This is a genomic window from Pseudomonas sp. 2822-17 (assembly GCF_002742485.1).
Lineage (GTDB): Bacteria > Pseudomonadota > Gammaproteobacteria > Pseudomonadales > Pseudomonadaceae > Aquipseudomonas > Aquipseudomonas cyclaminis.
Genome location: NZ_LJRZ01000537.1, coordinates 113,817 through 170,734 on the forward strand (window position 1 = coordinate 113,817; position 56,918 = coordinate 170,734).

General features: G+C 60.7%; 55 protein-coding genes (2 of these 55 cut by a window edge). 32 read left to right on the plus strand and 23 right to left on the minus strand.

The window, feature by feature from the left end; all coding sequences use genetic code 11:
• The 3 genes from AOA60_RS22795 to pap form a co-directional block, all read right to left on the minus strand.
• On the minus strand, positions 1-518 hold the 5' portion of the coding sequence (locus AOA60_RS22795; protein WP_099586340.1) for a fimbrial protein. 4 nt of this gene lie to the left of the window's left edge; only the first 518 of its 522 coding nucleotides appear in the window; the start codon lies at positions 516-518; its stop codon lies beyond the left edge, outside the window.
• 505 nt (positions 519-1,023) lie between these two features.
• Positions 1,024-2,208, minus strand: coding sequence for a thiolase family protein (locus AOA60_RS22800; protein ID WP_099586341.1), 1,185 nt, complete (start codon positions 2,206-2,208; stop codon positions 1,024-1,026).
• Positions 2,209-2,681: 473 nt separating this feature from the next.
• Positions 2,682-4,196: a polyphosphate:AMP phosphotransferase gene (gene pap, locus AOA60_RS22810; RefSeq protein ID WP_099586342.1), complete on the minus strand. Its 1,515-nt coding sequence runs from the start codon at positions 4,194-4,196 to the stop codon at positions 2,682-2,684.
• 141 nt (positions 4,197-4,337) lie between these two features.
• Here pap and mnmC point away from each other — a divergent pair, with 141 nt between their 5' ends.
• Positions 4,338-6,335, plus strand: coding sequence for a bifunctional tRNA (5-methylaminomethyl-2-thiouridine)(34)-methyltransferase MnmD/FAD-dependent 5-carboxymethylaminomethyl-2-thiouridine(34) oxidoreductase MnmC (mnmC, locus tag AOA60_RS22815; protein WP_099586343.1), 1,998 nt, complete (start codon positions 4,338-4,340; stop codon positions 6,333-6,335).
• 10 nt (positions 6,336-6,345) lie between these two features.
• On the opposite strand, the gene AOA60_RS22820 is transcribed toward mnmC, so the two are convergent.
• A complete protein-coding gene (locus AOA60_RS22820; RefSeq protein WP_099586344.1) occupies positions 6,346-11,181 on the minus strand; it encodes an NEL-type E3 ubiquitin ligase domain-containing protein in 4,836 nt (1,611 codons plus the stop codon).
• Positions 11,182-11,421: 240 nt separating this feature from the next.
• On the opposite strand from AOA60_RS22820, the gene AOA60_RS22825 reads away from it, so the two are divergent.
• Genes AOA60_RS22825 through AOA60_RS22840 form a run of 4 tightly spaced genes read left to right on the plus strand, consistent with a single transcriptional unit; the run spans position 11,422 to position 16,475 of the window.
• Positions 11,422-13,194, plus strand: a complete 1,773-nt coding sequence (locus tag AOA60_RS22825) for an N-acetylglutaminylglutamine amidotransferase (RefSeq protein WP_099586345.1) — start codon at positions 11,422-11,424, stop codon at positions 13,192-13,194.
• A 3-nt stretch (positions 13,195-13,197) separates the two neighbouring features.
• Positions 13,198-14,946, plus strand: a complete 1,749-nt coding sequence (gene ngg / locus AOA60_RS22830) for an N-acetylglutaminylglutamine synthetase (RefSeq protein WP_099586346.1) — start codon at positions 13,198-13,200, stop codon at positions 14,944-14,946.
• A gap of 57 nt (positions 14,947-15,003) precedes the next feature.
• Positions 15,004-16,188 (plus strand): osmoprotectant NAGGN system M42 family peptidase, encoded by a 1,185-nt coding sequence (locus tag AOA60_RS22835; RefSeq protein WP_099586347.1) that lies wholly within the window; start codon positions 15,004-15,006, stop codon positions 16,186-16,188.
• Positions 16,189-16,247: 59 nt separating this feature from the next.
• Positions 16,248-16,475 carry a YheU family protein gene (locus tag AOA60_RS22840; RefSeq protein ID WP_003192759.1) on the plus strand — a complete coding sequence of 76 codons (228 nt, stop codon included), beginning with the start codon at positions 16,248-16,250 and terminating at the stop codon, positions 16,473-16,475.
• A 7-nt stretch (positions 16,476-16,482) separates the two neighbouring features.
• On the opposite strand, the gene AOA60_RS22845 is transcribed toward AOA60_RS22840, so the two are convergent.
• Positions 16,483-16,680, minus strand: a complete 198-nt coding sequence (locus AOA60_RS22845; RefSeq protein ID WP_099586348.1) for a carbon storage regulator — start codon at positions 16,678-16,680, stop codon at positions 16,483-16,485.
• A gap of 127 nt (positions 16,681-16,807) precedes the next feature.
• Positions 16,808-17,623, minus strand: coding sequence for an SDR family oxidoreductase (locus AOA60_RS22850; RefSeq protein WP_099586349.1), 816 nt, complete (start codon positions 17,621-17,623; stop codon positions 16,808-16,810).
• A gap of 330 nt (positions 17,624-17,953) precedes the next feature.
• Here AOA60_RS22850 and AOA60_RS22855 point away from each other — a divergent pair, with 330 nt between their 5' ends.
• Positions 17,954-18,106: a DUF3309 family protein gene (locus AOA60_RS22855; protein WP_015885095.1), complete on the plus strand. Its 153-nt coding sequence runs from the start codon at positions 17,954-17,956 to the stop codon at positions 18,104-18,106.
• A 52-nt stretch (positions 18,107-18,158) separates the two neighbouring features.
• Here AOA60_RS22855 and AOA60_RS22860 read toward each other — a convergent pair whose 3' ends face one another.
• From AOA60_RS22860 to AOA60_RS22880, 5 genes are all read right to left on the minus strand, one after another.
• Entirely contained in the window at positions 18,159-20,246 is a 2,088-nt protein-coding gene (locus AOA60_RS22860; RefSeq protein WP_099586350.1) for an LTA synthase family protein, read from the minus strand.
• 455 nt (positions 20,247-20,701) lie between these two features.
• The gene (locus tag AOA60_RS22865) at positions 20,702-20,893 is read right to left on the minus strand and encodes a PLDc N-terminal domain-containing protein (RefSeq protein WP_003172956.1); all 192 of its coding nucleotides are present in this window, start codon (positions 20,891-20,893) and stop codon (positions 20,702-20,704) included.
• 67 nt (positions 20,894-20,960) lie between these two features.
• Complete coding sequence (locus AOA60_RS22870; RefSeq protein WP_099586351.1) at positions 20,961-21,491, minus strand: hypothetical protein; 531 nt, start codon at positions 21,489-21,491, stop codon at positions 20,961-20,963.
• 41 nt (positions 21,492-21,532) lie between these two features.
• Complete coding sequence (locus AOA60_RS22875) at positions 21,533-22,048, minus strand: ankyrin repeat domain-containing protein (RefSeq protein ID WP_099586352.1); 516 nt, start codon at positions 22,046-22,048, stop codon at positions 21,533-21,535.
• A 95-nt stretch (positions 22,049-22,143) separates the two neighbouring features.
• Complete coding sequence (locus AOA60_RS22880) at positions 22,144-23,970, minus strand: long-chain-acyl-CoA synthetase (RefSeq protein WP_099586353.1); 1,827 nt, start codon at positions 23,968-23,970, stop codon at positions 22,144-22,146.
• A 395-nt stretch (positions 23,971-24,365) separates the two neighbouring features.
• On the opposite strand from AOA60_RS22880, the gene AOA60_RS22885 reads away from it, so the two are divergent.
• Positions 24,366-24,644, plus strand: coding sequence for a DUF3509 domain-containing protein (locus AOA60_RS22885; protein WP_010208870.1), 279 nt, complete (start codon positions 24,366-24,368; stop codon positions 24,642-24,644).
• A gap of 60 nt (positions 24,645-24,704) precedes the next feature.
• On the opposite strand, the gene AOA60_RS22890 is transcribed toward AOA60_RS22885, so the two are convergent.
• The 4 genes from AOA60_RS22890 to aroC form a co-directional block, all read right to left on the minus strand.
• Positions 24,705-24,974 carry a response regulator transcription factor gene (locus AOA60_RS22890; protein WP_099586354.1) on the minus strand — a complete coding sequence of 90 codons (270 nt, stop codon included), beginning with the start codon at positions 24,972-24,974 and terminating at the stop codon, positions 24,705-24,707.
• A 207-nt stretch (positions 24,975-25,181) separates the two neighbouring features.
• Positions 25,182-25,712, minus strand: coding sequence for an acireductone dioxygenase (locus AOA60_RS22895; protein ID WP_099586355.1), 531 nt, complete (start codon positions 25,710-25,712; stop codon positions 25,182-25,184).
• Positions 25,709-26,869 carry an MFS transporter gene (locus AOA60_RS22900; RefSeq protein WP_099586356.1) on the minus strand — a complete coding sequence of 387 codons (1,161 nt, stop codon included), beginning with the start codon at positions 26,867-26,869 and terminating at the stop codon, positions 25,709-25,711. The genes AOA60_RS22895 and AOA60_RS22900 overlap by 4 nt, the downstream gene beginning before the upstream one ends.
• 70 nt (positions 26,870-26,939) lie before the next feature.
• Positions 26,940-28,031 carry a chorismate synthase gene (aroC, locus tag AOA60_RS22905; RefSeq protein WP_099586357.1) on the minus strand — a complete coding sequence of 364 codons (1,092 nt, stop codon included), beginning with the start codon at positions 28,029-28,031 and terminating at the stop codon, positions 26,940-26,942.
• A gap of 143 nt (positions 28,032-28,174) precedes the next feature.
• Between aroC and AOA60_RS22910 the strand changes: the two genes are divergently transcribed.
• Together AOA60_RS22910 and AOA60_RS22915 are read left to right on the plus strand one after the other, a co-directional pair.
• Entirely contained in the window at positions 28,175-29,137 is a 963-nt protein-coding gene (locus tag AOA60_RS22910; RefSeq protein WP_099586358.1) for an alpha/beta hydrolase, read from the plus strand.
• Positions 29,138-29,237: 100 nt separating this feature from the next.
• The gene (locus AOA60_RS22915) at positions 29,238-30,044 is read left to right on the plus strand and encodes a hypothetical protein (RefSeq protein ID WP_099586359.1); all 807 of its coding nucleotides are present in this window, start codon (positions 29,238-29,240) and stop codon (positions 30,042-30,044) included.
• A 66-nt stretch (positions 30,045-30,110) separates the two neighbouring features.
• Here AOA60_RS22915 and prmB read toward each other — a convergent pair whose 3' ends face one another.
• Positions 30,111-31,019 carry a 50S ribosomal protein L3 N(5)-glutamine methyltransferase gene (prmB, locus tag AOA60_RS22920; protein ID WP_099586360.1) on the minus strand — a complete coding sequence of 303 codons (909 nt, stop codon included), beginning with the start codon at positions 31,017-31,019 and terminating at the stop codon, positions 30,111-30,113.
• Between the two features lie 239 nt (positions 31,020-31,258).
• On the opposite strand from prmB, the gene AOA60_RS22925 reads away from it, so the two are divergent.
• The 5 genes from AOA60_RS22925 to AOA60_RS22945 all read left to right on the plus strand — a co-directional run bounded on the left by AOA60_RS22925 (position 31,259) and on the right by AOA60_RS22945 (position 34,040).
• A complete protein-coding gene (locus AOA60_RS22925; protein ID WP_099586361.1) occupies positions 31,259-31,849 on the plus strand; it encodes a cysteine hydrolase family protein in 591 nt (196 codons plus the stop codon).
• 142 nt (positions 31,850-31,991) lie between these two features.
• Positions 31,992-32,312 (plus strand): hypothetical protein, encoded by a 321-nt coding sequence (locus AOA60_RS22930; RefSeq protein ID WP_099586362.1) that lies wholly within the window; start codon positions 31,992-31,994, stop codon positions 32,310-32,312.
• 74 nt (positions 32,313-32,386) lie between these two features.
• A complete protein-coding gene (locus tag AOA60_RS22935; protein WP_032888029.1) occupies positions 32,387-32,944 on the plus strand; it encodes a Smr/MutS family protein in 558 nt (185 codons plus the stop codon).
• A gap of 77 nt (positions 32,945-33,021) precedes the next feature.
• The gene (folE, locus tag AOA60_RS22940) at positions 33,022-33,567 is read left to right on the plus strand and encodes a GTP cyclohydrolase I FolE (protein WP_003442011.1); all 546 of its coding nucleotides are present in this window, start codon (positions 33,022-33,024) and stop codon (positions 33,565-33,567) included.
• Between the two features lie 101 nt (positions 33,568-33,668).
• On the plus strand, positions 33,669-34,040 hold the full coding sequence (locus AOA60_RS22945) for a glutathione S-transferase N-terminal domain-containing protein (RefSeq protein ID WP_099586363.1): 372 nt from the start codon (positions 33,669-33,671) through the stop codon (positions 34,038-34,040).
• Positions 34,041-34,085: 45 nt separating this feature from the next.
• On the opposite strand, the gene AOA60_RS22950 is transcribed toward AOA60_RS22945, so the two are convergent.
• Both AOA60_RS22950 and AOA60_RS22955 read right to left on the minus strand, forming a co-directional pair.
• Positions 34,086-34,688, minus strand: coding sequence for a glutathione S-transferase family protein (locus AOA60_RS22950; RefSeq protein ID WP_099586364.1), 603 nt, complete (start codon positions 34,686-34,688; stop codon positions 34,086-34,088).
• Between the two features lie 10 nt (positions 34,689-34,698).
• The gene (locus tag AOA60_RS22955) at positions 34,699-35,865 is read right to left on the minus strand and encodes a PLP-dependent aminotransferase family protein (protein WP_099586365.1); all 1,167 of its coding nucleotides are present in this window, start codon (positions 35,863-35,865) and stop codon (positions 34,699-34,701) included.
• 82 nt (positions 35,866-35,947) lie between these two features.
• Here AOA60_RS22955 and AOA60_RS22960 point away from each other — a divergent pair, with 82 nt between their 5' ends.
• The 3 genes from AOA60_RS22960 (at position 35,948) to AOA60_RS22970 (ending at position 38,573) form a co-directional block, all read left to right on the plus strand.
• Positions 35,948-36,382, plus strand: a complete 435-nt coding sequence (locus AOA60_RS22960) for a MarR family winged helix-turn-helix transcriptional regulator (protein WP_099586399.1) — start codon at positions 35,948-35,950, stop codon at positions 36,380-36,382.
• Between the two features lie 187 nt (positions 36,383-36,569).
• Positions 36,570-37,916, plus strand: coding sequence for an NCS2 family permease (locus tag AOA60_RS22965; RefSeq protein ID WP_099586366.1), 1,347 nt, complete (start codon positions 36,570-36,572; stop codon positions 37,914-37,916).
• A gap of 15 nt (positions 37,917-37,931) precedes the next feature.
• Complete coding sequence (locus AOA60_RS22970) at positions 37,932-38,573, plus strand: LysE family translocator (protein WP_099586367.1); 642 nt, start codon at positions 37,932-37,934, stop codon at positions 38,571-38,573.
• Positions 38,574-38,897: 324 nt separating this feature from the next.
• Here AOA60_RS22970 and uraH read toward each other — a convergent pair whose 3' ends face one another.
• Complete coding sequence (gene uraH, locus AOA60_RS22975) at positions 38,898-39,251, minus strand: hydroxyisourate hydrolase (protein ID WP_099586368.1); 354 nt, start codon at positions 39,249-39,251, stop codon at positions 38,898-38,900.
• Between the two features lie 14 nt (positions 39,252-39,265).
• Between uraH and AOA60_RS34030 the strand changes: the two genes are divergently transcribed.
• The 8 genes from AOA60_RS34030 (at position 39,266) to AOA60_RS23015 (ending at position 46,616) form a co-directional block, all read left to right on the plus strand.
• Positions 39,266-39,610, plus strand: coding sequence for a hypothetical protein (locus tag AOA60_RS34030; RefSeq protein WP_256592867.1), 345 nt, complete (start codon positions 39,266-39,268; stop codon positions 39,608-39,610).
• 24 nt (positions 39,611-39,634) lie between these two features.
• Positions 39,635-40,561 carry an allantoinase PuuE gene (puuE, locus tag AOA60_RS22985; RefSeq protein ID WP_099586369.1) on the plus strand — a complete coding sequence of 309 codons (927 nt, stop codon included), beginning with the start codon at positions 39,635-39,637 and terminating at the stop codon, positions 40,559-40,561.
• On the plus strand, positions 40,558-41,073 hold the full coding sequence (gene uraD, locus AOA60_RS22990) for a 2-oxo-4-hydroxy-4-carboxy-5-ureidoimidazoline decarboxylase (protein WP_099586370.1): 516 nt from the start codon (positions 40,558-40,560) through the stop codon (positions 41,071-41,073). Before puuE ends, uraD begins: the two co-directional genes overlap by 4 nt.
• 41 nt (positions 41,074-41,114) lie before the next feature.
• Complete coding sequence (gene alc, locus AOA60_RS22995; protein WP_099586371.1) at positions 41,115-42,110, plus strand: allantoicase; 996 nt, start codon at positions 41,115-41,117, stop codon at positions 42,108-42,110.
• Positions 42,111-42,236: 126 nt separating this feature from the next.
• Positions 42,237-42,740 carry an ureidoglycolate lyase gene (locus tag AOA60_RS23000; RefSeq protein WP_099586372.1) on the plus strand — a complete coding sequence of 168 codons (504 nt, stop codon included), beginning with the start codon at positions 42,237-42,239 and terminating at the stop codon, positions 42,738-42,740.
• Between the two features lie 51 nt (positions 42,741-42,791).
• Positions 42,792-44,075 carry a urate hydroxylase PuuD gene (locus AOA60_RS23005; protein ID WP_099586373.1) on the plus strand — a complete coding sequence of 428 codons (1,284 nt, stop codon included), beginning with the start codon at positions 42,792-42,794 and terminating at the stop codon, positions 44,073-44,075.
• A 175-nt stretch (positions 44,076-44,250) separates the two neighbouring features.
• A complete protein-coding gene (locus tag AOA60_RS23010) occupies positions 44,251-45,600 on the plus strand; it encodes a nucleobase:cation symporter-2 family protein (RefSeq protein ID WP_099586374.1) in 1,350 nt (449 codons plus the stop codon).
• A 230-nt stretch (positions 45,601-45,830) separates the two neighbouring features.
• Positions 45,831-46,616, plus strand: coding sequence for an outer membrane protein OmpK (locus AOA60_RS23015; protein ID WP_099586375.1), 786 nt, complete (start codon positions 45,831-45,833; stop codon positions 46,614-46,616).
• Positions 46,617-46,661: 45 nt separating this feature from the next.
• On the opposite strand, the gene AOA60_RS23020 is transcribed toward AOA60_RS23015, so the two are convergent.
• Together AOA60_RS23020 and AOA60_RS23025 are read right to left on the minus strand one after the other, a co-directional pair.
• A complete protein-coding gene (locus AOA60_RS23020; RefSeq protein WP_099586376.1) occupies positions 46,662-47,792 on the minus strand; it encodes a patatin-like phospholipase family protein in 1,131 nt (376 codons plus the stop codon).
• 31 nt (positions 47,793-47,823) lie between these two features.
• Positions 47,824-48,759: a lipid A biosynthesis lauroyl acyltransferase gene (locus AOA60_RS23025; protein ID WP_099586377.1), complete on the minus strand. Its 936-nt coding sequence runs from the start codon at positions 48,757-48,759 to the stop codon at positions 47,824-47,826.
• Positions 48,760-48,878: 119 nt separating this feature from the next.
• On the opposite strand from AOA60_RS23025, the gene minC reads away from it, so the two are divergent.
• The 7 genes from minC to AOA60_RS23055 all read left to right on the plus strand — a co-directional run bounded on the left by minC (position 48,879) and on the right by AOA60_RS23055 (position 55,703).
• Positions 48,879-49,616 carry a septum site-determining protein MinC gene (gene minC, locus AOA60_RS23030; RefSeq protein WP_099586400.1) on the plus strand — a complete coding sequence of 246 codons (738 nt, stop codon included), beginning with the start codon at positions 48,879-48,881 and terminating at the stop codon, positions 49,614-49,616.
• 200 nt (positions 49,617-49,816) lie between these two features.
• On the plus strand, positions 49,817-50,629 hold the full coding sequence (minD, locus tag AOA60_RS23035) for a septum site-determining protein MinD (protein ID WP_099586378.1): 813 nt from the start codon (positions 49,817-49,819) through the stop codon (positions 50,627-50,629).
• Positions 50,630-50,632: 3 nt separating this feature from the next.
• A complete protein-coding gene (gene minE / locus AOA60_RS23040) occupies positions 50,633-50,887 on the plus strand; it encodes a cell division topological specificity factor MinE (protein WP_003175252.1) in 255 nt (84 codons plus the stop codon).
• A gap of 96 nt (positions 50,888-50,983) precedes the next feature.
• Positions 50,984-51,619, plus strand: a complete 636-nt coding sequence (locus tag AOA60_RS23045) for an RluA family pseudouridine synthase (RefSeq protein ID WP_057721392.1) — start codon at positions 50,984-50,986, stop codon at positions 51,617-51,619.
• 249 nt (positions 51,620-51,868) lie between these two features.
• Positions 51,869-53,158 (plus strand): M18 family aminopeptidase, encoded by a 1,290-nt coding sequence (locus tag AOA60_RS23050; RefSeq protein ID WP_099586379.1) that lies wholly within the window; start codon positions 51,869-51,871, stop codon positions 53,156-53,158.
• Between the two features lie 147 nt (positions 53,159-53,305).
• Entirely contained in the window at positions 53,306-53,482 is a 177-nt protein-coding gene (locus tag AOA60_RS33080; RefSeq protein WP_010208820.1) for a hypothetical protein, read from the plus strand.
• Positions 53,483-53,534: 52 nt separating this feature from the next.
• Positions 53,535-55,703 carry a mechanosensitive ion channel family protein gene (locus AOA60_RS23055; protein WP_099586380.1) on the plus strand — a complete coding sequence of 723 codons (2,169 nt, stop codon included), beginning with the start codon at positions 53,535-53,537 and terminating at the stop codon, positions 55,701-55,703.
• 98 nt (positions 55,704-55,801) lie between these two features.
• On the opposite strand, the gene AOA60_RS23060 is transcribed toward AOA60_RS23055, so the two are convergent.
• Both AOA60_RS23060 and AOA60_RS23065 read right to left on the minus strand, forming a co-directional pair.
• A complete protein-coding gene (locus AOA60_RS23060) occupies positions 55,802-56,023 on the minus strand; it encodes an MbtH family protein (protein WP_017527671.1) in 222 nt (73 codons plus the stop codon).
• A gap of 82 nt (positions 56,024-56,105) precedes the next feature.
• Positions 56,106-56,918: the 3' portion of an aspartate aminotransferase family protein gene (locus tag AOA60_RS23065; protein WP_099586381.1), read on the minus strand. 600 nt of this gene lie beyond the right edge of the window; the window shows 813 of its 1,413 coding nt (coding positions 601-1,413); its start codon lies off the right edge, out of view; its stop codon occupies positions 56,106-56,108.

Sequence of the window (56,918 nt, forward strand, 5' to 3'; positions counted from 1 at the left end):
TGATAAGCCAAGGTGAAATTGGTGATGGCGCTGAAATCGCCAGGAATGATGGGGGCCGTCGCGGCGCCTTGCACGTAGGCACCGAACTCCAGCGTGTTGTCGCCAGTGGAAATGATCTGCGGGGCGGTAGGAACGCCCAACTGAACCAGGTCGCCGCCGTGGGTCATCATGATGCCCACGCCGCCTGCGCCACCGACCGTACCGATCGCGCCAGGCACAACGCTGGAGGGTGCACCGGTGAATGTGGTGGTCACGGTGTTATCGGTGAGGTCGGATAGATCGCAGCCTTCAAGCTCGATCAATACACGCCGGGCCTCAGACTTGCCACCCGCTTGCAACTGATGCTTTGCAATCGCACCCAGGCGCACGGTCTGGTCGACAGAGTCAGGCTTGATGGAACAAGCGCCCGAGTGGACTGACCCCAAAAACGTGACCGTACCATCTGCCGCCTGAGCAACGGACACCGAGCCCGCCAACAGACCGCCAGCCAACAGCGCAACTTTCATTTTGGTTTTCATTCACAGATTCCCACTTAACAAATGTCATTAAAGGCGCCCGGCAGCCGATAAGTGCAGGGCTGATTTAAACGAGCGGTGTCGCCCGCGCCATTAAGTCGGTTGATCCTGAAGTACTTTTACAACTTTTTGTATTGCTATTCAGGCTCCGCTCAACGCCAGGAAAGTCTCCACCCTGCACTTTAAAAATATAAGTCGTATACGTCCTATAACTTAGTAGTCGCAAGACACTAGGACGCGCAGGAAAACATGGCTGTTTTCCAACAAAAATTAAAATAGCTGAAGGAAATGAACTACACGCCGACAAGTATCAAAACTTAAACGAGCGACTTAGCTGTAAGAACCAAACTACAGACACTAAAAATAACCGCAGTGGCGGGCCAACACCCACTACCGAGTTAAAAAAGTGGTGCCTTGTTATTACTGAACAGTAGATGCGCAGAGAGGGAGCACGCTCCCCCTCTGTATCGATCGGGCACAAGTGACCCGCGCCAGGAACCCTCGACGACTAGCGAACGGCTTCGAACAAACCCGTCGCCCCCATGCCGCCGCCCACGCACATGGTGACGATGCCGTAACGCAGGTTGCGTCGCTGCAGCTCACGCACCAGATGCCCGACTTGCCGCGAGCCGGTCATGCCGAAAGGGTGGCCGATGGAGATCGAGCCCCCGTTGACGTTGTACTTGGCATTGTCGATTTCCAGGCGATTGCGCGCATACAGGCACTGGGAAGCGAACGCTTCGTTGAGTTCCCACAGATCAATATCCGCCACTTGCAAACCACGCGCCTTGAGCAGCTTGGGCACCGAGAACACCGGGCCGATACCCATCTCGTCCGGCTCACAGCCGGCCACGGCAAAACCTCTGAAAAACGCCTTGGGCTTGAGCCCCAGTTCCAGAGCTTTTTCCAGGCTCATCACCAGGGTCATCGACGCGCCGTCGGACAGTTGCGACGAGTTGCCTGCGGTCACCGAACCGTCCTCGGCAAACACTGGCTTGAGACCCTGCAGGCTGGCCAGGGTGGTGTCGGGGCGGTTGCAGTCGTCGCGCTCGACCACGCCGTCGAGAATCTGCACCGCGCCGGTGTTCTTGTCCTCGACTTTGTACTTGACCGCCATGGGCACGATTTCATCGTCAAATAGGCCATCAGCCTGGGCTTGGGCCGTGCGTTGCTGGCTTTGCAGGGCGTATTGATCCTGCTCTTCACGGCTGACGTTGTAGCGACGCGCGACGATTTCGGCGGTCTGGCCCATGGGGAAGTAAATGCCCGGCACCTGCTCTTTCAGCAGCGGGTTGATCAGGTTGTCGGTGTTGACGCTTTTCATGGTCAGGCTGATGGACTCCACGCCACCGGCGACAATGATGTCGCTGCACCCCGACGCAATCTGGTTGGCCGCGATGGCAATCGCCTGCAAGCCCGACGAGCAGAATCGGTTGAGGGTCATGCCCGCCGTACCAGTGCCCAACTGCGACAGCACCGCCACGTTGCGCCCGATGTTGTAGCCCTGTGCGCCCTCGTTGGAGCCGGCACCGACGATGCAGTCCTCCACCGTGGCCGGGTCGATGCCGTTGCGGGTCAGCAGCGCATTGACGCAATGGGCCGCCATGTCATCCGGGCGGGTCTGGTTGAACTTGCCGCGAAAGGACTTGGCCAGGCCGGTTCGTACGCTGTCGACGATGACTACTTCACGCATGGGCTACCTCGATCTTGTGGTTATGGGGTATGGATCGAGAATAGATGCAGGCCCCCACAGCCGCGATGATCATTCATCCGGCATATACAAAACCATGGCCGGCGAGGCGATGGGGCTATTGGGGGAACCGGCTCGTTGTGGTGAACCTGATATCTCTGGTGAACCTGGTCCCTCTGGTGAGCCTGATCCCTCTGATTAACCTGCTCCCTCTGGTGAGCCTGATCCCTCTGATGAACCAGGTCCCTCTGATTAACCTGCTCCCTCTGGTGAGCCTGATCCCTCTGATGAACCAGGTCCCTCTGATTAACCTGATCCCTGTGGTGAACCTGCTCCCTGTGGTGAGCAGGCTTGCCCTGCGCTGGGGCGCGAAGCGGCCCCAATCCAGTCGACGCGTTTTTTCAGACAAAACTGATCGGCAGTGTTGGGGCTGCTTCGCAACCCGGCGCAGGGCAAGCCTGCTCACTACAAAAACGTTATTTCTTTTTCTTCCTATCGTGCTTGTCGGTTTTGTCGAACGCCTCCTCCAACGCCCGGTTGATCGTGCGCAGCACCTTGACCCGCGCCCAGCGCTTGTCATTGGCCTCCACCAGGGTCCAGGCCGAGATTTCGGTGCTGGTACGGTCCACCATATCGCCCACCGCAGCACGGTAGTCGTCCCATTTGTCGCGGTTGCGCCAGTCGTCTTCGGTGATTTTGAAGCGTTTGAACGGGATTTCCTCGCGGGCCTGGAAACGCTCCAGCTGGGTGTCCTTATCAATGGCGAGCCAGAACTTGACCACGATCACCCCCGCATCGCGCAGTTGCTCTTCGAAGTCATTGATCTCGCCATAGGCCCGCATCCAGTCTGCCGTGCTGCAAAAGCCTTCGACGCGTTCCACCAGCACGCGGCCGTACCAGGAGCGGTCGAACACGGTGAACATGCCGCGCGCCGGGATCTTCTGCCAGAACCGCCACAGGTAAGGCTGGGCGCGTTCGTCTTCAGTGGGCGCAGCTATCGGCACGATGTGGTACTGGCGCGGGTCCAGCGCCGCGGCCACCCGACGGATCGCACCGCCCTTGCCCGCTGCATCATTGCCTTCGAAGACGCTGATCAACGCGTGCTTGCGCATGCGTTTGTCGCGCATCAGGCCAGAGAACCGTGCCTGCTCGGTGATCAGCTGTTCTTCGTAGTCGTCCTTGTCCAGGCGCAGGGACAGGTCGAGGCTGTCCAGCAGGTTCTTCTGGTCAACCGAAGGGATCAGAGGTGCGGGGTTCATCCCGCTGGCCTTGCCTTTGGCCTGCTTGAGCGCATTTTGCAGGCCATCCAGAAGGATCTTGCCCACGGTCAGGCTGCGGTAATGCGCGTCCACACCTTCGATCACATGCCAAGGCGCATAGTCGCGGCTGGTACGGCGCAGAATGCGTTCGCCGAAGTGCACAAACTTGTCGTAGGTCTCGGACTGCTGCCAGTCCAGCGGGCTGATGCGCCAGCTGTGCAGCGGGTCGTCGGCCAGGGCCTTGAGCCGCGCTTTCATCTGTTTCTTGGACAGGTGGAACCAGAACTTGAAGATCAGCGCACCTTCGTCGCAGAGCATTTTCTCCAGGCGCTCGGCGCCGGCGATGGCCTGGTCGAGCCGTGCGTCCTTGATCTGCCCGTGCACGCGGCCTTGCAGCATCTGGCTGTACCAGTTGCCGAAGAAGATGCCCATGCGCCCCTTGGCCGGCAGCTGGCGCCAGTAGCGCCAGGCAGGTGGTCGGGCCAGTTCTTCGTCGGTCTGCTGGTCGAAGGTGCGCACTTCGATCAGGCGCGGGTCCATCCATTCATTGAGCAACTTGACGGTCTCGCCCTTGCCCGCGCCTTCCACGCCGTTGATCAGGATGATCACCGGGAAGCGTTTCTGCTGTTGCAGCTCGTACTGCACTTCCAGCAAGGCCTCGCGCAGGGCCGGCACTTCGGCCTCATAGGTGTCTTTGTCGATGGCGTGACCGATTTCGGCGGATTCGAACATGGGCAGCTCCGTTTCAAGATGGCTCAAGACTAGCGGATTGGGCCGCAACACGCGGGAGGAAATTGCACACGCGCTTGCCATGGGTCAATTCAATGGCGGTTGATCAGCTAGAATGGCCGCCTTGTCTTCTTCGAGCCGCCCATGAACCCCGTATCCCACGCCCAGCTCGACTGGGATGACCAAGGCCGCCCGCACTCGCGGGTCTTCGACGATGTGTACTTCTCCGACAAGTCGGGCCTGGAAGAAACCCGCTACGTGTTTCTCGAACAGAACCGTCTGCAGGCGCGTTTTGCCGACCTGCCCGAGGGCGCGTGCTTTGTGATCGGCGAGACCGGCTTCGGCACCGGGTTGAATTTCCTCTGCGCGTGGCAGTTGTTCAATGAGCACGCACCGGCCAGCGCCCGGCTGCATTTTGTCAGCGTTGAAAAATACCCGCTCAGCCCCGCCGACCTGACCCGCGCCTTGTCCCTGTGGCCGCAGCTCAAGGCCCTGGCCGAGCCACTGCTGGCGCAGTACATCGCGATTCATCAAGGTTTCCAGCGCCTGGTGCTGGACAGCGGGCGCGTCACCCTGACCCTGTTGATCGGCGACGCCCTGGAGCAATTGCCTCAGCTGGATGCCCAGGTCGACGCGTGGTTTCTCGACGGTTTCGCCCCGGCGAAAAACCCCGACATGTGGACCGCCGAGCTGTTCGCTGAGCTTGCCCGGCTGGCGGCACCCGGTTCAACCATCAGCACGTTCACCAGCACCGGCTGGGTCCGGCGTCTGATCAATGCCGCCGGCTTCAAGATGAAACGCACCCCCGGCATCGGCCACAAATGGGAAGTGCTGCGCGGCGAGTTCCTCGGCTGGCCGGACGACGTGCCACCTCCCGCCGCCCTCAAGCCCTGGTTTGCCCGCCCGCCCGTGCACACGGGCGAGCGCCGCGCCATGGTCATCGGCGGCGGGCTGGCCGGTTGCGCCAGTGCCGCCAGCCTCGCGGCGCGGGGTTGGCAGGTCAGCCTGCTGGAACGTCACGCAGGGCTCGCTCAGGAGGCTTCCGGCAATCCGCAGGGCGTGCTCTATCTCAAGCTGTCGGCCCATGGCACGGCCTTGTCGCAGATGATTGTCAGCGGATTCGGCCACACCCGGCGCCTGCTGCAACACCTGCAACGCGGTGTGGAGTGGGACGGCTGCGGCGTGCTGCAACTGGCTTTCAATGCCAAGGAGGCCGAGCGCCAGGCGCAGCTGGCCCAGGCGTTCGCGCCGGAACTGTTGCATCTGCTGGATAAAGACCAGGCCCAGATTCAGGCCGGCGTTACCTTGGCCACGGGCGGGATGTTTTTCCCCGAGGGTGGCTGGGTTCATCCGCCGGCGCTCTGCCAGTGGCAGGCGCAGCAACCTGGGGTTCAGGTGCTGGCTCACCATGAGGTGCTTGAACTGCGCAAAGTCGACGGACACTGGCAGGCCTGGGAAGGCCAGACGCTGCTGGCCAGCGCGCCGGTGGTGGTGCTCGCCGGCGCTACGGAGGTCAAGCGCTTTGCCGCCTGCGCCGAGCTGCCGCTCAAGCGCATCCGTGGGCAGATCACCCGCTTGCCGCAAACCGCCGCCAGCGCCGCGCTGGCCACGGTGGTGTGTGCCGAAGGCTATGTGGCACCCGCACGCCTGGGGGAACATACGTTAGGGGCCAGTTTCGACTTCAAGAGCGATGACCTGGCCCCGACGCCCGCCGAACACGCCAGCAACCTGGCCCTGCTGCAGGAGATCTCCACCGACCTGACGCAACGCCTGCACGCTGACACGCTCGCCCCGGAGACGCTGGACGGTCGCGCCGCATTCCGCTGCACCAGCCCGGACTACTTGCCGATTGTCGGTCCGTTGGCGGATCACCCAGCCTTTGCTCACACCTTTGACGCGCTGCGCAAAGACGCGCGCCATGTGCCGCAGACGCCTTGCCCGTGGCTGCAAGGCCTTTACGTCAACAGCGGCCACGGCTCCCGTGGGTTGATCACCGCGCCGCTGTCCGGCGAACTCTTGGCGGCCTGGCTGGATAACGAGCCCCTGCCCCTGCCGCGAAGCGTGGCCGAGGCCTGTCACCCCAATCGATTCGCCATTCGGTCGTTGATTCGAAGCAACGCGGCCAAACCCGAGCAAGGTTGATCAGGCATCCTTAACCAATGGGGAGCGCACACACCTGGGGCGTTTCATCGAGCTTCAGCGCTTCGAGGGTCAAGCGCTCAATTTCGGCTTTTTCCGCCAGCCCTTGTTCGCGCAGTATTTCGTTCATCTGATCACGGTAATCAACGTCGTCAAGGGTCAGGCTCTGGTCGAAGACCGTTTGCATGCGCTGGTCAAACGGCTCATTCAAGGCGTCGAAGGAAGCGCTGGAGGTGCGTTTCAAATAACGCGTCCAAAACGGTAATTCCATCAAAAACTTTATAAGCCTGGGAGACAATTCATCCGCTTTGACTTTAAGTTCGGCGGTGCTCAGCGCCGCTTGCGAAACCCCGGCCAAACGGGAAAAGCGCATGTGCCGGGGTTGCCCCGGCAAATAGAATTTGTCGACCAGCCCCGTTCGGTACGCCAGGCTGACTTCCAACGGATCGGCAGTGGGATGCTCCGTACTGTGGGTTTGCGCCATGCGCTCCAACCGGTCCAGACGGAACAGACCTCGGCCCAGCCTCAACAGTGACTGGGCCGTCACGTGGCCGCCTTCGACCTGTTGCGCCGCCTCGTGAATTTCGACCAATACCTCCAGGTTACTGAAGCTCGTGGCGGCAGCATCGTCGCAATTCAAAGGTGTCGCTGCGCGCTCAAACACCTCCTCACGCAACTCCGCATGGGCACTCGCAGCCTCCAGCACCCGCCAGACCCGGTGTTCAAGGTCCTCACGCACATGGGTGGAGTCCGCCGTCCCCCCCAACTCCGCCAGCAGCTTGAACAAACCATCAGATCCCGGTTCATCCCGCAGCCCTGACCACGTCGTGCTCCGTTGGGAGTAGTGGGCAAGCCACTCATCCGCCAGCCACAACTCCCGGGCTTTCTGCTCATTCAGACGGGCAATGTCGTCCTCCAGGAACCCCATGCCCACGCCTACGTTGTTGCGATAGTCGCGCAACAATTGACGACTGCGCAGGCCCAGCGGGTTATGGCGCAGATTAATCACCTCGGCGCGCGTGCGTGGCGCGCTGAACAGCCAATCCGGCAGCTCAAGCAGATCATTTTCACGAAGATCGACATGCTCCAGATAGGGCAGGCGCAACAAGCCGACGGGCACGTTTCTCAACCGGCAATTTCGCAACGCCAGGGTGCGCAGATCAAACATTTTGCTGATCGCAGGCGGATCTATCAGAGGGTTGTTGTTCAGATTGAGCAATGTAAGGCCAGTCAGGCCGGCCAGTTTTACACGGGTGTGCTCCGTCAGTTGCAAGCGATTGCTGTCCAGGTACACACGCTTGAGTTCCGGCATCCGCGACAGCACCTCAGGCAGCCGCGTGAGCTGATTGTCGGAGAGTTCCAGCGTGCGCAATTGCTTGAAGTGCTTGAGGAAGTACGCCACATCATCATCAAGCCCCATATGATTCAACGACAAGCGCTGGACATGATCAAAGTTGACCCCTGGCGGCAAGGTCGGCAGCGAGCCCAAGGCCATGCCATCAAGCATCAGGCCGGGCACCTTTTCCCCCAACTCATCGGGCAGCAACGAGGCGTGCTGCCAACTGCTCTCGATTGCCTGCACCGCTTGCAGGCGACTGAGTCGATAGTCCGCCGACGTATAACCCGCCGGCGTCGACGCAACCCTTTCCCTGGCCCACCGGCCCAATGCTCGACGCAATTGCTCAAACTGTTCTTTAAGCGCCTTGACCGCTCTGGCGCGAGACAAGTGATCGGTTCCCAGCGCTTGGAGGAATGTCGCGATGCGCTGATCGTTGAACGACGGGTAGAGTTTGCGCACCTTGCGCACCAGGCCCCTGGGAAACCGGGCCGGTTCCCCAGGCCAGGACTGAATACAGGATGCTGGCATTTCCTTGGGCTCGGCACGTTCGGGCCAGACGAAACGCGAGAGTTGCCTTCGCTGCTTCTGCGCCTGCTCGGTAAGCCGATAACGCAACTGACTCGCGCTTTGCACGTCCATACCGGCCAAATCAACAGGGAGCAACGCATCGACGAGGGCCTGATACAGCCCCTCACGCCCATTGCTACGTATCCCCAGCGGCGCCCCCGTCTCATCGAACGCCTGGAAGTCTGCGCCCACTTTGACCAGGGTACGCGATGCCGTGGCCGTATCGCTGCCGACCTGGCCCAGCAGCCGTCCTGTGGGCGACCCGTCGCGCAATTGCAGCCTCAGGTCAGCCGGCCACCCCTCAAGGCCAGGGGCCAAGCCGAGCACCATGCGGCGTGTCGCATCGTTAGCCAACTCCGGCAGGTACAAGCCGATCAACGCTTGGTCCTCGACCAATGTATCCAGGGCCTCGCGCGCCTGCTGAGCCAGCCGCAGAGGCACCCGCCCGGTCTGGCGCAACCGCCAGCGATTGGCGGCCGATGCCTGACCTACAACCTCCCTTGACACGCCCAGAGGCAACTGCGGGTAATGGCCCTTGAGCAACCCATGATCGGTCTGATCGATAACATCGCCGTTTTGGTAAAGCGCCTCATAGACCTGTCGATGGCGTTGCTGCAGCGATGCCATCAATCGTTGCTTGAGCACGCCGTGCTCCGCGCCGGACTCAACAGCTCCCCCCAGCAACATCGCCTTCTCCTCGTGATAAAGCGCGGCCAGCGTGGTTGACATCACCTCGCCGTCCTTCAGTTGTTGCTCGGTGAGGTGGATACTCAAGTCTTCATAGTCAAACGGCGCCGTATCGGGGTGACGCTCAAGCACATACCCTTCAGGGTCCAGTACCTCGAAAAAGCGCCCTTTGGGCCATCCCTCCATAAAGGGCAAGGCCATCATCTGGACCTTTGCGGTAGTGGGATCAAGCGGCGCATCGTGTTCCATTTGCCAGCGCAGATCACGCACCTCCTGGTTGTATTCAAAGCGCAACGCGCATTCATGAAATCGCTCGGACAGCGGGCGGTTCTGCCTCGCCAGTTGTTGCAAGCGCGCCAGGGTCATGTCGGTGATGGCGGCAATATCCTGCAGGTGCCCCTCTGGCAACGAGGCCAGGCTGGGGTCCAATCGCTGCAAGATATAGTTGGGGTTATCCCATTCTTCAGGGCGTTCGAACGCAAACTGCCACCCGCCCTGGCCGTTGTGCTGCAACGAGGGTCGGTAGGCAGTGTCGCGTTTCGGGTGACGGGCTCGCCAACGACCGATCCGCTCATCGTAGGCAATCGAGTAAACGCCGCCATCGATCTTGACGTATGACTGGCCATTGGCCTGATACACCCCTTTTGGGCTGGCAACCTTGCCTTCCAGCGTCAACGGCTGTCGATACGGCGTACTGCTTCTACGCCACAAGCGCACCGCGTCATCCGACGGACTGACAGCCTCCACGCCTTCAAAAAAATCGGGAGCCCTGCTGAGTACCCGCCTGGCCACCCCGCCTACCACTTTGACCCCAGTGGCGAACAGCGCCATGGACGCGATGCTTTGCGCCACGTTAATCAGGTGTTCAAGGGCGTGGGCGTTGTCGCGATGTTTCCAGTCTTCCACGCCCTCAAACACCTCACCCAACAACTCGCCAACGGCCACGCCCATCATCAACTGCCCCAACGCCGGCACCACCAGCCCGGCGACATTCAACAGCGTCAAACCGATATTCAGGTAGCGCTGCAGACGCTGCTTACGCGCGTCTTCGTCGACGTCCGCAACCGGTACTGCCAGCTCCCTGGCATCCAACTGCAGTTTTCCGACACAACTGTTGAAAAAGAATGTGGTCAGGCTGGTGAGCACCGGCAAGGGATCCATTTGATTCAGGTTTTTGTCTTTATCGAACTGCTCAAAAAAACTAAGCCGTTCGGACTCATCCAAATAAGCGGCGAATGCGCTGCGATAGCTGGCGACTTCGAGTCTGGAGGTCAAGTAGGTGCTGAAATCGTGCAGCGTCGAGTACTCGAAGAGCGGACGCAGCGGATCTTTGGGCATGTACACCACCAACGGACCGTGGACAAAGTCGGTCTGTGAGTTACCGCAAAACACCAACACACTCCATACACACGCGCCACGAATTTTCAGGCCATGCCATACCAGCGGCCGCCCATTGAACAACAGTTCGTTGAGTTGACTGGCTGCCAGGCCGGTGTTGACGGCCTTGAGTAACAGACCGTACGTCGATTCCGCGATGTCGCCCTTGGCGCAGGCGATGTGCAAATCAACTTTCATATCACTGCAGCGCGATTGGCCAATATCGGAGACTGCCGGGTTGTAACCTCGCAAAGCCTCCATGGGCGCTTCATCGGGGCCCGGCAGGTTGAAGTGCTCACGCAAATGCGCCTGGTAGGCTTCGCCCACATCCAGCTCCCGGCAATAACCAATGAACTCATGGGCCTTGGGACTTGCCAGCACCTCCCCTTTGGCACCATGACGGATCACGGTTCCTTGCGGCAGACCATCAGGTTCGGCGCGGGATGCGGGAAAGTTTTGCATGGCCGCCTGCAGCAGGCTGTGGTGCTCCAAGGTCTGCGTCTCGATAAGCATGCCGCCCAACAAAGGACTTATGCCGCTGATGGTGCGCCAGGGAATTTCCAGCAGATCATGGTCGAGGTCCAAAGAGCCAAGGCCCTTGGCCGCTAAATACGCCTTGAGCTTTTCGCGGCAAAATTCGTCGAGCGGTTTGATCTGCTTCAGCAGCCGCAAAGCACGCTCGCGTGGGAACTGACTCTCGCGATAATCGTCTTCCAGGGCTTTCAAAACCTCAGGTTTGGCTTTGATCAGCCAAGGCGGCAGCGTTGCCTGGAGCACCATGGCTTTATCCAGGTCGCCGGTTATTTCCAACAGCGCGCCGAGCAGTTGGTCCTGCGTCAACGGGTGGGTGACTTGCGCCAGTGAGTGTTGCTGTGTCATCAGCAGGGGTCCTTATTGAGTCGAATGGGCTCGAACAATAGGTCCGGTATCACGGCCAAAGGCGGTATAAAAAGCCGCTGGTTGTACGCTTGCTCCAAGGCCTTTCAAGGGCTGCGGCCATCTGCCTTATAACAGATTGATCTAAAACTCCGCGCATCCACCCCGGTCAGTTTCTGGGTACCCGCCGTTTTGGCGCTTGGTACTTCTTCCCTCCCCAACGGAAAAACCGGTAAGGACTTTATGTGCGGATTAGCTGGAGAACTGCGTTTCGATCACCAACCTGCCGACCTGGCAGCCGTGGAGCGAATCACCCATCACCTGGCGCCACGCGGACCTGACGCGTGGGGTTTCCAGGCTCAAGGGCCGATTGCCCTGGGCCATCGTCGCCTGAAAATCATGGACCTGTCGGACGGCTCCGCCCAACCGATGGTCGACGCCCAATTGGGCCTGTCCCTGGCCTTCAACGGTGCGATCTACAACTTCCCGGAACTGCGTGAAGAGCTTGAAGCCCTGGGCTACGCCTTCTATTCCGGCGGCGACACCGAAGTGCTGCTCAAGGGCTACCACGCCTGGGGCGAAGCGCTGCTGCCCAAGCTCAATGGCATGTTTGCCTTCGCCATCTGGGAACGCGACGCCAAGCGCCTGTTCATCGCCCGTGACCGCCTGGGCGTGAAGCCTCTGTATCTGTCGCGCACCGGCCAGCGCCTGCGCTTTGCCTCAAGCTTGCCGGCGCTGCTCAAGGGCGGCGATATCAACCCGATCCTCGATCCGGTGGCGCTCAATCACTACCTGAACTTCCATGCTGTGGTGCCTGCGCCGCGCACCCTGCTGGCGGGGATCGAAAAACTGCCGCCAGCGACCTGGATGCGCATCGACGCCGACGGCAAGACTGAACAGAAAACCTGGTGGACCCTGCCCTACGGCCCGCGTGAGGACGAAAAAAACCTCACCCTGCAAGACTGGACCGACCGCGTGCTCGACAGTACCCGCGACGCCGTGGCGATCCGCCAACGGGCGGCGGTGGATGTGGGCGTGCTGCTTTCCGGTGGCGTTGATTCGAGCATGCTCGTCGGCCTGCTGCGGGAAGTCGGCGTACAGGATCTATCGACCTTTTCCATCGGTTTTGAAGACGCCGGCGGCGAAGCGGGCAATGAGTTCCAGTACTCGGACCTGATCGCCAGGCATTACGGCACCCGTCACCACCAACTGCGCATCGCCGAAAGCGAGATCATCGAACAACTCCCCGCCGCGTTCCGCGCCATGAGCGAACCGATGGTCAGCCACGACTGCATCGCCTTCTACCTGCTGTCGCGGGAAGTCGCCAAGCATTGCAAAGTGGTGCAAAGCGGCCAGGGCGCCGATGAGCTGTTCGCCGGTTACCACTGGTACCCGCACGTCGATGGCGCCAGCGACCCCTATGCGGCGTACCGCGAGGCGTTCTTCGACCGCAGCTACGACGACTACGCCGCCACCGTCGCGCCCAAGTGGCTGACCGCCAATGACGCCGCTGGCGACTTCGTGCGCGAGCATTTTGCGATGCCCGGCGCCGATGCAGCGGTGGACAAGGCCTTGCGCCTGGACAGCACCGTGATGCTGGTGGACGACCCGGTCAAGCGCGTCGACAACATGACCATGGCCTGGGGCCTGGAAGCGCGCACGCCGTTCCTCGACTACCGCCTGGTGGAACTCTCGGCCCGCGTGCCAGGCCAGTTCAAGTTGCCCGACGGCGGCAAGCAAGTACTCAAGGAAGCGGCGCGCCGCGTGATCCCGAGCGAAGTCATCGACCGCAAGAAAGGCTACTTCCCGGTGCCCGGCCTCAAGCATTTGCAAGGCGACACCTTGAACTGGGTGCGTGAACTGTTGCTGGACCCGAGCCAGGATCGTGGCCTGTTCAACCCGGCCATGCTTGATCGCCTGCTGACCGACCCTCAAGGCCAATTGACCCCGTTGCGCGGCTCCAAGCTGTGGCAATTGGCGGCGCTGAACCTGTGGCTCAGCGAACAAGGAATCTGATTGATGAAACCCCACGCAGCGGCTTATAGCCAACGCTTGCTCAAGGGCCAGGCGCCGACCTACGAGCGCCTGCAAGCCCGACTGGCCGAAGATGGCAGCCCCCTGGCCGCCGAACCGATTGCGGTGCATTGCGGCTGGGGCCGGTTGCTGATCGGGCATACCTTTCCTGATCCAGCGAGCTTGGCGCAGGCGTTGCTCCACGAGCAGCCCGGTGAGCGCGACATCGCCCTGTATGTGGCCGCGCCCCAGCAGATTCTCGGGATCGATCCGCAGCAGTTGTTCCTCGATCCGTCCGACACCCTGCGCCTGTGGTTTACCGACTACCGCCCGGCCACGCGGGTATTTCGCGGCTTTCGTATCCGCCGGGTGCAAACCGAAGCTGACTGGCTGGCCGTGAACCAGCTGTATCAGGGACGCGGCATGTTGCCCGTCGACGCCGAGCGCCTCACGCCACGCCATCAAGGTGGCCCGGTGTACTGGCTGGCGGAGGATGAAGACAGCGGCGCGGTGATCGGCAGCGTCATGGGCCTCAATCACCAGAAAGCCTTTCACGATCCGGAGAACGGTTGCAGCCTGTGGTGCCTGGCGGTCGACCCGCAATGCACGCGGCCCGGCGTCGGCGAAGTGCTGGTGCGCCACTTGGTGGAGCACTTTATGAGCCGGGGCCTGAGCTACCTGGACCTGTCGGTGCTGCACGATAACCGTCAGGCCAAGAGCCTCTACGCCAAGCTCGGTTTTCGGGCGTTGACCACATTTGCGATCAAGCGCAAGAACGGCATCAACCAACCGCTGTTTCTCGGCCCCGGCCCGCAGGCAGGGTTCAATCCCTATGCGCGGATCATTGTCGAAGAAGCCCATCGTCGTGGCATCGATGTGCAGGTGGACGATGCTGACGCGGGCCTGTTCACCCTCAGCCACGGCGGGCGCCGTGTGCGCTGCCGTGAGTCATTGAGCGACCTGACCAGCGCCATCAGCATGACCCTGTGCCAGGACAAGAGCCTGACCCACAAGGTGCTCAAGGCCGCCGGCCTGCAATTGCCGTCGCAGCAACTGGCGGGCAGCGCCGATGACAACCTGGAGTTCCTCGACGAACACCAGCGCATCGTGGTCAAGCCGCTGGACGGCGAACAGGGCCAGGGCGTGGCGGTGGACCTGCACAGCATCGAAGAGGTGCAACAGGCCATCGAAGCGGCGCGCCAATTCGACAGCCGCGTTCTGCTGGAAAGCTTCCACGAAGGCCTGGACCTGCGCATTCTGGTGATCGGCTTCGAAGTGGTCGCCGCCGCGATCCGCCGTCCCGCTGAAGTGATTGGTGACGGCCATCACTCCATTGGTGCGTTGATCGAAGCCCAGAGCCGACGCCGCCAGGCGGCTACGGACGGCGAAAGCAAAATCCCGCTGGACGCCGAAACCGAACGCACCCTGGCCGCCGCCGGCTACGACTACAACAGCATCCTGCCCCCCGGAAAAACCCTGGCCGTGCGCCGCACCGCCAACCTGCACACCGGCGGTTGTCTGGAAGACGTGACTGCGATCCTGCATCCCACCCTCAAGGACGCCGCCGTGCGGGCCGCCCGCGCCCTGGATATTCCCATGGTGGGCCTGGACCTGATGGTGCCCGCCGCCGACCAACCCGAGTACGTGTTTATCGAAGCCAATGAACGGGCCGGCTTGGCCAACCATGAGCCGCAGCCGACTGCGGAAAAGTTTGTGGATCTTCTCTTCCCGCACAGCCAACCGACTGCCCAATGACCTGTGGTGAGCAAGCTCCCTTGCCACACAAGCGCCTTTATCTGATCAGGAGTTTCCATGAGCCGAACCATCCCCGAACCGGATCTCAACTACCTGCAAAAAGTGCTGCTGGAAATGCTCGCCATTCCCAGCCCCACCGGGTTTACCGACACCATCGTGCGCTATGTCGCCGAGCGCCTGGAAGAACTGGGCATCCCATTTGAAATGACCCGGCGCGGCACCATTCGCGCCACCCTCAAGGGCCAGAAAAACAGCCCCGACCGCGCTGTCTCTGCGCACCTGGACACCATCGGCGCCGCCGTGCGCGCGATCAAGGACAACGGCCGCCTGACCCTGGCGCCCGTGGGCTGCTGGTCCAGCCGCTTTGCCGAAGGCAGCCGCGTCAGCCTGTTCACCGATAACGGCGTGATTCGCGGCAGCGTATTGCCGTTGATGGCGTCCGGGCATGCGTTCAACACCGCCGTGGACGAAATGCCGGTGAGCTGGGACCACGTAGAACTGCGCCTGGACGCCTACTGCGCGACTCGCGCCGATTGCGATTCCCTCGGCATCAGCGTGGGCGATTATGTAGCCTTTGACCCGCTGCCCGAGTTCACCGAGAGCGGGCATATCAGCGCCCGTCACCTGGACGACAAAGCCGGCGTCGCCGCCCTGCTCGCCGCGCTCAAAGCCATCGTCGACAGCGGCGAGCCGTTGCTGATCGATTGCCATCCGCTGTTCACCATCACCGAGGAAACCGGCAGCGGTGCAGCCGCCGCCCTGCCGTGGGATGTGAGTGAGTTTGTCGGCATCGACATTGCGCCGGTCGCCCCCGGCCAGCACTCCAGCGAGCATGCGGTCAGCGTGGCAATGCAGGATTCCGGCGGGCCGTATGACTATCATCTGTCCCGCCACCTGCTGCGCCTGGCATCGGAAAACGACCTGCCGGTACGCCGCGATCTGTTTCGTTATTACTTCAGCGATGCGCACTCGGCAGTGACCGCTGGCCACGATATCCGCACGGCGCTGCTGGCGTTTGGTTGCGACGCGACCCACGGCTACGAGCGCACCCATATCGACAGCCTGGCCGCTCTGAGTCGCCTGTTGGGCGCGTACATCCTCAGCCCGCCGGTGTTCGCCAGTGATGCACAACCGGCCCAGGGTTCACTGGATCGGTTCAGTCATCAGTTGGAGCATGAGACGCAGATGGAGAGCGACACCCGCGTGCCGTCGGTGGACAGTCTGGTGGGTCAGAAGTCCTGAGACTGGCAACCAGCGTCCCGGCGCAGTAGCATCGCCGGGACTTAACCCCTGAGGCTTGTATGCTGATTCCCTACGATGCACTTGAAGTCGACACCCTGACACGCCTGATCGAAGACTTCGTCACCCGCGACGGCACCGACAATGGCGACGACACGCCCCTGGAAACCCGCGTATTGCGCGTGCGCCAGGCGCTGACCAAGGGCCAGGCGCTGATTGTGTTCGACCCGGAAAGCGAGCAATGCCAGTTGATGCTCAAGCACGATGTGCCCAAGCATCTGTTCGATTGAGGGGGGGTCAAGGGTTGGTAGCGGGTTGGGGTTGAGTGGCTTGGCGTTCGAGGATTTTGCGATGCACCTCGGCGCGGTGCACATTGATTCCCGCTGGCGCGACAATGCCGAATTTCACCTGGGTACCGTTCAGTTCGAGGACGTGCAAAGTGATGTGATCCCCGATGGAGATGATTTCGCCTACAGCGCGGCTTAAGACCAGCATGGCGGTTGTCCTTTTGGAGTGACAGGACCCCGACCATGCGCGATGACTGGAGTGGCTTCAATGGCTGGCAGCCAAATCAGGCAATACCTACAAACGCAGGTAAATTGCCTGACAGACCAACACTGAATCAGCCCTTCACTGCCTGCGCCTTGGCGCGCATCTTGTCGGCCATGGTGGTCATTTCGTTGTAGAGCAACTGCGGGTTTTTCTGCTTTAGCGCCCACGCCATGCGGCCCTGCTCGTGGGGCAGGATCATGAATTCCCCTTCAGCCACACGTTGATAGATGTAATCAGCGATATCCGCCGCCGAGATCGGCGAACTCTCCAGTAACTTGCCTACCTGGGCCTTCATCGCCGGCGTCGGCCCACGGAACGAGTCCAGCAGGTTGGTCTGGAAGAACGACGGGCACACCACATGCACGCCGACTTCCTGTTGCTTGAGCTCGACCAGCAGGCTTTCCGACAGCGCCACCACACCGGCCTTGGCCACGTTGTAGTTGCTCATGGCCGGCCCTTGCATCAGCGCCGCCATGGAAGCGATGTTGATGATGCGGCCCTTGCTCTTTTCCAGCAGTGGCAGGAACGCCTTGCAGCCCTTGACCACGCCCATCAGGTTGATCGCGATCTGCCAGTCCCAATCCTCCAGGGACAATTCTGCGAAGAAGCCGCCTGAGGCGACGCCGGCATTGTTGACGATCACATCAATGCCGCCCAGCTTCACCTCGCACGCCTGGGCGAACGCGGTGAGCTGGCTGTAGTCGCGCACGTCGCAACGCTGGATAAAGCCATCGCCCCCGGCCTCACGTACGAGTTTGAGGGTTTCCTGCAAGCCCGGCTCGCTGACATCCGACAAGGCCAACTGCCAACCCTCACGGGCCCAGCGCAGAGCGATTTCACGACCCAGACCGGACCCGGCGCCAGTGATCATCATGCGATTTTGCATAGGAAGTAGCCTTGTGGTTCACAGAAGAAGTGATCGGCAGTGTAGCGAAGGTTTTTCCCCCACCCACGCACCATCAGACTGCTGAATGCCCCAGGCAAACCGTGGGCCCGGTCGGATGCCTGCCTATAGCCTAAGTTCAATCTTTTTCAACTAGGACGGGGTAGTGGCGAGCGTATTAAAAGAAATAAGCACGTTTGCAAAATGCTTTAAAAAAACACGGAATTTTCTGCGACGCGCAGCAGTCGGAGTTGTTAAGGCGCCCGTAATTAAACCTGCGGTCCTAATGTTTAATCATCAGTCCTTGCACAAGGCCTATAAGGAAATAAAACCATGAGCCTCATTCTAATTATCATCCTGATCCTGCTGCTGGTCGGCGGTCTGCCAGTGTTCCCGCATTCGCGCAACTGGGGCTATGGCCCGTCGGGTATCCTGGGTGTCGTGCTGGTTGTCCTGCTGGTCTTGTTGTTGCTCGGCCGGATATAAAAACCGCATAAAAAAAGAGGCCTAAAAAGGCCTCTTTTTTATTGCCGGTTAGTTAGTCCGGCTTGCCGTCAATTACGCCGGCGGTGTTATCCAACAGGCTTTTGGTGGCCGTCTGCAGGAACGATTCAAGTTTCTGCTTCAGCGCGGCCTCGTCCGGCGATTCAGCAATCACCTTACCGGTCGGGTTGGCGCCCAGTTCGTATTGCCACAATTTCGGTGGCATCTCCTTGGGCAGCACGAGGATGCGGTCTGCGGTAACCAAGGCCACGGTCTGGTCGCTGCCCGAAGGCTTGATCACGCCGAAGCCTTTATCGCCTTCCGGCAGGTTCAGCAAGTCACGGCCCCAGCACTGGTGCAGGGTGTCGCCACCGAGGCGGCCCATGATGGTCGGCACAATGTCGATCTGAGTGCCCACGGTGTGGTCACGCTCGCCGAACTTCTCCTGCATGCCAGGTGCGATCATCAGCATCGGCACGTTGAAGCGGCCCAGGTCCATCTCGGTGATCTGCTGTTCGTTGCCAAAGCCGTGGTCGCCCACGATCACAAACAGAGTTTCCTTGAAGTACGGCTCCTTGCGGGCCTTTTCAAAGAACTGGCCCAGGGCCCAGTCGGAGTAGCGCATGGCCGTCAAATGCTCGTTGAGGCTGCCACGGTCAGTGACTTTCTCAACCGGCAATGGGGTTGGCAACGCGTACGGCGTGTGGTTGGACAGGGTTTGCAGCAGTGCGTAGAACGGCTTGCCACCTTCGCGGGCTTTCAACTCCTGCAGGCCACGGTTGAACATGTCCTGGTCGGACACGCCCCACGTCGGGTCGGAGAACACCGGGTCGACGAAGTCGTTGCGGCCGATGAAGTTGGTCATGCCCTGGTTGCTGAAGAAGCCCGACTGGTTGTCCCAGGCGAAGTCGCCGTTGTAGACATACACGTCGTTGAAATCACGCGCGCTGAGCAACTGCGGCAGGCCAGACAGCTTGTGGCTGCCTTCGGGAGTCTGCATCAGGTATTCAAAACCCGGCAGGTTCGGGAAGCAGGCCATGGTGGCGAACATACCCTGGTGGGTATGGGTGCCGTTGGAGAAGAAGCGGTCGAACAGCAGGCCTTCCTTGGACAGTTTGTCGAAGGATGGCGTGATGTTGCCCGGACGACCCAATGCACCCACCGAGTGACCGGCGAAGCTTTCCATCAGGATGACCACGACGTTCTTGATCGGCAGGGTCTTCTCGGCCGGTGGCATGTAGTCACGGCGCACGGCGGCGGTGTCGGTATCCACCAGTTTCTCTTGGGGCAGTACCAGCATGTCGCGCACGGTCTGAGTCGCCAGCGGCTGATCCAGGGTGGCCTTCCAGATATTGGCACGGTCTTCACCGAACCGGGCCTTGGCCGCCGCGATCAGCGACAAGGTGCCATTGAGGCCCAACTGGTTGGCGAAGTTCGAGTCGGTGGTGTACACGTCACCCCAACGCAGCGGCGGGCCCTGGCGCAGGGTGCCACGAGCGGCAACCACGGCGATCAGCAGGCAGACCACGAACACCGCGATGCGGTTGTACCACGGCGCCACCTGGCGCGTGCCAATGCTGCCACCGCTGAACGGGCCGCGTGGGCGCGTGGCGCGGTCGGCGCCTTTGAAGGCGATACTCAGGATCAGCGTACCCACGGCCCAGGCCAGCAGGTAGCGCACCACCGGGAAACCGTACCAGAGCATGCTCATCACGGTTTTCGGGTCTTCCTTCACGTACTGGAAGACTAGGCCGTTGAGGCGCTGGTGGAACTCGCGGTAGAAGTCCATCTCCATCAAGCCCAGGAACAGGGCGATGCTGGACGCGATGGTCAACCAGAAACGGAAGAAGCCCCGCGCTGCCATGGCCCGTACGCTGAACAGTGCCAGCAGCAGCGGGATCAGCAGGTACACCACCAGGCGCAGGTCAAGACGCAGACCGTTGGCGAACGCTTCCAGGAAAGTCGAAGCCGGTGTGTCGAGGATCATCTCGCGGTTGTAGACCAGCAGCGCCAGGCGCAGCAGGGAGAACATCACCATCATGACCAGTGCGCAGAGCAGCGTGTACGCCAGATGGGATTTGACGGTCGGTTGCAGCAGGCGATTAGAAGCTCGCTGCTGACTCAGGGCGTCCGGGTTTGCCATGTCGTTTCAGGACCCATTGGAAGTTTAAGTGACGAAATATCGCAGTGGCGCGAATGGTGCCCGATCAGTCACAGCAAGGCTATTAATTACTGAACGTGCGCCGCTGCAGCGCCTTTAATGGCAGGCAGAAAAAGCCGGGGAATTGTCTTGGATGAGTTGTGAAAATTGTGTGCAGCGAATATTTCGATACACAAATCTAGAGGCACCCTGAAACCAAATGTGGGAGGGGGCTTGCCCTAATGCCAGTCAGTAAGGACGAACACCGTACCTGTGGCGAGGGAGCTTGCTCCCGCTGGGCCGCGAAGCGGCCCCAAAAATGGGACTGCTGCGCAGTCCAACGGGAGCAAGCTCCCTCGCCACAGGTTACTTTTTGCCCTTCTATCTCTTAACTGACCGGCATTAGGGCAAGCCCCCTCCCACACTGGGTAGTGCCTACTCCGGGTAGAGTGAGGCGATCAGATCCGCACGTTGCCCCGTGGCCCGGCAATCGCCCAGATAATCAGGCCCAGTACCGGCAGCAGCAAGATCAACAGGATCCACAACACCTTGGCGCCCGTGCTTGCGCCGCTTTTGAACACGTTGATGATCGCCCAGATATCCAGCGCGAGGATGATCAACCCAATCAAGCCATTAAAAGTGGAACCCATGGTGTCGCTCCTAAGTGAGGGCATGCCCTTGTAGGATAGTCAGCCCTGGCCGGGGTTCCGTTTTATTTCAGACGTGGATTGCCACCTTCAGCGCTTCCAGGGATGGCTCGGCCTTGATGCCGACTTCGGCACACAGCTCCAGCACCCGTGGCAGGTCGTTGCCGAACACCAATACAGCCTGGATCTCATCATCCAGCGGCTGGCTGAAATCAAGCAGCACATAGCCGCCATCTTCCGGGCTCAGGGCACTCATCTGGATCTGAATGCGGTTCAGGGCAGTGAGGCTTTCGGTCTTGGCCAATTGCTTGGGCTTGAGGTTGAACGCAACGCCCGGGCCGAACGAGGCGACGATCTGCGCAAACAGCTCACCGTACGTGTCGGCCTGGAACAGCACGGTCTCCGGCAGGCTGCCCACCACCACCCACTCCCCCAACGGAATCGGGAAGCTGTCGTCGTAGTTGATGTCCGGGTTGGCGGCCAGAAATGCAGCAGGATCCGCGTAGGCTTGGGCAGCCTCATCGGCGATCGTCGCGACCTCGTCGTCGCCCATGACCCCGGCGCTGATTTTGCTGATGAGTTCGACGAGGCTGGTTTTCATGGGGCGATCCTGTAGCGGGCTGGTTTTTGAGGGCGCAAAGCCTACACCAGTTTCTGCAACTGCGCCGCCGTATCCACTGCGCCCATGGTCTGGGCGGCTGCCAACGCGGTTGCGCCTTGGGCATCCGTGGCCTTGGGGTTGGCGCCCTGGCCCAGCAGGTAGTCAACCATGTCGACGCGGTTGAACATGGCCGCCATCATCAGCGCGGTGCGGCCATCAGAGGACGCGGCGTCTACCGGCGTACCGCCTTCGATCAGCGCCTTGACCACCGGCAGGTTGCCTTTGAAGGCGGCACCGGCAATCGGCAGTTGGTTCTTGTCATTGGCGATCAGCGGGTCGGCCTTGAACTCCAGCAGGACTTTTACCGCCTCGGCGTGGCCGTGGTAGGCCGAGAGCATCAGCAGGGTGTCGCCATTGTGATTGCGCAAATTGGCCGGCAAGCCTTTGGCCAGCAGCGCGGCAAGCATGGCCGCGTCACCGCGGCGGGCAACGTCGAAGACTTGCTCGGCAAATTCAGCGGCTTCATCTTCGGTCATTTGTTTCGGCTGGTCGGACATGTGGGGCTCCTTATCTGGTGCTTATAGGGCGCCAAGTGTCGCGAGGGAGTTCCCACCTGTCATGGTTTTTTTGTCAAAAGCCCCGATAGGCACAATCAATAGCGGAATTGACCGCCCTGGATCTGCGCCAGCAATTGCCCGGTGACCGGCACGTAGCAGTCCGAACCCGGCAGCCAGGCATACACCGGGTCATTGCCCGACTTGCCTGGATCAAAGGCCTCCTCCTTGAGCTTGACCTTCTGGTACTTGAAGGTGCCGGTGGTTTCCATCTTGACCTTGATCCGCAGGAACAGCGGCACCGCATAGGCCGGCAATTGGCCGTGGGCGAACTGCAGCAGTTCGCGCATATCCAGCGCGGCCAGGGATTCGCTCGGGGTGATGGCGACCATGCCCGCACGGCCGTTGGTGTTTTCGATCTCGACGCCATAAGCCACCACTTCGGCGATCTGCGGGTGTTGCAGCAGGACGTTCTCGACTTCGGTGGTGGAGACGTTTTCACCTTTCCAGCGGTAGGTGTCCCCCAGGCGATCGACAAATTGCGCATGGCCGAAGCCAATGCTGCGCAACAAGTCGCCGGTATTGAAGTAGCGGTCGCCCTTTTCAAACACGTCGGTGAGCACGACCTTGCGGTTCTTTTCCGGGTCGGTGTAGCCGTCGAAGGGGGATTTTTCATCGATTCGTGCCAACAACAGGCCCTGCCCGCCCGTGGGCACTTTATGCATGAAGCCATCGCTGCCACGCAGCGGCTCGCCGCCTTCGTGGTCGTAGTCGACGAGGGCCCAATGCTGCAGGCAAAAGCCAATGGTGTTGTCGAAATTCAAGACGTTGGTAAAGCCGATATTGCCGTCGCTGGCCGCGTACAACTCGCAGATATGCTCGACGCCGTAGCGCGTCTTGAACTGCGCCCACACGCCAGGGCGCAGGCCGTTGCCGACCATCTTGGTGACGCGATTGTCACGGTCGTTCTCGCCGGGCGGCTGGTCAAGCAGGTAACGGCACAACTCGCCGACGTAACCGAGGGTGGTTGCCTTGAACTTACGCGCGTCATCCCAGAACTGGCTGGCGCTGAACTTGCGGCGGATGGCAAAGCCCGACGCGCCGACAATCGCAGAGCCCCAGCACACACATAATCCGGTGGCGTGGTACAGCGGCAAGGTGCAATAGAGGACGTCATCCGGGCCCATGTCCAGGGCGATGCTGCCGAAGCTGACGGCAGTCTTGGTCCAGCGACCATGTTTCATGATCCCGGCCTTGGGCAGGCCGGTGGTGCCGGACGTGTAGATATAAAAGCACGGGTCATTGAAGAAGATCTGCGCGGTGCTGGCCGGGTTCTGCACCGAGCACCCGGCACTGGCCGCCATCAGGTCGATGTAACCGTCCGGCACCTCGCTGGACGGCTGGTCGGCGACGAACCAGGTTCGATCAGCCGTGATCGCGACCTGATCACGCACCTCTTGATAGGACGCCACCAGTTCCGCCCCGACAATAATGGCTACCGGGCTCACCAGGTTCAGGCTGTGCACCAGGGCCGCTTGGGTTTGCGCAGTATTGAGCATCGCGCAGACGCCCCCCAGCTTGGCCACGGCCAGCACGTTCAAGAGTAATTCGGGGCGATTTTCGACAAACAACGCCACTACGTCGCCTTTGCCAATGCCCTGGGCATGCAGGTGATGGGCGATACGATTGGCACGCTGGTTGGCTTCGGTATAGCTGAGCGCCCGGTCGCCGTACAGCAACGCATTGCCATCGGGATTGCGCAGGGTAGCTTGCTCAAAGTGCCACCCCAACCCGCAAGGCTGCGCGGGGTCGGTGACATTGGCGGCACGCATGCCACGCACGACGCGTGGCAGGGCACGAACAATGGAGGGCACCTTACGCAGCAACTTGCCCCAGGTGATCATGTCGTTGTGCGGGTGGCTCATGGCGGAACATCCTTTTTCTTATTGTTCGTATGATCCCAACGCATCCATACCTCGGTAAGAGGGAGGCCGAATGCATTGCAGGAAAATACGTCAGCCCTTCTTCGACTGTACACGCGGGATTTGAAAAGTTTTGTATCCCGACCGACGACAGCGGAATAACGGAATTTAGCGGCGCAAAGGCAGTCTTCATAAATAACGGGGCGCCGATTCGACCGTCCCGAGTAGCGCAAAATGCAGGATGCATGATGGCCATTCATGCAAATTGCACGAAACCGAAAATTTTATATTTTTATAACCTACTGATTTATAACGATATTTTAATAAATCAGAAGCTGGCACAATCACTGCACCTATCACTCCATGCTTGCCAACTTGAGCCAACGGAGCTGATAGACATGAGCCTGATCCAAGATAAATTCGCTTCAGTATTCTCCAACTACGACGTGACCACCCAGCCACGTCCCGACGGCGGTATCCTGTTGACCCTGCGCAACAGTGAAGGCAAACAGGTCAAGCGCTCGATTTCCTACCAGCAGTTGCACACTGCCGATCAACTCACCTGGGTGATCAGCGCCATCCGCCGCGACCTGGCCGAACAAGCCAGTGACCTGCCACAGATTTCGATGCTGCAAAGCCAGAACCGCTTTGCACTGCCGACCTACCATTCGGCTTAAGCACTGCACTATAAAAAAGGCCGCGACGCCGTTGAGCGTCGCGGCCCTTTTTCGTTGAAGTCAGCACAGGCCTTGGCGAGTCGCCTCGTTCATCGCCTGCACACGGTTGTTGACTTCCAATTTGCCGTAGATGTTGCGCAAGTGAAATTTGACCGTGGCTTCGGAAGTGGCACGAATCTGACTGATTTCCCAGACGGTCTTGCCCTCCGAGGCCCAGCGCAAGATCTCCAGTTCCGCAGGGGTCAGCGGCTTGCCGGACAAACTCAGGCGTCTCCTGACGGCATTGGGCACGAAATACGACGACTGAGACGGCTCCTCTGGGCCATTCATTACATCTCTCCTATTTATTGGCTGATGCCCAATCACCTCTCGGATTCCTCCTATTGACAGGTGATACAGCTGGTGCCGCAAAGAGTTACATAACGAACGGTTACAGTGCGCATGGGTCGCGATAAACAGCCAAACCCTACAAGCAACTAAGCTTCTTCCCACAACAACTTCCAACTTGCCGGGGTTGAAGATTCCAGTTGCCTGGTTTCAATCGTCCAAACCAGGGAAACGGCTGGCAATATCGTCGCCGGTGAATGCCGGCACCGCCCCTTGCGCGCAGTTAAACAAGTGCAGTGTGACCAAGTGGGGGTTCTCGCCCATATCAAACCAGTGCGCCATGCCGGCCGGGATCACCAGCAGGTCGTTTTTCTCACAGCGCACGGCGTAGACATAGTCGCCGATGTGCAGGGTGAACAGGCCTTGGCCGGCGATGAAAAAACGTACTTCATCTTCACTGTAACGGCGCTCATGGAGGAACCGGGCACGCAATTCGTCCTTCTGCGGATGGTCGCTCGTGACACTGAACACCGCCACCGCACCGTAGCCCAGCGCATCGATCTGCAGCTTATAGGCCGCAATCAGTTGCGCCTCGCTGGCGCCCTTCTCGATCAGGGCGGGCTGCCAGCGCTCGAACCGCACGCCGTGCTCGGCCAGCGTCGCGGCGATGTCGTCCGTGTGGGTCAGGACCTTGTTCGGGGTGTCCGGCGTAGCAACGTGGTAGACAGCGACATAACTCATTGAAGGGTTCCTTGGTTCTGCTCGTGCAATAGAAGGCCAATGATAACGGCCGCAGCCAGGGCGGCGACGCTGGCAATACTAAAGGTGAAGGTCGGCCCCAGCAGGTTCCAGCTATAGCCGGAGTACAGCGCGCCCAGCGCACCGCCGGTGCCCGCCAAAGCGGCGTACAACGCCTGGCCCTGGCCTTGTTGCTTGTCGCCAAAACTGCGTTGCACAAAGGCAATCGCCGCCGCGTGGAAGCTGCCGAAGGTGGCGGCGTGCATCACCTGTGCCAGCAGCAGTACCCAGAGGAATTCGGCAAACGAGCCCAACAGCAACCAGCGCAGCGCCGCCAACAGGAAACTGGCGAGCAGCACGCGGCGTACCGAGAAGCGCGTGAGGATGCGGCTCATGGCCAGGAACATCAGCACTTCTGCCACCACCCCGAGGGCCCACAGCATGCCGATCACGCCACGGCTGTAACCCAAGTGCTCCAGGTGCAAGGTGAGAAAGGTGTAATACGGCCCATGGCTCATCTGCATCAACGCGACGCACGCGTAAAACGCCAGTACGCCGGGGCTGCGCAACTGCTTGAGGAAACCATCACCGGCCAGGCGATTGCCCTGGGTGGCAGGCAGCGCATTCGGCACCCACAGGCTGGCGCCGATGATCCCGGCCATGATCACCACGACCACCACCGGGTAGATATCCAGGCTCAGCCAGTCGAATAGCCGGCCCATGATCACCACGGTGAGGATAAACCCGATGGAGCCCCACAACCGAACCTGGCTATAGCGCGACGTCTGTTTTTGCAGGTGCGCCAGGGTGATCACTTCAAACTGTGGCAGCACCGCGTGCCAGAAAAACGCGTGCAGGGCCATCACCAGAGCCAGCCAGGCGTAAGTCTTGCTGACGAAAATCAGCGAAAAGCTGATCAGGGTGCACACTGCGCCAAAGCGCACGATGGCCAGGCGGCGACCGGTATAGTCGCCCAGCCAGCCCCACAGGTTGGGGGCCACGCAGCGCATCAGCATGGGGATGGCCACCAGCTCGCCGATGCGCGCGCTGGAGAAGCCCAAGTGATCGAAGTACAACGCCAGGAAAGGTGCCGTCGCCCCCAGCAGGGCGAAGTAGAACAGGTAGAAGCTGGAGAGGCGCCAGTATGGAAGAGGAGTCATGCAGGGGGCTGCTTCGCAGCCCGGCGCGAGCAAGCTCGCTCACCACAACAAGCTCGCCCGCCACACATCGTCACAGTTGGCCCAGTACCGGGGTGTCCACCTGTACATCAGCATTTTGCCCGCGGTTGCGCAGCAAGTGGTCCATCAACACGATGGCCATCATTGCCTCGGCAATTGGCGTGGCACGGATGCCGACGCACGGATCGTGGCGGCCCTTGGTAATCACGTCCACCGAGTTGCCGTTGACATCAATCGAGCGGCCTGGGGTAGTGATGCTCGACGTGGCCTTGAGCGCCAGATGCGCAACGATGGGCTGACCGGAGGAAATGCCGCCAAGGATGCCGCCGGCGTTATTGCTGAGGAAGCCTTGTGGGGTCATCTCGTCACGGTGCTCGGTGCCGCGCTGGGATACGCACGCGAAGCCTGCGCCGATTTCCACGCCTTTGACGGCGTTGATGCTCATCAGCGCATGAGCCAGTTCGGCGTCCAGGCGGTCGAAGATCGGCTCGCCCAGGCCCGGCTTGACGCCCTCGGCGACCACGGTGATCTTGGCTCCGACGGAATCCTGGTCACGGCGCAACTGGTCCATGTAGGCCTCCAGCTCAGGCACTTTGTCCGGGTCAGGACTGAAGAAAGCGTTGTCATCTACGCTGTCCCAGGTCTTGAACGGGATTTCAATCGGGCCCAACTGGCTCATGTAGCCACGGACCACGATGCCCTGGGTGGCCAGGTACTTCTTGGCGATGGCACCGGCGGCCACACGCATGGCGGTTTCGCGCGCCGAACTGCGGCCACCGCCACGGTAGTCGCGCTCGCCGTATTTATGGTGATAGGTGTAGTCGGCGTGGGCCGGGCGGAACAGGTCCTTGATCGCCGAGTAGTCCTTGGACTTCTGGTCGGTGTTGCGGATCAGCAGGCCGATGGCGCAACCGGTGGTGCGACCTTCGAAGACACCGGAGAGGATCTCGACTTCGTCGGGTTCCTGGCGTTGGGTGGTGTGGCGGCTGGTGCCAGGCTTGCGGCGGTCGAGGTCGCGCTGCAGGTCCTCCAGGGACAGTTCCAGGCCGGGCGGGCAGCCGTCGACAATGGCGACCAACGCCGGGCCATGGCTTTCGCCCGCGGTGGTGACAGTGAACAGCTTGCCGAAGGTATTGCCGGACATGCAGGGCGCTCCGTGAAATCAGTTGAATCAAGTCAACCGTAATAACTTAAGGCGGCCAGTATACGCAGGCTAACCGACTAGTTCATCCTCGAAACCTTACCGGTCGACACGGGTCCAACCGGCACTCCCCGGATAATGGCACGATAATGCTGCGAGCTTTGCTGTTCACCCTCACCCTGTTCACCGCCCTGGCTCATGCCGCGTCCCCCGTCGTACTGCAACGGCCCATCAGCCTGGACACCGGCAGCGGCGAACTGTTTGGTTCGCTGCTGCTGCCCCAGTCCGACAAACCTGTGCCCGTGGTGCTGATCATCGCGGGCTCCGGCCCCACCGACCGCAACGGCAACAGTGCCGACGGCGCGCGCAACGACAGCCTCAAGCGCCTGGCGTGGGTGCTGGCCCGGCACAACATCGCCAGCGTGCGCTACGACAAGCGCGGTGTGGCCGCGAGCCTCGCCGCTACACCGGACGAACGCAACCTGACCCTCGACGCCTATGTGGCCGACGCGGTGGCATGGGGCAACATGCTCAAGGCCGACAAACGCCTGGGCCCGCTGATTGTACTGGGCCACAGCGAAGGTGCGCTGGTCGCCGCCCTCGCCGCCCCGCAACTCGACCCGGCGGGCGTGATTTCCCTGTCCGGCAGCGCCCGCCCGGTGGACCAGGTGATCCGCCAGCAACTGGCCGATCACCTGCCCCCTGCCCTGCTGCTGCGCAGCAATGAAATCCTCGATCACCTCAAGGCCGGCCAAGTGGATGCCGATGTACCTGGCCCGCTGGAGGCTATTTTCCGACCCAGTGTGCAGCCTTATCTGATCAGTCTGTTTCGCGCGGATCCGTCGGCAGCCTTTGCCAAACTGCGCATGCCCGCCTTGATCGTCCAGGGCACCAACGATATTCAAGTCGGTGTCGGCGACGCCCAGCAACTGAAGAGGGCCAAGCCCGATGCCGAGTTGACCGTGATCGAAGGTATGAACCACGTCATGCGCATCGTGCCCAACAACGTGAAGCAGCAACTGGCCTCCTACAATGACCCGCAATTACCCCTCGCCGCGGAGCTGGGCAACCGCGTGGTGCGCTTTATCGACGGACTTCAACCCCGTTAAGCGACAATTTGCCTCCAGTCCTGGGAAAACCGGCCGATAAGCCCAGTGTCGACAGCAAAAAAGACTGTCGGCTCGCTGGGCATGGACAGGATCGCGCCGCATGACAACCACTGAAGAAACACCCGAACAGACCGCCGACACCCCGGCTGAAAATACCGAGGCCGTCGACGCGGCGTCGTTGCCGTGGGCGGATGTCCAGGCCGAACACTTCAAGATGCTGCGCCTGGCGCCCCTGGCCATAGATCGCGCCACCGGCGTGCGGCCGTTGCGGTTTGTGCAGTTCGGCTATGCCGAGCGCAATGACAAACACCACAGTCTGTTGCGCATGGTCATTCAATTGCCCGGCCAGCGTGTACGGCGCGAGCAAAACCATCTGGATATCTGGGTCGACCACGACACCCATCGCGTGCATTTCGGTCCGGGCAACAGCCTGGAAATCGAGCCGGCCAACCGGGGCATCGGCCGTTTCCTGGTGGCTCAAGGCGCGGCCTGGGCGAAAAAGAAGTGGTCACACTACCGCGTTGACGGCGTCGACCTGGCCAACAAGGACGCGCTCAACGAAGCCACGCGCCTGCGCCGCGATCACTTCCTGCGCGTGCAGGGCTTTGATGTGGCCTACGCCGACGTGCAGCACCTCAAAGGCAACGTACAGCCGGGCAAGGTCAGCGATGTGCTGGACAGTTGGAACACTGAGAAGGTGCAGTTCGTCGAGATCCTCGAAGCCGCACAGATGCTGCAACAGGCCGATCAAAACCTGTTGGAGCAGGAAGTGAAGCTGCGCAAGGAAGAGGAAAAGGTCACCAAATTCAAGCGGGAGGACAGCGGCTTGCGCTTTACCATCACGTGTCTGGTGGCGTTTACCGTGTTTCAGGCGGGGTTGTTGATCTGGATTGCCACGCACCGCTGATGGGTTGTAATGCAATAAAAATGTGGGAGGGGGCAAGCCCCTCCCACACTCACCGTGTTTCTTCAGTCAGATCCTGGCGGCGAAGACTGCCTGATGTTCTCGGCACTGCTCGGCCGTGAGCATGAATACACCATGCCCACCGCGCTGGAATTCCAGCCAGGCAAAGTCCACTTCCGGGTACAGCGCCTCGACGTGAACCTGGCTATTGCCCACTTCAACGATCAGCAAACCCTTTTCGGTCAGGTGATCCGCCGCTTCGGCGAGCATCCGGCGCACCAGGTTCAAGCCGTCGTCGCCACAGGCAAGGCCCAGTTCCGGTTCGTGCTGGTATTCGTCCGGCATGTCGGCGAAGTCTTCGGCGTCCACATACGGAGGATTTGACACGATCAGGTCGAAACGCTGGCCCGGCAGGCCGTCGAAGCCATCACCCTGCACGGTGTAGACGCGCTCGTCGGCGCCATGGCGCTCGATGTTCTGGTTGGCCACTTCCAATGCTTCGAAGGACAAATCGCCCAGCACCACTTCGGCGTCCTGGAACTCGTAGGCACAGGCAATGCCGATGCAACCGGAACCGGTGCACAGGTCGAGAATGCGCGCCGGGGGTTGGGCCAGCCACGGTTCGAAGCGGTTTTCGATCAGTTCGCCAATGGGGGAGCGCGGGATCAACACACGCTCGTCGACGATAAACGACATGCCGCAGAACCACGCCTCGCCCAACAGGTAGGCGGTCGGTACACGCTCATGGATACGGCGGTGAAGCAGGCGCTGCACATGGGAGATTTCCTCTTCTTCCAGGTTGCAGTCCAGGTAGCTATCAGCAATTTCCCATGGCAGGTTCACGGCGCCGAGCACCAATTGCCGGGCTTCGTCCCATGCATTGTCGGTGCCATGGCCGAAAAACAGGTCTTCCCCATGGAAACGGCTGACAGCCCAACGGATGTGGTCGCGCAAGGTGCGCAGGCGGGAAGTGATCACGGGGGCAGACTCCTGGAAAAAACGACTGGCGATTCTAACAGCCTTCACCTGCACCGACGATCCACGAAAACCTGGCACCGCACGTCGGATTTTGTCCAAATCGCCATCATTCGGTTAAATACGCGGCCCTCTTGACAGAGCTGCACGCCAGCAACGGCGTACCTTACGATAGTAGCGATTCACAGAACCGCTCAGCCAGTGGACAATGACGCAAAAGCCCCCCTCACAGGAGCCCCAGAATGTCCGTTCCAAAGACGATGTTTCAACTCAGCGGTCGCGGTTACGCAGCAGCCAACCTGAATCATGCGACCCTCGTGATCATCGACGCCCAGAAGGAATACCTAAGCGGTCCTCTCGCCCTCTCGGGCATGGACGCGGCGGTTGACCATATCAAGCAGTTGGTTGATGCGGCCCGCAACGCTGGCCGTCCGATCGTGCATGTGCGCCACCTGGGTACCGTCGGTGGCCTGTTCGACCCGCAGGGCGAACGCGGTGAGTTCATTCCCGGCCTTGAGCCTGCAGGTGACGAAACCATTATCGGCAAGCTGCTGCCCAGCGCCTTCCACGGCACCGGCCTGGAAAAACACCTGCAAGACCTCGGCTCCCTGGACCTGATCGTCTGCGGCTTCATGAGCCATTCCAGCGTCAGCACCACGGTGCGCGCCGCCAAGAACCTGGGCTTTCGCTGCACCCTCGTGGAAGACGCCTGCGCCACACGCGATCTGCCTTACAAGGGCGGCGTCCTTAGTGCCGACCATGTACAGCAGACAGAAATGGCCATCATGGCTGACAACTTCGCCACCCTTGCGCTGACCAAAGATCTGATCTGATCGCCGTTCTGATGAGCGGCGCGGCACTGTTTATTGCCCCGCTCATCCGCTAAGCCCTCTCATTTGGCGCATTTACCTCGGGTACAGGAACAACCTGTGTATCTTCCGGTCGAAGGGCCGATACCCTGGAGGAAAGGTCGGAATGAAGATATCCGATGGTTTTGACGCTCGTCGCTTGCGCCCCAAGGGCCCGAGCAACTGGCGTCTGCGCCTGGTGGCGTGCATTGCCGCGCTGCTGGCGATGGTTGGTTTATTGTTGGCCGGTGCTGGTGGCGCCGGTTTGTTTGGCCATTCGCCGGCCCTTGGCGAACTGAATGCCAGCCCCGGTGGCTCTGCTCTTCTGCTGGGCATCGGCCTGCTGGTGTTGTGGTTGGGCGTGTGGTTGTGGCGTCGTAGCCGTCGCAAAATGCGTCAGCCGTTGTCACTGAATATCGCTGCGCACCTGATGAAAAAACACGACTGATGGCGCTTGGATAGCGTTTCCTGCGCCCGGCTGCCGCGAATTAGGTAAACTGCCCGCCCTTCGCGGAGGCCGACATGCAAGACGACGATTTTTCCCTGTTCAAAAACGAGCTGCGCGGCGTCAAGCCGATCAAGCACGACCGCGCCGACACCGGCAAACCCAAGGCTGACCGGGCGCAAATCGCCAAACTGCGCCAGGCCGCGACCGTGCGCACCGACGCCACCACGGTGGATGGCCTGTCGGACCAGTTCGTCATCGACGTAGGCCCCGAAGATGAACTGATGTGGGCCCGGGATGGCGTGCAGGAAAGCCAGATGCGCAAGCTCAAGGTCGGCCAGATCCCCTTCGAAGGCAGCCTCGACCTGCACGGCATGACCGTGGAGAAAGCCCGGGAAACCCTGTGGGCCTTTCTCGCCGAAGCGACCAAATTCGAAATCCGCTGCGTGCGCGTCACCCACGGCAAGGCCGTGCGGCTGGACGGCAAGCGGCCGATGATCAAAAGTCACGTCAACACCTGGCTGCGCCAGCATGCCCAGGTGCTCGGTTTTACCTCCTGCCAGGCCCGCCACGGCGGCGCGGGGGCGGTGTATGTGATGCTCAAGCGCACCATGATGGAAGGGCGCGACGAGTAACAAGGCCATCGTCAGGCTTGCAGCGATGTGTCCGCCACCGTAACCTTGCGCTTTGCGAAAATCCCACAGGTAGTTTCATGTCCCTGGAACAGAATTATACGGCGATCCTCGGCCAACTCGGCGAGGACGTCTCCCGCGAGGGCCTGCTCGACACGCCAAAGCGTGCCGCCAAGGCGATGCAGTACCTCTGCCGCGGCTATGAGCAGACACTCGAAGAAGTCACCAACGGTGCCTTGTTCAGCTCCGACAACAGCGAAATGGTGCTGGTCAAGGACATCGAGTTGTACTCGCTGTGCGAACACCACCTGCTGCCGTTTATCGGCAAGGCCCACGTCGCGTATATCCCGAGCGGCAAAGTGCTGGGCCTGTCGAAGGTCGCGCGGATTGTCGACATGTATGCGCGCCGCCTGCAGATCCAGGAAAACCTCAGCCGCCAGATCGCCGATGCCGTGATGCAAGTGACCGGCGCCCTGGGCGTGGCCGTAGTGATCGAGGCCAAGCACATGTGCATGATGATGCGCGGTGTGGAGAAACAGAATTCGTCGATGATCACTTCGGTGATGCTCGGTGAGTTCCGCGAAAACGCGGCCACCCGCAGCGAATTTCTCAGCCTGATCAAGTAACCGGCTGAGCAGGAAAAAACCGGCGTTCATCGCCGGTTTTTTTTCGCCCGCAGAAATCAGGTAAGCTGCGCCCCCTCAGTTATGGGCAAGAGGTATCAGCCATGTTCGTCAAAGCACTTCGAGTGGGCCTCGGCCACGTCATCATCGCGGGCGACTTCCTGACCCGCCCACGTAAAAAGCAGCGCCCTGCCGAGCAACAGGCCAAGGTGAACGAGGCGGCCAAGGCGTTGACCCTGTATCAATTCCACGCCTGCCCGTTCTGCGTGAAAACCCGTCGCACCCTGCACCGTCTGAATGTGCCGGTGGCGTTGAAGGACGCGAAGAACAACGAGCAGGACCGCCAGACCCTGCTGGAGCAAGGTGGCAAGATCAAGGTGCCGTGCCTGCGTATCGAAGAGAATGGCCAGACCACGTGGATGTACGACTCCAAGGTCATCATCGATTACCTGGACAAGCGCTTCGCCGCGATCTGAATGTGGAAGGGGGCAAGCCCCCTCCCCATTTTTTGACCGCGGTGATCAGTCGAGCATGGCCACATGCTTGGGATGGCTCGCCACGCGCTGCAACCAGGCTTGCACGGCCGGGTACGGCGCTAAATCAAAACCACCTTCGTGGGCCACATGGGTGTAGGCATACAGCGCGATGTCGGCAATCGAATACCGCTCGCCCACCAGGTACGGCGTGGTCTGCAACTGGCGCTCCATCACCCTCAATGCCTTGTAACCGCCCTTGTGGGTGGTCTTGTATTCCTCAAGGCGATCCTCGGGCATGTTCAGGTAAAACTGAATAAACCGCGCGACCGCGATATACGGCTCGTGGCTGTATTGCTCGAAGAACTGCCACTGCAACACTTGCGTGCGCAAACGCGGCTCGGTGGGCAGGAATTCGCTGCCATCGGCCAGGAAGTTGAGAATCGCGTTTGACTCCCACAGGCACGTGCCGTCTTCCAGTTCCAGCACCGGGATTTTGCCATTGGGGTTCTTGGCCAGGAACTCGGGAGTTTCGGTGCCGCCGTTGAGAATGTCGACATCCACCCACTGGTACGGGATACCCAGCAGGTTGAGCATCAATTTGATCTTGTAGCAGTTGCCCGACTTGTAATCGCCATAAACCTTGTACATGGGGCTCCCCTTATGCCGCTTGCGCGTGCTGTGCGTGACGGACCACCGCGGCCAGGCGCTTGAGACCTTCGTCCAGGCGGGCCGGGTCGATATGGCTGAAATTGAGGCGCAACGAGCCCAGATGTTGGTCCGGCTCAGCAAAGAACGGTTCACCGGGCATGAACGCGACGTTCTGCTCCAGCGCTTGGGCCAATAAGGTGCGGGTGTCCAGCGGCTGTTTCAAGGTCAGCCAGAAGAATAATCCGCCCTGGGGCACTTGCCAGTCGGCCAGCTCGCCGAAATGACGCTCAAGCGCGACCTGGAATGCATCGCGGCGCTGGCGGTAAAAACGGCGCAGTTCCACCAGGTGTTGCTGGTATTTTTCGCTGCCAATCCATTGCATCGCCTGCCATTGGCCGACACGGTTGGTGTGCAGGTCCGCCGATTGCTTGAGCTTGAGCAGGTGCGGGAACAGGTCCGGGCTGGCGATCAGGTAACCCACGCGCAGGCCAGGTAACAAGGTCTTGGACACGGTACCGGTGTAGATCCAGCTGGCCTTTTTCAAGCGACCGGCGATGGGTTTGGCGCTGCCGCCATCAAAAGTAAGCTCGCGGTAGGGTTCGTCTTCGATCAGCGTCACGCCGAACTCATCAAGCAAGGCTGCGACGGCCTCACGCTTGGCCTCGCTGTAGCGCACCGCCGACGGATTCTGGAACGTGGGAATCAGATAGATGAACGCCGGGCGATGGCGTTCGAGGTTGGCGCGCAGCGCGGCGAGGTTCGGTCCATCGGCTTCCAACTGGACCGTGAGGCACTCGGCACCGAACAGTTGGAAAATCTGCAATGCCGCCAGGTAGGTCGGGCCTTCCAGCAGGATCTGCGTGCCTTTGTCGATATACAACTTGGCCGCCAAATCCAGGGTCTGCTGGGAACCGCTGACCACCAACACCTGGCTGGCCCCGCACGGCAAGCCCAGTGCCCGCGCCTCGGCGGCAAGCAATTCACGCAATTGCGGCTCGCCTTCGCTCATGCCGTATTGGCCAATGTTCAGCGGCATGTCATCCCAGTTCAGCGCAGGCAGCATGGCTTCGGCCGGCAGGCCTCCGGCGAAGGACATCACCTCGGGACGCTGGGCCGCCGCGAGGATTTCACGGATCAAGGAGCTTTTGAGGCGCGTAACACGTTCAGAGAAGGCCATGGAGGTCACCGCTAGCGAAGGCTGTGGGAAATACGTCAAACTGGTTGACCGAAATTACGACAGCTTGAGTGGATACGTCAACATGCTTGACCTTAAAAACCAGAGCAGCCAGCAACAGGCCATGGAAGCGTTCTTCTTCGGCTACCAGGCGTTTACCGCCAAGGCTGACGAGATGCTTGAACGCCGAGGCCTGAGTCGGGTGCACCAGCGCATCGTGTTTTTTATCGCGCGCTACCCGGCGCTGAGCGTTAAGGAGTTGCTGGAATTGCTCGGGGTCAGCAAGCAGGCGCTGAACATGCCGCTGCGCCAATTGCAGGAGATGCATCTGGTGGACAGCGTGGCGTCCGAAGCCGACAAGCGCAAACGCCTGCTGCAACTGACCGAAGAAGGCCTGCGTTTCGAGCAGTCGCTGCGCCGTGAACAGGTGAAGCTGTTGCAGCGCGCGTTCAGTGAAGCCGGGGAAGAAGCAGTGATGGGCTGGCTGGCGGTCAACCAGGCACTGAGTGCCGGGAATTAGCCTTTCATCCCCTTTCGCACAGTTAATCGAAAACATTATTTGCTTTCTTTGTATACAAAAGCATAATTCGCTTCGTGCGAGTTCCTGACCTATTGGTCAACAAAACCCGCCAGTACCTCAAAGCGCTGTTGCCCACTCATGTGACCGGCGCTGGAAATAACAATAAAACTCTTGAGGAGTACTCGCTGTGGATAGCCGCAAATCCGAAGCACCAACGCTGGATCTCTCCCCCTCGCAGGGTGGCTGGCTGGAACGCCTGTTCAAACTGCGCCTGCATGGCACCACAGTGAAGACCGAGCTGATCGCCGGCCTCACCACCTTTATCACCATGGCCTACATCATCTTCGTCAATCCCAACATCATGGCCGATGCCGGCATCGATCACGGCGCGGCGTTCGTCGCCACCTGCATCGCCGCCGCGCTGGGTTGCCTATTGATGGGCCTGTACGCCAACTGGCCGGTGGGCCTGGCGCCGGGCATGGGTTTGAATGCGTTTTTCACCTACACCGTGGTCGGCACCATGGGCTACCACTGGGAAACCGCGCTGGGTGCGGTGTTCATTTCCGGAGTGCTGTTCATGGGCCTCACGCTGTCGCGGGTGCGTGAATGGTTGCTCAACAGCATTCCGGTAAGCCTGCGCCATGCCATGGGCGCGGGGGTCGGTTTGTTCCTCGGGGTGATTGGCCTGAAAACCGCCGGCATCATCGTCGACAGCCCGGCCACGCTGATCAAACTCGGCTCACTGCATGAACCGGCACCCCTGCTGGCGGCGATCTGCTTTCTGCTGATTGCGATCCTCAGCTACCACCGTGTGTTCGGCGCGATCCTCATCAGCATCATCGCTGTGACGCTGGCCGGTTGGGGCCTGGGCCTGGTGCACTACAACGGCATCCTCTCCACGCCGCCGAGCCTGGCGCCGACCTGGATGGCGATGGACGTAAAAGGTGTATTCAATATCAGCATGATCAGCGTGGTATTTGCGTTTCTTTTTGTGCACATGTTCGATACCGCCGGTACACTCATGGGCGTTGCACAGCGCGCCGGGTTGGTGAATGCCGATGGCAAGATCGATAACCTGTCCCGCGCGTTGAAGGCCGACAGTGCTTCCAGCGTGTTTGGCGCCATGGTCGGCGTGCCGCCGGTGACCAGCTACGTGGAAAGCGCCGCCGGTGTTGCTGCAGGTGGTCGCACCGGCCTTACCGCCGTGACCGTGGGCATTCTGTTTGTGGCGGCGATGTTTTTTGCCCCGCTGGCCGGCATGATTCCGGCCTACGCCACCGCCGGCGCGTTGATCTACGTGGCGATGCTGATGATGGCAAGCATGGCCCACATCAATTGGGATGAGGCCACCGACAGCATTCCGGCGATCGTCACGGCGATCATGATGCCGTTGACCTTCTCGGTCGCCGACGGCATCGCGCTGGGTTTTATCACCTACGTGGCGCTCAAGGCCGGCACCGGCAAGTACCGCGAGATTTCCGTGAGCCTGTGGGTGCTGTGCGTGATCTTTATCGCCAAGTTCGTCTTTCTATAACAAAAGGAGCAAGCAATGAGTCTGGAAACCTGGCTGCTGTTCAGCGGCGCTGCACTGGTGGTGATCCTGATCCCGGGGCCGCTGTCGTTGCTGATGATCAGCAACAGCCTGAACTACGGACTGCGCCGCTCGTACCCGGCGTTTCTCGGCGGGGTGATCGCCTCGATCTGCCTGCTGAGCGCGTCGGCCCTGGGCCTGGGCGCATTGCTGCTCGCTTCCGAACAACTGTTCAGCGCGCTGAAAATCGTCGGCGCGTTGTACCTGTTCTACCTCGCCTGGCAAAGCTGGCAACAGTCGCGGCAACCAGCCCAGGGTGCAACCGTGCCGCAGGCTGCGCCAGTGCCACGCTTTCGCGCACTGTTCGGCCGCGCCTTTGTGCTGGGCGCCAGCAACCCTAAAGACATTCTGTTTTTTGCCGCGTTCCTGCCGCAGTTTCTCAGCACTGAGCAGGCGTTGCTGCCGCAATTGCTGATCATGATCGCCACCTGGGCCGCCCTCGACCTGTTGTGCAAGTTGGCGTACGGCCTGGGTGCCCACGGCGCTGCACGGTATCTGCGCAGCGGTGCCGGCCAGAGCTGGTTCAACCGCGTCAGCGCCGCACTGTTTTCAGGCGCTGGCGTCTTGTCGCTGATCCACGTCAGGACCGGCTCACTTTGACGAAATAGACGCTCGCAGGGACCGTGCCCGTAGTAGGCCGTTGAATGCCTGCCACAATCCGAACCAGGCGATTGTGTTCCATCGCCTGCTTGACCTGCGCAAGTGGTGCCAACGTTGGATGACTGCTGGGCTGTGAATTGGTTGACGTTGATCGACAACGAAGACCAGGTCATAGCCGCAACGCGCGGTATCCTCTTCAAGGAAAACACCCGCCTATGCAGCGCAAACACCCATGAGCCGCTAGATAGTTAAACGAAAAAAAGCCCGCAGTGTGCGCGGGCGAAACCAACGAAGAGCTTTGGGGGTGTGAAGCGAGGTGACGACTCAGCTACCGCGATAGGTGGAGTAGCTGTAAGGCGAAATCAGCAGGGGCACGTGGTAGTGATCCTGTTCGGCACTGATGCCGAAACGCAGTACGACGACATCAAGGAAGGCCGGTTCCGGCAATTGCACGCCACGGGCACGGTAGTAATCGCCGGCGCTGAATTGCAGCTGGTACACGCCGCTGCGGTAGGCGTCGCCTTGCAGAAGCGGTGCGTCGCAACGGCCGTCGCTGTTGGTCAGGGCGCTGGCGACCAACTCCAGCTGTGCGCCTTCGACGCGGTACAGTTCAATCTGGATGGCGCTGCCGGGGCAGCCGTGGGCGGCGTCCAGTACGTGTGTGGTCAGTCGTCCCATGGAACGGGGCTCCCTTGAGTGGAGTGAAGATAGGCCGCACCTTTGCAGGGCATGCAAAAGCCGGCGATGGGCTGATTAAGACACTTTTAATAAAAATTGTACACAATAAAAATCACAAAAATTTGCTGACGGTTGCAATGGAAGATTCTTGCGCAAGATTCTCAGTAAGCCTTGCTTTTAAACGACCTTTCATCCTTTTATTGACCCATCAGGCAAGTTTCTTGCAGTACAAGCCCGTGGCAACCGTCTGGAAAAAATGCAGAAATACAGGCTTACAAAGTGACCACCAAGTTGTATACAATCAGCCCATCGCTGTGACGCCACCCAGTCTTTTCACTGCCCGGCCGCCACATGACTGACCACGAACAAGAAGGAAGACTGCAGTGAGCGCTGACTACCCACGCGACCTGATCGGTTACGGCAGTAACCCTCCTCACCCCCACTGGCCGGGCAAGGCACGCATCGCGCTGTCTTTCGTACTCAATTACGAAGAAGGCGGTGAGCGCAATATCTTGCACGGCGACAAAGAGTCCGAAGCCTTCCTCTCGGAAATGGTCTCGGCCCAACCGCTGCAAGGCGCGCGCAACATGAGCATGGAGTCGCTGTACGAATACGGCAGCCGTGCCGGCGTGTGGCGCATCCTCAAGCTGTTCAAAGAATTGGATATCCCGCTGACCATCTTCGCCGTGGCCATGGCCGCCCATCGCCACCCGGACGTGATCCGCGCCATGGTCGAGGCCGGCCATGAGATCTGCAGTCACGGCTACCGCTGGATCGACTATCAGTACATGGACGAGGCCCAGGAGCGCGAGCACATGCTCGAAGCCATCCGCATCCTCACTGAACTGACCGGCGAACGCCCACTGGGCTGGTACACCGGTCGCACCGGCCCCAATACGCGCCGACTGGTGATGGAAGAAGGCGGTTTCCTGTACGACTGCGACACCTACGACGACGACCTGCCCTACTGGGAACCGAACAACCCCACCGGCAAGCCGCACCTGGTCATCCCCTACACCCTGGACACCAACGACATGCGCTTCACCCAGGTGCAGGGTTTCAACAAGGGCGATGACTTTTTCGAGTACTTGAAGGATGCGTTCGACGTGCTGTACGCCGAGGGTGCCGAGGCACCGAAGATGTTGTCCATCGGCCTGCATTGCCGCTTGATCGGCCGCCCGGCGCGCCTGGCTGCGTTGAAGCGCTTTATCGAATACGCCAAGGGCCATGAACACGTGTGGTTCACCCGCCGCGTCGATATTGCCCGCCACTGGCATGAAACCCACCCGTACACGGGAGCGGCCAAATGACTGCGTTCCAGACCCTGAAGCCATCGGCCCTGAGCCGCGATGAGTTTGTCGCCGCCTTCGCCGATATCTACGAACACTCGCCATGGGTGGCCGAAAGGGCCTACGACCTGGGCCAGGACCCTTCGATCGACCAGATCGAAGCCCTGCACCAGCGCATGAGCGACATCCTGTTGAGCGCTGATCACGCCTCGCAACTGGCGCTGATCAATGCTCACCCGGACCTGGCCGGCAAAGCTGCCGTCCAGGGCCAACTGACCCAAGCCAGCACCGATGAGCAAGCTGGCGCGGGGATTCACCAATGCACGGCCGAAGAGTTCTCGCGCTTCACCGAGCTGAACGATGCCTATAAGGCCAAGTTCAAGTTTCCCTTCATCATGGCGGTAAAAGGCAGCAACCGGCATCAGATCCTGGCCGCGTTCGAGACGCGCATTCACAACTCGGCAGACGCCGAATTCAAATGCGCCCTGGCCGAGATCAACAAGATCGCGTTGTTCCGTTTATTGACCCTCTAAACGACCATCCCCAGCCACTCTATCCAAGGCAGACAAGAAGAATGAAAGCTTACGCCGTACCTTTCGAAAAGTTCGTCAACCTGGCCGACGCCCGCCTGGGCACCAAGATCATCTCGGTCACCGATGACTGGTTCGCTGACGCCAACCGCCTGTTCCAGCCGACCCCGGCCGTGTGGAAGGAGGGCGTTTTCGATGACAACGGCAAGTGGATGGACGGCTGGGAGTCTCGCCGCAAGCGCTTCGAAGGCTACGACAGCGCCGTGATCCGCCTGGGTGTGCCCGGTTCGATCAAGGGCGTGGACATCGACACTTCATTCTTCACCGGCAACTTCCCGCCGTCGGCCTCCCTGGAAGCCTGCTTCCTGGCCTCGGGCGAGCCGGATGACAACACCCAGTGGACCGAAGTGCTGTCGGCCGTAGAGCTGCAAGGCAACAGCCACCACTATCACGAAATCAGCAACGACCAGGCGTTCAGCCACCTGCGTTTCAACATCTACCCGGATGGCGGCGTCGCCCGTCTGCGTGTGTACGGGGTGCCGTTCCGCGACTGGTCTTCGGTGGGCGACAACGAACAGGTCGACCTGGCTGCCGCACTGAACGGCGGTCGTGCCCTGGCGTGCTCCGACGAACACTTCGGCCGCATGAGCAACATCCTCAACCCAGGCCGTGGCATCAACATGGGCGACGGATGGGAAACCGCCCGTCGCCGTACACCGGGCAATGACTGGGTGATCGTCGCGTTGGGCCACCCAGGCGAGATCGAGAAGATCGTCGTCGACACCCTGCACTTCAAGGGCAACTACCCGGACACCTGCTCGATCCAGGGCGCTTTCGTCAAAGGCGGCACCGACAGCCAGATCGAAACCCAATCGCTGTTCTGGCGCGAACTGCTGCCGGCGCAGAAGCTGGAAATGCACGCTGAACACAGCTTCGCCGAGCAGATCAAGGCGCTGGGGCCGATTACCCACATCCGCCTGAACGTGTTCCCGGATGGCGGTGTGAGCCGCCTGCGTGTTCTGGGCAAAGTGTCGAAATAAGCGGTGATGCCATCGCAGGCAAGCCAGCTCCCACATTTGAATGTATTCGCAAATCAAAATGTGGGAGCGGGCTTGCCCGCGATAGCAATAGACCAAACAACACAGCATTTGGATAAGAAGACAGCCATGCGCACACTGATGATCGAACCTTTGACCAAAGAAGCCTTCGCCCCTTTCGGAGACGTTATCGAAACCGACGGCAGCGACCACTTCATGATCAACAACGGGTCGACCATGCGCTTTCACAAACTGGCCACGGTCGAAACCGCGAAGCCGGAAGACCACGCCATCATCAGCATCTTCCGCGCCGATGCGCAGGACATGCCGCTGACCGTGTGCATGCTGGAGAGACACCCGCTGGGCAGCCAGGCTTTCATACCGCTGCTCGGCAACCCCTTTCTGATCGTGGTCGCGCCACTTGGCGATGCACCTGTATCGGGCTTGGTCCGCGCCTTCGTTACCAACGGCAGGCAGGGCATTAATTACCATCGCGGCGTCTGGCACCACCCGGTGCTGACGATCGAAAAGCGGGATGACTTCCTGGTGGTTGATCGCAGTGGCACAGGCAATAACTGCGATGAGCATTTTTTCAAAGAGGATGAGCGGTTGATCCTCGCCCCCCACCAATAAGAGAAGGCCGGATCACCCGACAACAAGGGTGACAGGCGAGAGGTAAAGACTGTGGAAGCACATCTGTTGGAATGGCTGAACCTTAGCGTGCGCTGGGTTCACATGATCACTGGCGTCGCGTGGATCGGCGCTTCTTTCTACTTTGTCTGGCTGGAAAACAACCTCAATCGCGTCAACCCCAAGAGCGGCCTGGCCGGTGACTTGTGGGCGATCCACGGTGGCGGTATCTACCACCTGGAAAAATACAAACTGGCCCCGCCAACCATGCCGGACAACCTGCACTGGTTCAAATGGGAAGCCTATTTCACCTGGATGTCGGGCGTCGCGCTGCTGTGCGTGGTGTTCTACCTCAACCCGACGCTGTACCTGCTCGCCCCCGGCAGCAGCCTCAGCGGCACCGAAGGCGTGTTGCTGGGCATCGGCTCACTGTTCGCCGGCTGGTTCATCTACTCCTTCCTCTGCGACTCGGCCTTGGGCAAACGCCCTGCACTGCTCGGGTTCATTCTGTTTGTGCTGTTGATTGCGGCAGCCTACGGCTTCAGCAAAGTATTCAGCGGCCGTGGCGCCTACCTGCACGTCGGTGCGGTGATCGGCACCATCATGGTGGGCAACGTGTTCCGCATTATCATGCCGGCGCAGCGCGCCCTGGTAGCGGCCATCGCCGAGAACCGCACGCCGGACCCGGCCCTGCCGGCCAAGGGCTTGCTGCGTTCACGCCACAACAACTACTTCACCTTGCCGGTGCTGTTCATCATGATCAGCAACCACTTCCCGAGCACCTACGGCAGCCAATACAACTGGCTGATCCTGGCCGGTATCGCGGTGGCGGCAGTGTTGGTACGGCACTACTTCAATACTCGGCATAACAGCCAGAAGTACGCATGGACCTTGCCGGTGGGCGCGTTGGCGATGATCAGCCTGGCGTACGTCACCGGGCCAAAACCGGCCGAACCGATTGCCAAGGCTCCGGCGGCCATCGAGTACCAGCCATTGCCTGAAACGGCGTTGGGCGGTGGTTTGAAACCCGCCGCACCCGCAGCTCCCGCCGCCGAACCTGCACCGGCACAAGCCTCTACGGACTTCGGCCAGGTGCACAGCGTGATCGAGCAACGCTGCACCGTGTGCCACTCGGCCAAGCCGACCAGCCCACTGTTCAGCACCGCGCCGGCCGGCGTGATGTTTGATACGCCAGCGCAGATCCAGCAGCAAGCGGCACGCATTCAAGCGCAGGCCGTAGCGAGCCAGATCATGCCGCTGGGCAACATCACCCAGATGACCCAGCAGGAGCGCGATTTGATCGGCACCTGGATCAACCAGGGGGCCCGTACCAACTAATAGCCTGTGCAAATCCAATGTGGGAGGGGGCTTGCCCCCGATGGCGGCGTGTCATTCAAAACATCAGTGACTGAACAACTGCAATCGGGGGCAAGCCCCCTCCCACATTTGGCCCTACTGCGTTTTGAAGATTGCGTTCCACACAACACAACAATAAAAAGATCCGAGGTGTTGCATGACCGAGTTAGTCGAACCGCAGATTCCTGCCGCGCCTGCCATGGAGCGGCTGCCCCTCTTGCAACTGATTCTGGTAGGCCTGCAACACGTCTTGCTGATGTACGGCGGCGCGGTCGCCGTGCCCCTCATCATTGGCCAGGCCGCCGGCCTGAGCCGTGAAGAAATCGCGTTCCTGATCAATGCCGACCTGCTCGTCGCCGGCATCGCCACCATGGTCCAGTCGTTCGGCATCGGCCCGGTGGGCATCCGCATGCCGGTGATGATGGGCGCCAGTTTCGCCGCCGTCGGCAGCATGGTTGCCATGGCCGGCATGCCGGGTATCGGCCTGCAGGGGATCTTCGGCGCAACCATCGCCGCCGGGTTCTTCGGCATGATCATCGCGCCGTTCATGTCCAAGGTGGTGCGCTTCTTTCCGCCGTTGGTCACCGGCACCGTGATTACCGCCATCGGCCTGTCGCTGTTCCCCGTAGCCGTGAACTGGGCCGGCGGCGGCAGCGCGGCAGCCACCTTCGGCTCGCCGATTTACCTGGCGATTGCGGCGCTGGTACTGGGCACCATCTTGTTGATCAACCGCTTCATGCGCGGTTTCTGGGTGAACATTTCGGTGTTGATCGGCATGGGCCTGGGCTACGGTCTGTGTGGCGTCATCGGCATGGTCGATCTCAGCGGCCTGGCCCAGGCGCCATGGGTGCAGGTGGTGACACCGCTGCACTTCGGCATGCCCAAGTTCGAGTTGGCGCCCATCCTGTCGATGTGCCTGGTGGTGGTGATTATCTTCGTGGAATCCACCGGGATGTTCCTCGCCCTGGGCAAGATCACCGGCCAGGAAGTGTCGCCCAGGATGCTGCGTCGCGGCTTGCTGTGTGATGCCGGTGCGTCGTTCTTCGCCGGCTTTTTCAACACCTTCACCCACTCCTCGTTTGCACAGAACATCGGCCTGGTGCAGATGACCGGCGTGCGCTGCCGCTCGGTGACGATCATGGCGGGCGCGTTCCTGATTGTGCTCAGCCTGCTGCCCAAGGCCGCGTACCTGGTGGCGTCGATTCCACCGGCAGTACTCGGCGGGGCGGCGATTGCGATGTTCGGCATGGTTGCGGCCACCGGTATCAAGATCCTCCAGGAGGCGGATATCGCCGACCGTCGCAACCAGTTGCTGGTGGCCGTCAGCATCGGCATGGGCCTGATCCCCGTGGTGCGCCCGGAGTTCTTCGCGCAACTGCCGTTGTGGATGAGCCCGATAACCCACAGCGGCATCGCCATGGCCACCCTCAGCGCCTTGTCGCTGAATATCCTGTTCAACATCCTCGGCGGTTCAGAACGCCCCGCCGTCGACCCCGCCCACACCTGACAAGTGCTCCATTGTTGTCCTGTGCGCGCTGTAACGGCGCACTTGAGCCAAGACGTGAGAGCCAGTATTCTCCGCGCCCGCTTGAATTGACGGTTGTTTAGCGCCTTGGCGCGGCTCTTGCTATGACCATAAAGCTGACCATTCAGACCACTTTCAGCGATCCAAAAGGCGCCGCACTAGAGCGCCTGCGTAGAAGAAAAACCACAAAATCTTAACTCGGGAGCAACCGAATGAAACCTATGTTCAAAGGCCTGATGCTGGCAGGATCCCTGCTGGCGGGTGGCCAGGCCGTGGCCGGTGACTTGTTGCAGTGGCAGAACAACAGCCTGACGTACCTGTGGGGCAAGAGCTTTACCGTGAACCCGCAGATCCAGCAAACCGTCACGTTCGAACACGCCGATGCGTGGAAGTACGGCGACAACTTTGTATTCGTCGACCGCATCTTCTACAACGGCAAGGAAGACGGCAACGTCGGCCCAAGCACCTACTACGGCGAGATCAGCCCACGGTTGTCATTCGGCAAGATCCTCGACAAAGACCTGTCCTTCGGCCCGATCAAGGATGTGCTGCTGGCCTTCACTTACGAGTTCGGCGAAGGCGATAACGAATCGTACCTGCTCGGCCCGGCGTTCGATTTGAACATCCCTGGTTTCGACTACTTCCAGCTGAACTTCTACCAGCGCCAGACCGAAGGCAATCGCCCGGGTGATGGCGTTTGGCAGATCACCCCGGTGTGGTCGTACACCCTGCCGGTGGGCAACTCCGACATCCTGATCGATGGCTTTATGGATTGGGTGGTGGACAACGACAAGAACGCCCGTGGCACCTACCACGCCAACCTGCACTTCAACCCACAGGTTAAATACGACCTGGGCAAGGCGCTGCATTGGGGCGACAAGCAATTGTATGTAGGTTTTGAATACGACTACTGGAAGAACAAGTACGGGATCGAAGATTCTGGGGCGTTCAAGACGACTCAGGACACAGCGAGCTTCCTGGTCAAGTATCACTTCTAACCGACACTAAAAAATTAGTTGGGGGGGGCAAGCCCCCTCCCACATTTAGATTGATTCAAGTCCCAGGAACCGGCTGATTTCTTCGCGCTTGGCCAGCGCATCTTTCCTACCCAACTCAATCAACTCGCTGCAATACCCCGCCTCGAACAGCAGGTAACTCAACACCCCTGCCCCGCTCGTCTTGGTCGCCCCCGGCCCCCTCAGAAACAGACGCAACGCCGCCGGCAATTCCTGGCGATGCCGCGCCGCAATTTCATCGATCGGCTGGCTCGGCGCAATCACCAGCACCTCTACCGCCGCCAACCCAGGCGCGGCATGACTGAACTGATTCAAGCGCTCCAGCAACTCGATGTCGCTTTCCAGGCTGTCAATGAACGTACTGTTGAGCATATGCCCGCCGATCTGCGCCAGGGTCGGTTCCTGGCCGGTGAAGCTGCGTTGCACCGCCGGCTCATTGCCCCGTGGGTTGCCGCTGACGCCCACCACCAGCACGCGGCTGGCGCCCAGGTGCAGGGCCGGGCTGATCGGTGCTGATTGGCGCACTGCGCCGTCGCCGAAATACTCCTGGTCGAGTTTCACCGGGGCAAACAATAACGGGATCGCCGAACTGGCCAGCAAGTGCTCTACCGTGAGCGCGGTGGGTACGCCAATGCGGCGGTGACGCAGCCAGGCATTGATGGTGCCGCCGCCCTGATAGAAGGTCACCGCTTGCCCGGACTCATAGCCGAACGCCGTGACCGCAACCGCATGCAGATGTTTGTTCCGGATCGCCTCGTCGATACCTGCCAGATGCAGCTTGTCCTGCAGCAGATCACGCAGTGGCGAACTGTTGAGCAGCGCTACCGGAAATTGGCGCCCCAGACCCAGCAGGCTGTGGATCAGGAAGCGACTCGCCTGACGGATCACACCGGGCCAATCGCTGCGCAATACCAGATGGCTGCGAAAGCCCTGCCAGAATGCTGTAAGGCGCTGGACGGCTGCCGTGAAATCCATCGCCCCACTGGCCAGGCTCACCGCATTGATCGCCCCCGCCGACGTGCCGACGATCACCGGAAACGGGTTGGGTGCCCCCGGTGGCAGCAATTCGGCAATCGCCGCCAACACCCCCACCTGATACGCCGCTCGCGCCCCGCCGCCGGAAAGAATCAAGCCTGTTACCGGTTCAGCTGGGCGCATCGCATCACTCCGTGTCGGGGAAAAATCTGTCTTATCGGCGGCGTTTTTCGTACAGCTTGGGTTCGCCCGGTGGCCGGCTCTTGAAGCGGCGATGGGTCCACAGGTATTGCTCGGGGCATTCGCGTACAGAGGCTTCGACCCACTGGTTGATGCGCAGACAGTCCACCTCATCGCTTTCGCCAGGGAAGTCGGTCAACGGCGGGTGGATCACCAGGCGGTAACCGCTGCCATCCGCCAGGCGTTCCTGGGTGAACGGCACCACCAGCGCCTTGCCCAGACGGGCGAACTTGCTGGTGGCGGTGACGGTGGCGGCCTGGATGCCGAACAGCGGCACGAAGATGCTTTGCTTGGCGCCGTAGTCCTGGTCCGGTGCGTACCAGATGGCGCGGCCGGCGCGCAGCAGCTTGAGCATGCCGCGCACGTCTTCGCGCTCAATGGCCAGGGAATCGAGGTTGTGGCGCTCGCGGCCACGGCGCTGGATAAAGTCGAACAGCGGGTTGCCGTGCTCGCGGTACATCCCATCGATGGTGTGCTTCTGGCCCAACAGTGCCGCGCCGATTTCCAGGGTGGTGAAGTGCAGGGCCATGAGGATCACGCCCTTGCCATCCAACTGGGCCTGCTTGAGGTGTTCAAGGCCTTCGACGTGGGCCAGGCGCGACAGACGCTGGCGCGACCACCACCAGCTCATGGCCATCTCAAAGAAGGCGATGCCGGTGGAGGCAAAGTTTTCCTTGAGCAACTGCTTACGCTCTTCGACGGTTTTTTCCGGGAAGCACAGTTCCAGGTTTCGTGCGGCGATGCGGCGACGTTCGCCAGCCACACGGTACATGCCCGCACCCAACAACCGACCAATGGCCAGCAGGGCGCGGTACGGCAATTGGGTGACCAGCCACAGCAGGCCGAGCCCAAGCCATAACAGCCAGAAACGCGGGTGAAAAAATGCAGCTCGAAAACGCGGGCGATCCATTACAGATTCCGGTAAAGACAGGGCCGCGCATTCTACAACGGTTCGACCCGGCTTGCGGCCAGTGGATGTTCTCGTTATAAGTCTCGACACTTTTCGTGACAAGCCGCTTTATGCCGACCATGAGCCAAACCGAACCGCTAGACCAAGATCCCGTGTTCCAGCTGAAAGGCAGCATGCTCGCCATCACCGTGCTGGAACTCGCCCGCAACGACCTCGACGCCCTGGACCGCCAGCTCGCCGCCAAGGTCGCCCTGGCGCCCAATTTCTTCAACAACGCCCCGCTGGTGCTGGCCCTGGACAAACTGCCTGCCGGCCAGGGCGCGGTCGATCTGCCCGGCCTGATGCGCGTGTGCCGCTCCCACGGCCTGCGTACGCTGGCCATTCGTGCCAGCCGTATCGAAGACATTGCCGCAGCCATCGCCATTGAACTGCCAGTACTGCCACCGTCCGGCGCACGCGAGCGTCCGCTCGAACCATTGGTCGGTGAAGAGAAGAAAAAACCGGAAAAACCACCGGAGCCGACGATCAAGCCTACAAAGATCATCACCTCGCCCGTACGCGGTGGGCAGCAAATTTACGCAGAGGGAAGCGACCTGGTAGTGATCTCCTCGGTCAGTCCCGGCGCGGAACTTCTGGCTGATGGCAATATCCATGTATACGGCCCGATGCGCGGACGTGCCCTCGCCGGCATCAAGGGCGATACCAAGGCCCGTATTTTTTGCCAGCAATTGACCGCTGAGCTAGTGTCCATCGCGGGTCGGTACAAGGTTTCCGAAGATTTGCGCCGTGATCCGCTGTGGGGGGCCGGGGTGCAGGTCAGCCTTTCGGGCGACGTGTTGAACATCATCCGTCTTTAACGGATACTGCCGCATTTTCCAAGCATCTCTAGACTCTGATAGCACAGCGAAACCGGCAAGACTTGCGTAGGAATAATTGGAAGTTGGCGTTTCCCGATGGAAACCACATCTTTTTCCTACAATGGCTGTCCGCCTGCGGCGAGTTCCAAGAGATGTTTTTCAGGGACTGAAAAGTCCTTTTTCCTTAGGGGTGAAACACCTTGGCCAAGATTCTCGTGGTTACATCCGGCAAGGGTGGTGTGGGTAAGACCACCACCAGCGCCGCTATCGGTACCGGTCTCGCTCTGCGCGGCCACAAGACAGTCATCGTCGACTTCGACGTCGGTTTGCGTAACCTCGACCTGATCATGGGCTGCGAACGCCGCGTGGTGTATGACTTCGTCAACGTGGTGAACGGCGAAGCCAACCTGCAACAGGCCCTGATCAAGGACAAGCGCCTTGAGAACCTGTACGTGCTGGCCGCCAGCCAGACCCGTGACAAAGATGCGTTGACCAAGGAAGGCGTAGGCAAAGTCCTCGCTGAACTGAAGGAAACCTTCGAATACGTGGTGTGCGACTCCCCGGCCGGTATCGAAACCGGTGCTCACCTGGCGATGTACTTCGCCGATGAAGCGATCGTGGTGACCAACCCGGAAGTGTCCTCCGTGCGTGACTCGGACCGCATGCTCGGCCTGCTGGCCAGCAAGTCCCAACGCGCCGAAAAAGGCGAAGACCCGATCAAGGAGCACCTGCTGCTCACCCGTTACAACCCTGAGCGCGTCAACAATGGCGAAATGCTTGGCGTTGAAGACGTCAAGGACATCCTCGCGGTCACCCTGCTGGGCGTGATCCCGGAATCCCAAGCAGTCCTGAAGGCTTCCAACCAGGGCGTGCCGGTGATTCTTGACGACCAGAGCGACGCCGGCCAGGCGTACAGCGATGCGGTTGATCGCTTGCTGGGCAAGTCCGTGGAACATCGCTTCCTCGATGTAAAGAAGAAGGGATTCTTCGAGCGTATCTTTGGAGGCAACTAAACAATGAAATTTCTCGACTTCTTTCGCGCCAACAAAAAGCCAAGCACCGCGTCGGTCGCGAAAGAGCGTCTACAGATCATCGTGGCGCACGAACGCGGCCAACGCAGCACCCCGGACTACCTGCCCGCCTTGCAGAAGGAACTGGTCGAGGTGATCCGCAAGTACGTCAATATCGGCAACGATGACGTGCATGTCGCTCTGGAAAATGACGGCAGCTGCTCGATTCTGGAACTCAATATCACCCTGCCTGATCGTTGATCGAACAGGCGGCCGCCACGGCGGCTCGATCACCTTGATCCCCTTGCGGGAACCGGGTGGTCGAGCCGCCGTTGGCGTTTGTTGCGAGGCTGTTTAATGCCGCTGTCCAATATCCATATCCTGCATCAGGACGACGCTGTCCTGGTGGTGAACAAGCCGACCCTGCTGCTCTCGGTGCCTGGCCGCGCCGACGACAACAAGGATTGCCTGATCACCCGCCTGCAGGAAAACGGCTACCCCGAAGCCCGCATCGTCCATCGACTGGACTGGGAAACCTCGGGGATCATCCTGCTGGCCCGGGACGCCGATAGCCATCGCGAACTGTCCCGTCAGTTTCACGACCGCGAAACCGAAAAAGCCTACACCGCGTTGGCCTGGGGCCAGCCGGAACTGGACAGCGGCAGCATCGACCTGCCCCTGCGCTACGACCCACCGACCAAGCCCCGCCATGTGGTGGACCATGAGTTCGGCAAGCATGCGCTGACCTTCTGGAAAGTGCTGGAGCGCTGTGGGGACTGGTGCCGCGTGGAGCTGACGCCGATCACCGGGCGCTCGCATCAGCTGCGTGTGCATATGCTGTCCATTGGGCACCCGTTGCTCGGTGATGGCTTGTACGCACATGAACAGGCACTGGCTGCCTGGCCGCGCCTGTGTTTGCACGCGAGCATGCTGAGCTTCACGCACCCGCAAAGCGGTGAGCGCTTGCGCTTTGAGTGCCCTGCCCCCTTTTAAGCGGTGAACACAGTCAAATGTGGGAGGGGACTTGCCCCCGATTGCGGTGTAGCAGCTGCCGAGCGCAAGCGAGGCTGCGTTGGGAGCCCCGCAGATCGTGGGGTGTCAATACGTCCGCTACGCAGCCTCGCTTGCGCTCGGCAGCTGCTACGGATTACCGCTATCGGGGGCAAGCCCCCTCCCACATTTGTTCTGTGCACTTCTGGCCATCGGACGGTAAACTCCGCGCACTGCTGTCTGGAGCTATTTATGCGCGAAGCGTTGAATCAAGGCCTGATCGACTTCCTCAAGGCCTCCCCTACTCCTTTTCATGCCACTGCCGCCCTGGCCCAGCGCCTGGAAGCGGCCGGTTACCAGCGTCTCGACGAGCGCGAAACCTGGACCACCGAAGCCAACGGTCGCTATTACGTGACCCGCAATGACTCCTCGATCATCGCCTTCAAGCTCGGCCGCCACTCGCCGCTGCAGGGCGGGATTCGCCTGGTCGGCGCCCATACCGACAGCCCGTGCCTGCGGGTCAAGCCCCAGCCCGAGCTGCAACGCCAGGGTTTCTGGCAATTAGGTGTGGAAGTCTACGGTGGCGCCTTGCTGGCCCCGTGGTTCGACCGTGACCTGTCCCTGGCCGGCCGCGTGACGTTCCGCCGCGACGGCAAGGTCGAAAGCCAGCTGATCGACTTCAAACTGCCCATCGCCATCATCCCCAACCTGGCTATTCACCTGAACCGTGAAGCCAACCAGGGCTGGGCGATCAATGCCCAGACCGAACTGCCGCCGATCCTCGCGCAATTTGCCGGTGACGAGCGCGTGGACTTCCGTGCCGTGCTCACCGAGCAACTGGCACGCGAGCATGGGTTGAACGCCGACGTGGTGCTCGACTACGAGCTGAGCTTCTACGATACCCAGAGTGCGGCCGTGATTGGCCTTAATGGCGACTTTATCGCCGGCGCGCGCCTGGACAACCTGCTGTCCTGCTACGCCGGCCTGCAAGCCTTGCTCACCAGCGAAAGCGACGAAACCTGCGTGCTGGTGTGCAACGACCACGAAGAAGTCGGTTCCTGCTCGGCCTGCGGCGCCGATGGCCCGATGCTGGAACAGACCCTGCGCCGCCTGTTGCCCGAAGGTGATGAGTTCGTACGCACCATTCAGAAATCTCTGTTGGTGTCTGCGGACAACGCCCACGGCGTGCACCCGAACTACGCCGACAAGCACGACGCCAACCACGGCCCCAAGCTCAACGCCGGCCCGGTGATCAAGGTCAACAGCAACCAGCGCTACGCCACCAACAGCGAAACCGCCGGTTTCTTCCGCCATCTGTGCATGGCCGAGGAAGTGCCGGTACAGAGCTTTGTCGTGCGCAGCGACATGGGTTGCGGCTCGACCATCGGCCCGATCACCGCCAGCCACCTGGGCGTGCGCACCGTGGACATCGGCCTGCCGACGTTTGCCATGCATTCCATTCGTGAACTGTGCGGCAGCCATGACCTGGCGCATCTGGTGAAGGTGTTGGGCGCGTTCTACGCCAGCCACGACTTGCCCTGATCCAAAGGCTGAATACAGTCAAAAATGTGGGAGGGGGCAAGCCCCCTCCCACATTTGGTTTTGCGTACACCTGATCTATATCACCTGCACTTCCCGCAATCCGACCTAGACTTGTCAGTATTCCCACTCCGACAAGGCCGTCGCCCCATGATCTCCATGTCTTCCTTCCACGCCATGCTTATCCCTATCCTGATCGGCATGATCATGCTCGCGGTCGGCTTCAATTTTCGCGACAAACCCCTCGGCGTGTTCGGCATGTGGATCGGTATGCTGCTGATCCTGGGCACGGTGGTGTACAAGATCCTCGCCAAACTGGCCGAATGACCCGTGCACTCGTACACTCGCTCAACCCGTCGTTTCCAAGGTTGAACGCCTCGTGTTTTCCCGTCTGTTTGCTCTGCCCTGCTACCTGCTGATCGCCCTGCTCACCCTGCTGCCCCTGGCGTCTGCCCAGGCGGTCGGCCTGCCCGGCCTGCTGGGCAGCACCAACAAGTCACAGCCCCAGGCAGAAGTGCCCCTCGGCCAATCGCTGGACGAGGTGATCAAGACCCTGGAAAACGACCAGCAACGCACCCAACTGCTCAGCGACCTGAAAAAGCTGCGTGCCGCCACGCAAAAAGCCCAGCCGGCCGCCGAGCAAGGTGTGCTTGGGCTGATCGGCAACACGCTGTCGACCCTTGAGCAACAGTTTTCCGGTAACGACAGCCCTCTGGGGCGCTGGTCCAATGAGATCGACCTGGCCAAGGACGAGCTCGATGCGCTGATGCTGCCGGCCAGCGAATGGCTGCCGATCATCTTTGGTTTCGCGCTGATTCTGGCGGTGTGGAGCCTGCTCGCCTATGCGTTGATATGGCTCAGCCACCGCATCCGCGAACGGTTCGGCCTGCCTGAAGAGTTGCCGCAGCACCCACGTACCTGGGACATGGTGCGCTTTGCCCTGCGCAAACTCGGGCCGTGGCTGATCGCGCTGGTGATCACCGTGTACATGAGCTACGCGCTGCCCTCGTCCCTGGGCAAGTCCCTGGCGATGGTACTGGCTTATGCGTTGGTGGTCGGCACCTGTTTCTCGGCCATCTGCGTGATCGCCTTCTCGCTACTCGACGGCCCGCACCGCCATCGCGCGCTGTACATCCTGCGGCACCAGGCCTTTCGTCCGCTGTGGTGGATCGGCAGCTTCGCCGCCTTTGGCGAAGCCCTGAGCGACCCGCGCCTGGTAACGGCCCTCGGCCAACACCTGTCGCACACCGCCGCAACCGTCGCCAATGTGATGGCGGCGCTGTCCACCGGCGTGTTTATCCTGCGTTTTCGCCGGCCGATCGCCCACCTGATCCGCAACCAGCCGCTGTCACGCCGCCTCACACGGCGCGCCCTCAGTGACACCATCGAGATCATCGGCTCGTTCTGGTACATCCCGGCCCTGCTGCTGGTAGGTATTTCCCTGTTTGCCACGTTCGTCTCTGCCGGCGACACCAGCACCGCCCTGCGTCAATCGCTGCTGTGCACGGTATTGCTGGTGTTGTGCATGGTGATCAACGGCCTGGTGCGTCGCCATGCCCTCAAGCCGCAACGCGGGCACAAGCGCCATGCGCTGTACTCCGAGCGCCTGAAAAGCTTCATCTACACCCTGGCTCACCTGGTGGTGTGGCTGGTGTTTATCGAACTGGGCCTGCGGGTCTGGGGCTTGTCGCTGATTGGCTTTACCGAAGGCGACGGTCATGAAATCGCGGTCAAACTGTTCGGCCTGGCAGGCACGCTGCTGTTTGCCTGGTTGATCTGGATCCTCAGCGACACGGCAATTCACCACGCCCTCACCCGCTCGCGCAAAGGCCTGGCCAATGCGCGGGCGCAGACCATGATGCCGTTGATCCGCAACGTGCTTTTCGTGACGATTTTCATCATCGCCGCCATCGTCGCCCTGGCGAACATGGGCATGAACGTCACGCCGCTGCTGGCCGGTGCCGGTGTAATCGGCCTGGCCATCGGTTTTGGTGCGCAGTCGCTGGTGGCGGATTTGATCACCGGCCTGTTCATCATCATCGAAGACTCCCTGGCAATCGATGACTACGTGGACGTGGGCGGCCACCTCGGCACCGTCGAGGGCCTGACTATCCGCACCGTGCGCCTGCGCGACATCGACGGGATTGTGCACACGATTCCGTTCAGCGAGATCAAGAGCATCAAGAACTACTCGCGGGAGTTCGGCTACGCGATCTTCCGCGTGGCGATCCCGTACAACATGGACATTGATAACGCGATCAAGCTGATCCGCGATGTCGGCCAGAAAATGCGCAACGACCCGCTGCAGCGCCGCAACATCTGGTCGCCGCTGGAGATTCAGGGCGTGGAAAGTTTTGAGTCAGGCAGCGCAATCCTGCGGGCACGGTTCAAAACGGCGCCGATCAAACAGTGGGAAGTGTCGCGGGCGTTCAACCTGTCGCTGAAACGGCATCTGGACGAAGCGGGGTTGGACCTGGCCACACCGCGCTTGAGTGTGCAGGTGGTCACGGGGGCGTCGGGTGGGCTGGAGAAAGAGAAGGAAGCTTGAAGGCATCGCACCCACCGTTGCCAAGCTCGCTTGTTGTGGTGAGCGGGCCTGCCCCGCTCACCACAACAAGCCCGCTCGCCACATAAAGCCTGATTACCTCAGGCCAGTGCCGCGCCATCCATCTTCTGGCGCAGGCTCAACGGGCGCATATCGGTCCAGGTTTCTTCGATGTAGGCCAGGCACTCTTTCTTCAGGCCGCTCTTGCCTACGGTGCGCCAGCCTTCCGGCACGGCCTTGTAGTCGGGCCAGATGGAATACTGTTCTTCATGGTTGACCACTACCTGAAACAGGATGTCGTCGCGGTCAAATACTGAGGTCATTGCTGTTCTCCATCGCAAAAAAACTGGCTGCGCACCACGCGCAGCACTGATATCTGTAGAAACGTACCAAACCGTCGAAAAATTAGAGGCTGGCCACAGCGGCGGCCAGGGCGCGCCCGAAGATCTCGGCCACACGGTCGACTTCTGCGGCGGTGATCACCAGCGGCGGCAGGAAGCGCACTACGCTGCCATGACGGCCGCCCAGTTCCAGGATCAGTCCGCGCTTGAGGCACTCGCGCTGTACCAGCGGCGCCAATTGGCGGTGCACCGGTGGGTGGCCCTGGATGTCGAGGGTACCGTCCGGGTCCACCAACTCCACCCCGAGCATCAGCCCGCGGCCGCGAATATCGCCCAACTGCGGGAAGTCCCGTTGCAGGATGCGCAGGTGTTCGCCGAGGCGCTCGCCCATTGCTGCCGCATGGCCGGGCAGGTCGTGTTCCTTGAGGTAGCGCATCACCGCCGAACCCGCCGCCATCGCCATCTGATTGCCACGGAACGTACCGGCATGGGCGCCCGGCAGCCAAGTGTCGAGCCAATCGCGGTACACCACCACCGCCAGCGGCAAGCTGCCGCCGATGGCCTTGGACATCACCACCACGTCCGGAATGATGCCGGCGTGTTCAAAGGCGAACATCTTGCCGGTGCGTCCAAAACCGCTCTGGATTTCATCGACGATCAACGCCACGCCCGCCTGCTCGGTGATCCGCCGCAGGCCGCGCAGCCAGTCGAGGTCGGCCGGGATGACGCCGCCCTCACCCTGCACCACTTCAACAATCACCGCTGCGGGCAGCAATACCCCGGCTTCCGGGTCGTTGAGCAGGTTTTCCAGGTAATGCAGATTGACCTGCACACCTTGCGCACCGCCCAGACCAAACGGGCAGCGGTAGTCATAGGG

Bases quoted from the DNA above. Each gene is read 5' to 3' on its own strand.
- AOA60_RS22800 (WP_099586341.1), bottom strand. From the start codon at position 2,208: ATGCGTGAAGTAGTCATCGTCGACAGCGTACGAACCGGCCTGGCCAAG.
- pap (WP_099586342.1), bottom strand. From the start codon at position 4,196: ATGTTCGAATCCGCCGAAATCGGTCACGCCATCGACAAAGACACCTAT.
- mnmC (WP_099586343.1), top strand. From the start codon at position 4,338: ATGAACCCCGTATCCCACGCCCAGCTCGACTGGGATGACCAAGGCCGC.
- AOA60_RS22820 (WP_099586344.1), bottom strand. From the start codon at position 11,181: ATGACACAGCAACACTCACTGGCGCAAGTCACCCACCCGTTGACGCAG.
- AOA60_RS22825 (WP_099586345.1), top strand. From the start codon at position 11,422: ATGTGCGGATTAGCTGGAGAACTGCGTTTCGATCACCAACCTGCCGAC.
- ngg (WP_099586346.1), top strand. From the start codon at position 13,198: ATGAAACCCCACGCAGCGGCTTATAGCCAACGCTTGCTCAAGGGCCAG.
- AOA60_RS22835 (WP_099586347.1), top strand. From the start codon at position 15,004: ATGAGCCGAACCATCCCCGAACCGGATCTCAACTACCTGCAAAAAGTG.
- AOA60_RS22840 (WP_003192759.1), top strand. From the start codon at position 16,248: ATGCTGATTCCCTACGATGCACTTGAAGTCGACACCCTGACACGCCTG.
- AOA60_RS22845 (WP_099586348.1), bottom strand. From the start codon at position 16,680: ATGCTGGTCTTAAGCCGCGCTGTAGGCGAAATCATCTCCATCGGGGAT.
- AOA60_RS22850 (WP_099586349.1), bottom strand. From the start codon at position 17,623: ATGCAAAATCGCATGATGATCACTGGCGCCGGGTCCGGTCTGGGTCGT.
- AOA60_RS22855 (WP_015885095.1), top strand. From the start codon at position 17,954: ATGAGCCTCATTCTAATTATCATCCTGATCCTGCTGCTGGTCGGCGGT.
- AOA60_RS22860 (WP_099586350.1), bottom strand. From the start codon at position 20,246: ATGGCAAACCCGGACGCCCTGAGTCAGCAGCGAGCTTCTAATCGCCTG.
- AOA60_RS22865 (WP_003172956.1), bottom strand. From the start codon at position 20,893: ATGGGTTCCACTTTTAATGGCTTGATTGGGTTGATCATCCTCGCGCTG.
- AOA60_RS22870 (WP_099586351.1), bottom strand. From the start codon at position 21,491: ATGAAAACCAGCCTCGTCGAACTCATCAGCAAAATCAGCGCCGGGGTC.
- AOA60_RS22875 (WP_099586352.1), bottom strand. From the start codon at position 22,048: ATGTCCGACCAGCCGAAACAAATGACCGAAGATGAAGCCGCTGAATTT.
- AOA60_RS22880 (WP_099586353.1), bottom strand. From the start codon at position 23,970: ATGAGCCACCCGCACAACGACATGATCACCTGGGGCAAGTTGCTGCGT.
- AOA60_RS22885 (WP_010208870.1), top strand. From the start codon at position 24,366: ATGAGCCTGATCCAAGATAAATTCGCTTCAGTATTCTCCAACTACGAC.
- AOA60_RS22890 (WP_099586354.1), bottom strand. From the start codon at position 24,974: ATGAATGGCCCAGAGGAGCCGTCTCAGTCGTCGTATTTCGTGCCCAAT.
- AOA60_RS22895 (WP_099586355.1), bottom strand. From the start codon at position 25,712: ATGAGTTATGTCGCTGTCTACCACGTTGCTACGCCGGACACCCCGAAC.
- AOA60_RS22900 (WP_099586356.1), bottom strand. From the start codon at position 26,869: ATGACTCCTCTTCCATACTGGCGCCTCTCCAGCTTCTACCTGTTCTAC.
- aroC (WP_099586357.1), bottom strand. From the start codon at position 28,031: ATGTCCGGCAATACCTTCGGCAAGCTGTTCACTGTCACCACCGCGGGC.
- AOA60_RS22915 (WP_099586359.1), top strand. From the start codon at position 29,238: ATGACAACCACTGAAGAAACACCCGAACAGACCGCCGACACCCCGGCT.
- AOA60_RS22925 (WP_099586361.1), top strand. From the start codon at position 31,259: ATGTCCGTTCCAAAGACGATGTTTCAACTCAGCGGTCGCGGTTACGCA.
- AOA60_RS22930 (WP_099586362.1), top strand. From the start codon at position 31,992: ATGAAGATATCCGATGGTTTTGACGCTCGTCGCTTGCGCCCCAAGGGC.
- AOA60_RS22935 (WP_032888029.1), top strand. From the start codon at position 32,387: ATGCAAGACGACGATTTTTCCCTGTTCAAAAACGAGCTGCGCGGCGTC.
- folE (WP_003442011.1), top strand. From the start codon at position 33,022: ATGTCCCTGGAACAGAATTATACGGCGATCCTCGGCCAACTCGGCGAG.
- AOA60_RS22945 (WP_099586363.1), top strand. From the start codon at position 33,669: ATGTTCGTCAAAGCACTTCGAGTGGGCCTCGGCCACGTCATCATCGCG.
- AOA60_RS22950 (WP_099586364.1), bottom strand. From the start codon at position 34,688: ATGTACAAGGTTTATGGCGATTACAAGTCGGGCAACTGCTACAAGATC.
- AOA60_RS22955 (WP_099586365.1), bottom strand. From the start codon at position 35,865: ATGGCCTTCTCTGAACGTGTTACGCGCCTCAAAAGCTCCTTGATCCGT.
- AOA60_RS22960 (WP_099586399.1), top strand. From the start codon at position 35,948: ATGCTTGACCTTAAAAACCAGAGCAGCCAGCAACAGGCCATGGAAGCG.
- AOA60_RS22970 (WP_099586367.1), top strand. From the start codon at position 37,932: ATGAGTCTGGAAACCTGGCTGCTGTTCAGCGGCGCTGCACTGGTGGTG.
- uraH (WP_099586368.1), bottom strand. From the start codon at position 39,251: ATGGGACGACTGACCACACACGTACTGGACGCCGCCCACGGCTGCCCC.
- uraD (WP_099586370.1), top strand. From the start codon at position 40,558: ATGACTGCGTTCCAGACCCTGAAGCCATCGGCCCTGAGCCGCGATGAG.
- alc (WP_099586371.1), top strand. From the start codon at position 41,115: ATGAAAGCTTACGCCGTACCTTTCGAAAAGTTCGTCAACCTGGCCGAC.
- AOA60_RS23000 (WP_099586372.1), top strand. From the start codon at position 42,237: ATGCGCACACTGATGATCGAACCTTTGACCAAAGAAGCCTTCGCCCCT.
- AOA60_RS23010 (WP_099586374.1), top strand. From the start codon at position 44,251: ATGACCGAGTTAGTCGAACCGCAGATTCCTGCCGCGCCTGCCATGGAG.
- AOA60_RS23015 (WP_099586375.1), top strand. From the start codon at position 45,831: ATGAAACCTATGTTCAAAGGCCTGATGCTGGCAGGATCCCTGCTGGCG.
- AOA60_RS23020 (WP_099586376.1), bottom strand. From the start codon at position 47,792: ATGCGCCCAGCTGAACCGGTAACAGGCTTGATTCTTTCCGGCGGCGGG.
- AOA60_RS23025 (WP_099586377.1), bottom strand. From the start codon at position 48,759: ATGGATCGCCCGCGTTTTCGAGCTGCATTTTTTCACCCGCGTTTCTGG.
- minC (WP_099586400.1), top strand. From the start codon at position 48,879: ATGAGCCAAACCGAACCGCTAGACCAAGATCCCGTGTTCCAGCTGAAA.
- minE (WP_003175252.1), top strand. From the start codon at position 50,633: ATGAAATTTCTCGACTTCTTTCGCGCCAACAAAAAGCCAAGCACCGCG.
- AOA60_RS23045 (WP_057721392.1), top strand. From the start codon at position 50,984: ATGCCGCTGTCCAATATCCATATCCTGCATCAGGACGACGCTGTCCTG.
- AOA60_RS23050 (WP_099586379.1), top strand. From the start codon at position 51,869: ATGCGCGAAGCGTTGAATCAAGGCCTGATCGACTTCCTCAAGGCCTCC.
- AOA60_RS33080 (WP_010208820.1), top strand. From the start codon at position 53,306: ATGATCTCCATGTCTTCCTTCCACGCCATGCTTATCCCTATCCTGATC.
- AOA60_RS23060 (WP_017527671.1), bottom strand. From the start codon at position 56,023: ATGACCTCAGTATTTGACCGCGACGACATCCTGTTTCAGGTAGTGGTC.